The sequence below is a fragment of the Citrobacter sp. wls714 genome, assembly GCF_005281025.1.
Taxonomy (GTDB): domain Bacteria; phylum Pseudomonadota; class Gammaproteobacteria; order Enterobacterales; family Enterobacteriaceae; genus Citrobacter; species Citrobacter werkmanii.
The window spans coordinates 1-57,671 of sequence record NZ_SZWZ01000095.1; the positions used below are offsets into that span (position 1 = coordinate 1).

Here is a 57,671-nt window from a genome sequence, read left to right on the forward strand (position 1 = left end):
AGTGTCTAGATTATCTGTGGCGATTCAACATAATTTAATATTCCCAACGCGTTGGTTTTGATATGCGGGAATATTACCTGTGTATATTCCTATTTTTCCTGTTGTGGCCCCTGACATGGCGATCAGCAAATCGCCCTTTTCGATAGTAAAACCTTCAGCGCCCTGAAGAACATGGACCGCAGAACTATCGGTGGCACATGTACCGTCTAAGTCAGAAATTCTAATTACTGGGTATGAATGGGCCCCAGGAGTGACATATTCAGTACTTTTAAATGCAAAACCATTTTTAAGATATAGATAGTCGCCAAGAACGGCTTGTACCCACCCTTCCGGCAGTTTCCCCCCACTCATGCCTTCACCTCACCAAACGCTTCATTCAGCAACTGACGCTGCGCATCCGCCTCATCGCCCGCGCCCAGCTCGCGCATCAATGCATCCAGCTCGCCCAGCGCCTGCACCAGCTCGCCCATCGCCTCTGCCGCCAGCACGTCCGGTTCCGGCAGGCTGTCGGCGTCGATGCTGTCCTTATCCTTCAGCCAGGAGATATCCAGCGAATCGGATTTTGCGCTGCGGATCCACTCGCGGCTGAACTTACGCCAGCGGCTGGTGGCTTGGTGCTGGTCGGTGTTTTTGTTCTCTTCGCTGTCAGCAACTTCCGTCTCTTCAGCGTTAAAGCTCCACTCACCCTCGGTACGCGGGCTTAAGCCGTGCGGATCTTCGCCGTAGACGGTTTCAAACGGCTGCAGGTGCTGTTCGGTAAACGGCGTGCGCTTGCCGAAGCTCGGCATATTGGTCCGCAGGTCATACACCCACACGTCGTCGGTGCAGTTTTTATCCTGATTCGGATTGGCTACCGTGCCTTTGGTAAAGAACAGCACGTTGGTTTTGACGCCCTGAGCGTAAAAGATGCCGGTCGGCAGACGCAGGATGGTGTGCAGATGGCATTTGTCCATCAGGTCGCGACGAATATCCGTGCCCTTACCACCTTCAAACAGGACATTATCCGGCACGACTACCGCCGCACGGCCGCCGGGGCGCAGTGTTTCGATAATATGCTGCATAAAGCACAGTTGTTTGTTGCTGGTGGGGTGCACGAAGGTGCGGGTAATGTTGGTGCCCGCGGCGCTGCCAAACGGTGGGTTGGTGGCGACGATATCGGCCTGCGGTAAATTCTCGCCGTCGCTGCCCAGCGTGTTGCCCAGACGGATGGCGCCGCCGTGGTCGAGGTTGCCTTCAATATCGTGCAGCAGACAGTTCATCAGCGCCAGACGACGGGTGCCGGGCACCAGTTCGAGGCCGATAAACGCGCGGTGGATCTGGAAATCTTGGGTGTCGCCATCAAGGTCATCCAGATCGTTAGTCTGTGATTTCACGTAACGGTCGGCTTCAATCAAAAAGCCTGCGGTCCCGGCGGCCGGATCCTGCACCACTTCACGCGGCTGCGGCTTCAGCAGATGGATAATGCTTTTGATCAGCGGACGCGGGGTGAAGTACTGACCCGCGCCGGATTTGGTTTCGTTGGCGTTCTTTTGCAGCAGCCCTTCGTACATATCGCCGAAATCGTCGCGGGACTTCCCGTGATTGCCATTGTACCAGTCCAGCGCGTCCATATAGCTGACCAGCTCAGTCAGTTGTTTGGGTTGCTCAATGGTGGTGCTGACATTATGGAATACCGCCTGCACTAGCTTTTTCTCATCAGAACCTAACTGAACCAGCAGGTTACGGTAGAACTGCATCTGATCCTGGCCAATGCGCGATTTCAGGTCATCCCAGCGGTAGCCTTCCGGCAGGTAGTCCGCTTCCTGACCGGTCTCTTTGCACATTTTCAAAAACAGAAGCGAGGCGAGTTCATTGACGTAGTTTTGATAGGAGACGCCGCCGTCGCGCAGGTTGTCGCACAATTTCCACAGCTTGGCGACCAGATCGTTATTGTTCATTGAAGATCCCATGTAAAACAGCGGCCCTTATCGGGGCCGCAGAAGAAGAAATTGTTGGGTAATATACACAAAATCATTCAAGTTGCATCAAGGCGGCAAGGGAATGAATCCCCAGGAGCGTACATAAGTACGTGACTGGGGTGAATGAGCGCAACCAACGCGGAGGCAGCTTGAAGGATGAAGTGTATACGCGTCAGGCGAGCTCGTCCCAGATATAATCGCTGAACTTATCCAGCACGCTGTCGAGGTCGTCGTCAAAGGCACGCTGTAACATTGGCTTACCGCCGCGACGATGGAAATTGCCGGTTTTGAAAACGTCATCGTCGAGCACCACTTTCTCTTTTAGCGCCTGTGCTAAACGGTCGAGCCAGCTTATCTGCTCGTCGCTCCAATCGTTCTCGCCCTTGATACGCGTCAGTGCGTGGTCGACACGCTCGTCGAACGGTTTGAGCGCATCGCCCACCGCCGCACGACGGATATGGCCAATTAGCCTGGCGGCGATATCCTGATTGCGCGTCGCTTTCCACGCGCTGCGCAGGGACGACTCTTCAAAATGCTGGCGGTCAAACCACTCCTGCAATTCCACCAACCCTTTACGGGTGAGGTCGCGCGGGCGATTGATCACCGCCTGCAGCGCCGGCTGGGCGTTAGGAGCATGCTGCACCAGCGCATCGAACGCTTCGAGGAAATCCTGCGGTGTGTCGTAATCGCCGTACAGCGATTTGACGCTCACCACCTCATCGTCGATATCGAGAAAAATAGGGGCCTCGCGCAGGGCGTTGATATCGGTTTTCAGCCTTTCGAGGCGGGCGATTAAGCCGGGGAGCTTATTGAAAATCTCGGCGCTCCAGTGCGGCCCTTTTTCCCGCAGGCGTGAAGCCAGACTGCCGAAGTTAACGCCAGCGGCATCCAGGCACAGTTCGTCCAGACGGCGGACCTGCTTATCCACCGTTTCGCTGCGATCGCGGTTAAAGGTGGCAAGACCGATAATCCGCTGCAGCTTGGCGACCAGCTGCTCATGACTGTGCTCGGCAAAGCTGCGGCCATCCGCTTCGATGGTTTTGTAGGTTTCTGAGTCGGTAATTTCGTTGACCAGCGTTTGCAGTTCCACCTGCGGACGCACAACCACCGGGCGCATGGTGTCGACGCTTTCCAGCGAGCTGTAGATATCCACGCAGTCGAAAATCTTAAAGCTGGTTTTGCCCACCGACGGGCACAGACGTGTGGCGCGCCCCTTCATTTGCTCGTAGAGAATGCGGCTTTTGACTTTGCGCAGAAACACGATATTGCAGATAGACGGGATATCCACGCCGGTGGTCAGCAGGTCGACGGTGACCACGATATTGGGCAGCCGCTCTTTGTTGAAGCGGACGATCATGCTTTGCACTTTCTTCGCGTCTTTATCGGCATCACCGGTGATCTTGATGATCGCGTCGTGCTCCAGCTGCGGGTACTTTTTCTTAAACGCGGTACGCAGCTCATCAACCACCATGTCGGCATGGGCGTTGGTGACGCAGAACACCAGCGTTTTTTGCTGCCCGGTGGGATCCAGATATTTGGTGAGCTCGCCGCATACCGCGCGGTTAAACGCCGGGATCACCAGGCCACGGTTAAAGTCGGCGACCTCAAAATCCTGATCGTCGGCCAGCGTGTCGTTGATCAGCTCGCCCTGTGGGTTCAGGCGTTCCACCTGTTCACCTTCGGATAGATAGACGCCATCCTGCGCGTTGCGGGTGACGATCTGAATAGGCGGATCTTGGTCAATCAGGTAGCCGTCGATCACCGCCGTACGGTAGGTATAGCGGTAAACCGGTTCACCGAAAATATCGACCGTGTGCAGCGCTGGCGTAGCGGTCAGAGCAATTTTTACTGCATCGAAGTGATCGAGAATGCGACGGTAGGCGGAAACGTAATCCAGCTGGCTGCGGAACTGCAGCTCGCCTTCGGTCTGCTCTTTGTCGAGAATGTAGCCGCGGTGCGCTTCATCGACGACGATACAGTCGTAGCGACCGACCGGCATCGGTTCATCAGATTGCAGCGTGCGCTTGACCAGGGACTGCACCGTGGCGACGTGAATTTTGGTGCTGTCTTCCGGGAATTTGTCGGTCAATCCTTTGATATCAAAAATGCTGTTAAAAGTGTCGCCGTTAATTCGTGTGTCTTCAAACGACCCCAGCGCCTGTTCGCCAAGCGAGCGACGGTCGACCAGGAACAGAACGCGTTTGAAACGCTGCGATTGGATCAGGCGGAACATCAGGGCGATGGCGGTACGGGTTTTACCGGTACCGGTCGCCATCGCCAGCAGGATCTCTTGCTGGCCGTTAACGATAGCCTTTTCTACCGCACGGACGGCATCTTCCTGGTAATAGCGCAGGCCGAGTTCGCTCATGCCGGGATTTTCAGCAAACCACTGATTCTGCTTTTGCTGGTCGCTGCCCAGCATATCCAGCAGCTCTTCCGGGCGATGCCATTCCGGCAGCGCTTTTGACATGTTGGTGGTGTGGCGGATGTCGCGATACCAGATGCCGCTTTTGGTCTTCATCGCCGCGCGGTATTCACGCCCGTTGGTGGAGTAGCAGAAGGGGATTTTAAAGCGCTGTTTACCGCTGGTGTCCTGCCAGCTGATTTCATACTCCGGCACGGCTTCGTGTACTTCGTCGGGAGCGTAGTGCTCAAGTAGCGTGTCGCGTAAGAAGGCGTTATCGAAGTATTTGCTGTAGCGGTAAGATTCGTTGAGCTTGCTAGGCACATCGGTATTTTTGCGTTTTGCTTCAACGACGGCGATGGGCTTAAGGCCAACGAACAGCACGTAATCGGCAAAGCCTGTTTTACCCGTTTCATCTGTACCCGTCGGCCATTCGGCTATCGCTTTGTTGACACCGGGTTCCGGGCGAGCGCCTTTGGCAAAGCGCAGCGTTTTGCTATCGGCCTGCCAGCCCGCTTTACGCAACTGGGCGTCAATCAGGAAGCGACTCTCTTCTTCGCTGAGATTCAGCGTGCGCTTGATAGCCTGGGCGGTGATCTCTTTGTGGTAGGCTTTACGTTCCTGTTCGGTCTGTTTTGCTAACTCGGCATTTTTGGCAGCGAGCTGTGCTTCCAGGGCAGCCACGCGGGCTTTGGTCTGGGCTTCGGTTTCCTGTTGCTTACCTTCGAGAACGGCAATGTAGCCATTGAGTGCAATTAAGCGTTGCTGCTGAGCTTCCAGCTCTGCCTGGCTGTGTGCTTTTTCCTGTGTCTGCTGCTCCAGTTGCTGTTTGAGAGTGAGAACTTCGGCGTGGTAGCGCTCCTCGTCGTGCTCAGGCATCACAAACGTTGGCACCGGGAAATCGTAATCTTTGGTCACCAGCCGGTAGTACCAAACGGCAAGACGGAATCCGAGGCGCAGACACATCTGGGCATCATCGAGATCGTTATGGTATTCGTGAACGGCCTGATTGCCGATACGGCGCAGCTTATGGAAAACGGAAAGAATGCTATCGTCAATGAAGGCGATTTTGCCCAGCTCACGCAGCAGGTCGTGCTGGTTTTCGCAGGGAGGAATATCCAGTAATAACCCCAGGTGTTTGGCCGTCGCTTCGCCAAACATGCGCATTTTTACCAGTGTCGTATTCGGATCGTCGGGGTAGTTGTTTTCCGCCGCGCAGGCAATGGCGTAAGTGAAATCGTTCACGCCTTTCAGGAAATCGAAGTTGGATTTGTTCATGCACGTTCCGCGTTCCGGCCAGCCTTTGGAATGCTGACATATTAGGATAATCCGTTAAAGGATGAGGCATCAGTGCATGCTACCTCTCTCCAGTTGTACATTCAATCGTCAGAATTTAATGTAACTCACTATTTTGTAAGTATGTTCTCAACTTCCTGTACCACTTTTGTTCTGTTTTAATAGGCAGTTCTCACTCGTTCCTGTTTTTGTGCTTTCTTCATTAAGGCTTTCAATGCCTCAATAGTGAGTGAGGGTTTTTGTCTGTGGATCATGGCATGGCAATTGGGGCAGACAGGACGAAGGTCTTTTACAGGATCCAGTTTGTAGCGTTCTCCAATATCAGAAAGCGGTGTAATATGGTGGACGTGGATATAATCCTTCCCGGTTTCACCATACGTTTCCTCAAAATCCATATTGCACACGCTGCACTGACAGCCGTAATGATCTATGCATTTGTCTCTTGCCGTTTTACTACGTTCGTATTTGTTAACTTTGATTTGCTTTACGGCACCTTCGTAAAAGGTTTCCGGAACATCATCTGGGTAATCGATATTCAACCGAGTGGAAAGCGATTCTGCTTTTTTGATGCCATCAGGTGTGAGCTTCCAGACACCAAGGCCTGATTCTTTTGCATTGTGGAGGTACTTGTAGTCAACAAGTTTTTTCCTCGCCCATTGGACCATGTTGTTCCATTGAGGGCGATTAGTATCATCAGGGAGTAACATGTTCATTTCTTCGTTTGTAAGGCCGAACTCCTTGCCCAACGGCTCGTAACATGAGGAGGAACTTACTTCTCCCCCTCTGGTGTAAATATTTAAAAGCAGGGGGATTTCTATCTCTTTATAACTTGGAAACGACATGTTGATCACCATCAATGGATTAATATTTTTATGTCCTGAAAACTTCTTGTTGATGCCACTCAATAAATTTGTCTTGAGGATAGTCCTCTTTATTTTTTGGAAGATGAATCTGAACTCCTGAAAAGTCCCAAAATAGCCTGGAGACAATATTACTGCCATTTACTGCAGACGAAATTCGTACCCGCATACTCTCATCCAGCCCAATCGAACCTTTATCAAAGGCTTTATGGTGGATTGCGCACAGCGCCAGTCCGTTTGAAATCTCGCACGGGCCGCCGTGCTGTTTCCATTTAATATGGGCAGCTTCCAGGGCGACAGAGGTGCTGTCGTGGCGCATATTGAAGCCACAAATGGCGCACTCATAATTATAGGCACGCAGAACCTGCTGGCGGAACAACGGGTCCCGCTGTTTGCGGATTTGCAGGATATCAAATCCCAGTTCATCCGCGATCTCTTCCTGAATGCTTTCGGTGAAGTGCGCCTCAAGGATTTGCTGGGCCAGGGCATTAATGAGATTCTTGTTCTTTTTCAGCAGGGCAAAATGCTGTTCATCAAAGCCTCCGGCAACGTTATGCGTCACCAGTTCTCCGGCAGGGGGCTGTTTGCTGCAACCGGACGTTGAACAATGCTCGGCGTTTTGTAGCTCCCAGAACCCATCTCCCTGTAAGCGCCAGAAGGGCATATCCGGGCGGTACTGCGCGCGTTGTGGTCCAAATCGTTCCAGCAGGCTATGCAACGGGTCGCGAACTTCCGTACCGTAGTCAAACAGGCGACCGTGACCCTGCTGATAACCCGCCAGCACATGAAGCAGCAGCAGGGGCTTGTGCGGCGCGCGCTGCTCGCCTTTACGCCAGATGGTGATGTCGGCAATTGCCTGTTGCAGGGTTTTACTGGAACTCATTGATTTCATTATCAGGTAAATAATTGCGATGATGCTCGCAAAATATCACCTGATCAAGGGGGGATGAGACCGATACACTAGCTTCGGTATTATTCATCGTACTTACTCATTATCTTTCACACGCCTGAATATCCCCATGCTCCAGAAAACAACGCCTGTAGGCATCTGGCCAAAAATGCGATCTAACTCACTGAAGCAAATAGCAAACTCTGAAACAACACTGATTTGTACACTTTGCTTTACACTTTTAGTGATGTGAATCACAAATAGTTACCCGCGAAGTGATCCGACTCTCACAAAATGGGGTGTACTCATTCACCAATACAAAATGAGAACAGCCTGGAAAGTAAAGTTTTCAGTATTTCCGGTCGCAGATAACGCTCAACAGCGAACGACAAAACAACACGCAAAAAAAACTTGTTGAATATGAATAGTTAAAAAAATGACGTGTGATTTGCATCACTCACATTTACAGCTTTTTGAATTATTGCCAGTGATTAATGTTGCTCGGACTATTTCCATAATCAATTAAATCTTGCATAGTGCCTGCACATTATTTCACCCCCTGACGCAGGAGGCGAATAGTTATATTTCATCAGACTTTATTGATGGACCAGGTATGCATTACTTCACATTAATACGTACATGACCACTGTTACTGGAGAAACAAAATGAATTATCCGGCAGAACCCTTCCGTATTAAAAGCGTTGAAACTGTATCTATGATCCCGCGTGATGAACGCCTTAAGAAAATGCAGGAAGCGGGTTACAATACTTTCCTGTTAAATTCGAAAGATATTTATATTGACCTACTGACCGACAGTGGCACCAACGCAATGAGCGACAAGCAGTGGGCCGGAATGATGATGGGTGATGAAGCGTACGCGGGCAGCGAAAACTTCTATCATCTGGAAAGAACCGTGCAGGAACTGTTCGGTTTTAAACATATTGTTCCGACTCACCAGGGACGCGGCGCAGAAAACCTGTTATCGCAGCTGGCTATTAAACCTGGGCAATATGTTGCCGGGAATATGTATTTCACCACTACCCGTTATCACCAGGAAAAAAATGGCGCGGTGTTTGTTGATATTGTTCGTGACGAAGCGCACGATGCCGGTCTGAATATTGCGTTTAAAGGTGATATCGATCTTAAAAAATTACAAAAGCTGATTGACGAAAAAGGTGCCGAGAATATTGCCTATATCTGCCTGGCGGTGACGGTTAACCTCGCGGGCGGGCAGCCGGTATCGATGGCAAACATGCGTGCGGTACGTGAACTGACAAAAGCACACGGCATTAAAGTATTCTACGACGCTACCCGCTGCGTAGAAAACGCCTACTTTATCAAAGAGCAAGAGCAGGGCTTTGAGAACAAGAGCATTGCAGAGATCGTGCATGAGATGTTCAGCTACGCCGACGGTTGTACCATGAGTGGTAAAAAAGACTGTCTGGTGAATATCGGCGGTTTCCTGTGCATGAATGATGACGAAATGTTCTCTGCTGCCAAAGAGTTAGTCGTGGTCTACGAAGGGATGCCATCCTACGGCGGCCTGGCCGGACGCGACATGGAAGCCATGGCGATTGGCCTGCGCGAAGCCATGCAGTATGAGTACATTGAGCACCGCGTGAAGCAGGTTCGCTACCTGGGCGACAAGCTGAAAGCTGCTGGCGTACCGATTGTTGAACCGGTGGGTGGTCACGCGGTATTCCTCGATGCGCGTCGCTTCTGCGAGCACCTGACGCAGGACGAGTTCCCGGCACAAAGCCTGGCTGCCAGCATCTATGTGGAAACTGGTGTACGTAGTATGGAGCGCGGTATTATCTCTGCGGGCCGTAATAACGTGACCGGCGAACACCACAGACCGAAACTGGAAACCGTGCGTCTGACGATTCCACGCCGCGTTTATACCTACGCGCATATGGATGTCGTGGCTGACGGTATTATTAAACTTTACCAGCACAAAGAAGATATTCGCGGGCTGAAGTTTATTTATGAGCCGAAGCAGTTGCGTTTCTTTACTGCACGCTTTGACTATATCTAAACAATAATTATGGCCCCATCTCAGGATGGGGCTTTTTTGTATTTCTTTTCCATGAACAGGAAGCCTTTGCGGTGCCCGTTACCGTGACATAACTAAAAAAAGTAAACCCTGACTCCGACATTTTTATTATCCGCATGATGTACAAATGACAGCTGTAATTATAACGAATAGTCTACAGGAACATTTATCATGGATATTAATGCCATTGAGCGACAGAGTAGTACCCCCGGACTAATTAGCGGAACCATGTTGGTTATCGCGACCGTAGTGGGTGGCGGAATGTTTTCCCTGCCGATTGCGATGGCTGGCGTATGGTTCCCCGGTGCGTCGGTTATTCTTCTGTTTATTGCCATCATGATGTTATTAACCGGCCTGATGCTGGTTGAAGTTAACCTGCATTATGGCGCTGGTGCCAGTTTTAATACCTTTACCCAGGATTTATTAGGCCGTAAGTGGAATATCGTGGTCGGCATCGCTTTCGGTTTTGTGCTATATATTCTGACCTATGCCTATATCTCCGGTTCATCGGCAGTGATGGCGCAAACCGTATTCAAATACAGTGGTGTACGTTTTCCGGCAAATATCTCGGTGATTATCGTCAGTATGCTGGTTGGGGCAATTGCCTGGTACAGCTCGTTGCTGGTTGGACGCATCACTACCGTGCTGATTATCGGTAAGTTTGTAGCGTTCTTTGCTACCTTCTCCGGACTGGTAGGCCATATCGAAGTGGCGAAACTTGTCGACAGCGTAGCGGTGGCGCTGCCTAATTCGCAGTATCTGCCGTATATCCTGATGACGCTGCCGTTTTGCATTATCTCGTTTGGTTTTCACGGTAACGTGCCGAGCCTGGTCAAGCTATATGGCACGCGTGGGATTTCGAATATTACGCGCTCTATTATCATCGGCACGCTGTTTGCCCTGCTGCTGTATATCTTCTGGTTAGCCGTTACGATGGGCAACATTAGCCGTTCCGCATTCCCGCCGATTATCGCTAAAGGCGGCAATATCGACGTGTTTGTTGAAGCCATCAGCGGGTTGTTCACCAGCCGTTATATGGATCTAATCCTGACCTTCTTCGGCAACTTCGCGGTCGCCAGTTCCCTGCTGGCGGCGACGCTTGGCCTGTTTGATTATATCGCCGATCTTTTCCATTTCCCGGATGACGGCATGGGCCGCCTGAAAACCGCACTGGTGACCTACTTCCCGCCAGCCGCCGTGTGCTTCTTCTTCCCGAACGGTTTTGTGCACGCGATTGGTTACGCCGGTCTGGCCTTTACCATCTGGAGTGTGATCCTGCCGCCGTTCCTGGTGAAAGCCGCACGGAAGCGTTTTCCGACCGCCAGCTATACCGCGCCGTGTAATAACACCGTGCTCAACCTGGTGATTATTTGTGGGGCGGTTGTCTATCTGACGGTGGTTCTGGACGTATTTGGTCTGCTGCCAACGTTTCGCTAGCGCAGGAGGCGTTATGTTTATGACATTGCTACGATTTCAGCATCCGCTGGTCTACCGTTTTGCGTGGCTTCGTCTGTGGGTCAGGGTGTTAAGGGCGTGCGGGCTGCGCAAGTGAAAGGGGGCTAGTTGCCGGATGCGGCGCTTGCGCCTTATCCGGCCGACAAATGAACGTGAAACGCAGGCCTGATAAGCGAATCGCCATCAGGCATTACACGCGGAAGTAGCGTGGTGGGATCAACGCAGAAAAGGCGTCGAACTTCTTCACCATCTTTTCCCAGAACAACATAACAACAATCCTCGATTTGAAACATCGGCGCTATTTTAGTCAGCGCCGACAAATCGTAAAGCCTGTCACCTCGTTCCGATCCCGGGGCGGTGTAAACCTTTATGGTCACCGCTTCGTCAAATACGATTGCCGCGAATTTGGCGGGGTTGACAACGAGTTACGCCATAAACCAGTAATAAAACAGACCGACTTTCAGGCCGAGGATCACAATGTAGGCGCAGCAGTATTTCATGGTGCCAGACATTATCTGGTTGGCCTGACCGTCCATTTTGGTGGCTGAAACTGCGATGGCGATGCTTTGTGGTGAAATCATTTTTCCGCCCGTTGCGCCGGAGGTGTTGGCCGCCGCCAGCCAGTTGGGATCGATATGCAGCTTACTGGCGGCAATGGTTTGCAGCTTGCCGAACAGAATGTTCGAGTTGGTATCGCTGCCGGTAACGAACGTGCCCAGCGCGCCAATCACCGGGGCGAGGAAGACGTATGAGCTGCCGGTCAAATCAACAATCGACTGGGCCAGCGTGGAGATAATCCCACTGAGATCCATCACCGTGGCCAGCGCGACGATCGCCATAATCGCCACAATGGAATTTTTAAGCTGGAAAATAGTTTTGATAAACACTTCCAGCATCCCACGTGCCGATGCTCCCTGAATAAAACCGCCGATAATGGTCGCAAAGATGATCAGCATCCCCGGCGTGGTCACCCATTCAACTTTCAGCGCCAGCGTTTTGCCGTCGGCGAGCGTGAAATGCAGTACCGAGGCCAGTTGGGACGCCGCAGCTTTTATCGTCGGGAACAGCGGCGAACACAGCAGGATAAAGACAAAAATAAACAGATAGATAGAGCCCACGCGGAACAACACTTTTGCCGAGCGCGGCGTGGTTTCGCGGGTATGGCTGACCTCAATGCGCCATTCGGGATCGGTTTTCCCTTTGCGCAGGCGGCTGACCATCGCGACGGCAAGCAGGCTGACCAGGCTCCCGGCAAAGGCGGGCAATTCCGCGCCAAGATGGATAGCGACAAAATATTGCGGAACCAGCGTGGTGATGCCACACATCAGCGTGATTAGAAATACGCCGCGAATGGCTTTCAGGCCACCGCCAATTATGCAGACAATGACAAACGGCAGCAGGATATTAAACAGCGCCAGCTGCAAAATAATGGTTCCGCCTAAGGTATAAACCGGCAGATTAACCTGTTCCGCCAGAATAGAAACCGGGATCCCGACCGCGCCGAATGCGGTGGGAACGGTATTTGCCACCAGAGAGGCGATCGCCGCCTTCAGCGGGTTGAATCCGAGCGCAATAAGAATGCCGATTGGAATGGCGACCGCCGTACCATAACCCGCCGCAGCTTCAAGGAATCCGCCAAAGCACCATGAAATCAGCAGCACCTGAATACGCTTATCTTCGCTAATGCTGGCGAGAATGTCGCGCAGAATATCCAGCGCTTTGGTTGCCTGCATGACGTTATAACTGAAGATAGCGCCGAGGATCACAATCACGATCGGCCATAATCCCTTCAGTGCGCCATAGCCTATCGCGGCTTTCAAATTCTGTACGGGCATTTCCCAGAATAGTGCTGATAGCGCGGCGGTGAAAACTAAAGAGATTAGCACAGAATAATGGATGGGCATTTTTAGTTTTAATATTAAAAATACCATCAGTAGTAACGGAGAGAGTGCCAGGGCAAACATAAAATATTCGTTCATTGCTATTCCTGATTGGTTCATTAAACCTGATTTATATTTATGGCGGGGAGGCTACCTTGCTGAATTAATAAAAGCTGTAAACTGAATCGCTTCAGTGGATAAAGTAATTATGATTTGTGGTTTTGTAACTATTGTAATCTTCTAATTAAAAATTAGCGCCGTGTAAATATACTTAAGATCAAGCTGAATACCCATAAGTAGTTATTTAACAACCTCTTTGATAATGGTAGTGACGAGAATAGTTATCTCCTGAAACTATTGTTAAGGTGTTAATAATGCTGTGATTTTAAATATAAAAATGTGAGCGATGCCGAAATAAATAAACCTGGGTATTGCATGTCTGAGTCGATTAGAGGATTATTTTGTTTTATCATACAAATGAAAATGCAGACATTTGCGATTGTCCTGATATAAGAAATGGAGAGTCGCCATCAAAGGAAAACGATCTGAGCATCATTATGAACCCAGGCATTAGTAAAACGAGCAAACCGAAAAACTGGGTGTGAAAGACGATTGAACCTTTGCTTGATATAGCAATATCAAGCGCAATAAACAGAAATGAAGCAATGGAGTAGTTATTGTGAATGTAAATTTCTTTGTTACCTGCATTGGTGACGCACTGAAATCACGGATGGCACGAGACTCCGTATTGCTGCTGGAAAAACTGGGTTGTCGCGTGAATTTCCCCGAGAAGCAAGGGTGTTGCGGTCAGCCAGCCATCAACAGCGGTTACATTAAAGAAGCGATCCCCGGGATGAAAAACCTGATCGCCGCGCTGGAAGATAACGACGATCCGATTATCTCTCCGGCAGGCTCCTGCACCTATGCGGTAAAAAGCTACCCGACCTATCTGGCCGATGAACCTGAGTGGGCGATCCGTGCTGAGAACGTTGCCGCGCGTATGCAGGATCTTACCTCTTTTATCGTCAACAAACTCGGCGTGGTGGATGTCGGCGCCAGTCTGCATGGCCGTGCCGTATATCACCCCTCCTGTAGCCTGACCCGCAAGCTGGGGGTGAAGGAAGAGCCGCTCACATTGCTGAAAAACGTACGCGGGCTGGAACTGCTGACGTTTGCCGATCAGGACACCTGCTGCGGCTTTGGCGGGACGTTCTCGGTCAAGATGGCTGAAATATCCGGCGAGATGGTGAAAGAGAAAGTTTTCCACCTGATGGATGCGAAGCCGGAATATTTGATTGGCGCAGACGTCAGCTGCCTGCTGAACATTGGCGGTCGACTGCAACGGGAAGGTCAGCCGGTCAAAGTGATGCATATTGCTGAAGTGCTGATGAGCCGCTGAGGGAAAGTAAATGTCGATAAAAACCAGCGATGTAGAATTTAAACTGCGCATTCGTCAGCAGATTGAAGACCCGATCATGCGCAAAGCCGTGGCCAATGCGCAGGAGCGTATCGGCGCGAATCGACAGAAAATGGTCGATGAGTTAGGCCACTGGGAAGACTGGCGCGATCGTGCCAGCCAGATCCGCGATCACGTTCTGAGCAATCTCGATGCTTACTTGTATCAACTCTCCGAGAAAGTGACGCAAAACGGCGGGCACGTCTATTTCGCCAAAACCAAAGAAGAGGCCACCCGCTACATTCTGCAGGTCGCGCAGAATAAAAATGCGAAGAAAGTGGTGAAGTCCAAGTCGATGGTGACCGAAGAGATCGGCGTTAACCATGTGCTGCAGGATGCCGGAATTCAGGTGATCGAAACCGATCTCGGCGAGTACATCCTGCAATTGGATCAGGATCCGCCTTCGCACGTAGTGGTCCCGGCTATTCATAAAGATCGCTATCAGATCCGCCGTGTGCTGCACGAACGTCTGGGCTACGACGGCCCGGAAACGCCGGAAGCCATGACCTTATTCATTCGCCAGAAGATCCGCGAGGATTTCCTGAGTGCCGAAATCGGTATTACCGGTTGCAACTTTGCCGTGGCGGAAACCGGCTCGGTGTGTCTGGTGACCAACGAAGGTAACGCGCGCATGTGCACCACGCTGCCGAAAACGCACATTGCGGTAATGGGTATGGAGCGTATCGCACCGACGTTTGCCGATGTGGATGTGCTGATCACTATGCTGGCGCGCAGCGCCGTGGGCGCACGCCTGACGGGCTACAACACCTGGCTGACCGGCCCGCGTGAGGCGGATAACGTTGACGGACCGGAAGAATTTCATCTGGTGATTGTCGATAACGGGCGCTCGCAGGTGCTGGGTTCAGAGTTTCGTGATGTGCTGCGCTGTATCCGCTGCGGGGCCTGTATGAACACCTGTCCGGCGTATCGTCATATCGGCGGGCACGGCTATGGCTCTATCTATCCAGGCCCCATCGGCGCGGTGATCTCTCCGCTGCTCGGCGGCTATAAAGATTTTAAAGACCTGCCGTATGCCTGTTCACTGTGCACGGCCTGTGACAGCGTCTGTCCGGTGCGGATCCCTCTGTCAAAACTGATCCTGCGTCATCGCCGGGTGATGGCCGAGGAGGGCATTACCCCGAAAGCCGAGCGACGGGCGATCAAAATGTTCGCTTATGCCAACAGCCATCCAGGGCTGTGGAAGGTCGGCATGATGGCCGGGGCCCACGCGGCAAGCTGGTTTATCAATGGCGGTAAAACGCCGCTTAAGGTTGGCGCGATTGGTGACTGGATGGAGGCGCGCGATCTGCCTGATGCTGACGGCGAGAGTTTCCGCAGCTGGTTTAAGAAACATCAGGCGCAGGAGAAAAAAAATGGATAACCGTACCGCATTTTTAAACACCGTCGCCCAGGCGCTGGGTCGCCCGCTGCGTTTCGAGCCACAAGCGGATGCCGCGCCGGTTAACAACTATGCCAACGAGCGCCTGACCGAACTGAGCCCCGAGCTGCGCTGCGAGGCGTTTATCCAGTTTGCCAGCGAGGTGATGCTGGCCCACTGCGAACTGACCCGCGAGGATCAGGCGGCAGACGCGGCGCTCCGTCTGTGTGAGGAGCTGGGGTCGCAACCGGTGGTACTGAGCGGCGACAGTCGGCTGGTGGAACTGGGCATTACCGAACGCTTACAGCAGGCATGCAACGCCGTGGTCTGGGACCCGGCGCGCGGTAGCGAAAATATTACCCAGGCCGAGCAGGCTAAAGTCGGCGTGGTCTATGCCGAGTATGGCCTGACTGAGTCCGGCGGCGTGGTGCTGTTTTCTGCGCCGGAGCGTGGGCGTTCCCTGAGCCTGTTGCCGGAGTCATCGATTTTCGTGCTGCGTAAAAGCACCATCCTGCCACGCGTGGCGCAACTGGCAGAAAAACTGCATCAGAAAGCGCAGGCCGGTGAGCGTATGCCGTCGTGCATTAACATTATCAGTGGACCCAGTTCGACAGCGGATATTGAGCTTATCAAGGTGGTTGGGGTGCATGGCCCGGTGAAGGCGGTGTATCTGATTATTGAGGATTGCTAAGACGGGATGGAAAACCGCTCTGGCGCTACTGGCCAGAGCGGGACAGACGTTATGCAATCATGCTGATGATCAACACGATTATCAGGCCCACCACGGAGTTCACCAGTTCCAGCAGACCCCAGGTTTTCAGCGTATCCTTCACCGACAGGTCAAAGTAGCCTTTGAACAGCCAGAACGAGGCATCGTTGATGTGGGTCAGGGTGTTGGAGCCTGCCGCCGTTGCCAGCACCAGTAACGCCGGATCGACGCCTACCAGTTGACCGGTTGCCGGGTCGAGGATGGCTGCGCTGATAATTCCCGCCGCCGTCATGGCTGAGACCACGCCCTGGCCGGTCGCCAGACGAATCAGCACGGTTATCAACCACGCCATGATGTACGGAGAAATATTGCCGTGCGACATCAGCATACCGATGGTGTCGCCAATGCCGGTATCGATGATGGTCTGCTTCAGTACGCCGCCCGCGCCGATGATCAGGATCACCATAGCGATACTTTTCACCGCGTTTTCAAAGGCGTTCATGACCCATTGCATATCGTGACCACGCGCGGTACCAAACAGCACGAAGGCAACAATCATGGCGATGAACATCGCAATCGGTGAAGAGCCGAGGAAGTTGACCACTTCCCATGCTTGTGTCCCTTTTACCAGCCAGATATTGGCGATGGTGGTGGAGATCATGATGATCGCCGGGATCAGCGGCACCAGAATAGACACGCCAAATGACGGTAGATTGTTCTGGTCAACCGGGACGTCGGCTTTCATGAATGACGGCGTCGGACGATCGAGGTTGCCGAGGAATTTCGGCAGGATAAGCCCGGCGCAGATCACGCTCGGAATGGTCACCAGAATACCGTAGATGTAGACCATGCCCATGTCAGCGCCGTAGGCGTTAACCAGCGCCACCGGGCCAGGCTGCGGTGGGAACAGGGAGTGAGCGGTGGTGGCGGCGGCAACGGCGGGAATCGCCAACTTAAGGAAGGGGATCTTCGCTTCTGCAGCAATGACGATCACCAGCGGCGCCAGCATAATAAACGCCACTTCATAGAACATCGCCAGGCCGAAGATCAGACCAATAATGATCACCGACAGCTGCACATAGCGCAGGCCGAGGCGCGCCAGTAGCGTATGGGCAATCTGATGCGCCGCCCCGGAATCAACCATCAGCTTACCGATGACCGCCCCGAATACAACGATAATCGCCAGCTCTCCCAGCGTACTGCCGAAACCGGATTTCATGGTGTGCAGCAGCTCCATTAAATCCATACCCGCCAGCATACCGACCGAGAGCGCCGCCAGCAGCAGGGCGACCATCGAGTTTATTTTGAATCTTAGATTAAGTACCAGCATCAGACCGATGCCGAATACGACCCACAGAATATTGAGAACGTGCATAAAACGTCTACCTTCTTTTGGTTGAACCATTATGATTTTGGTTGAGATGTTACATATATTGGTTAACCATTGATGCGATAGATGTCACATTGCGTTACATGTTTACATATTTACCGTGTGTTTTTGCGGCATACATAGGATCTCAACGCCTTTCATTGTGATTTGGTTAACCAATTTTGGCGTTGAGGTTGACATGTAATACCAAAAGGAGGAATTTATGCGCCATATCGTCGAGTCCATAACGTAAACGAGGAATAAAACATGGAACAGACATGGCGCTGGTATGGCCCTAACGATCCGGTCACCTTAGCGGATGTGCGTCAGGCGGGTGCCACGGGCGTTGTCACCGCCTTGCACCATATCCCGAACGGGGAAGTGTGGACGGTTGATGAGATCCTAAAGCGCAAAGCGATTGTTGAGCAGGCGGGCCTGGTCTGGTCGGTCGTCGAAAGTGTGCCGATCCACGAAGACATTAAAACCCGTTCTGGCAACTATCAGCAGTGGATCGCCAATTACCAGCAGAGCCTGCGTAACCTGGCCCAGTGCGGCATTCGTACGGTGTGCTACAACTTTATGCCGGTTCTCGACTGGACCCGTACCGATCTGGAATACGTCCTGCCGGACGGCTCCAAAGCGTTGCGTTTTGACCAGATTGAATTTGCCGCCTTTGAGTTGCATATCCTCAAACGCCCGGGCGCGGAAGCGGACTACACTGCCGAAGAAATTGTTCAGGCGAATGAACGCTTCACCACCATGAGCGATGAAGACAAAGCGCGTCTGACCCGCAATATCATCGCCGGTCTGCCTGGCGCGGAAGAAGGCTATACCCTCGATCAGTTCCGTCAGCACCTTGAGCGTTACAAAGATATCGATAAAGCTGCGCTGCGCGAGAATTTTGCCGTCTTCCTGAAAGCGATCATTCCGGTGGCAGAAGAAGTGGGTGTGCGTATGGCGGTCCATCCCGACGATCCGCCGCGCCCGATCCTCGGCCTGCCGCGTATTGTTTCCACCGTGGAAGATATGCAGTGGATGGTAGATACGGTCAGCAGCATGGCGAACGGTTTTACCATGTGCACTGGCTCCTACGGTGTCCGTGCGGACAACGATCTGGTTGACATGATCAAACAGTTTGGTCCGCGCATTTACTTCACCCATCTGCGCTCCACGCTACGTGAAGATAACCCGAAAACTTTCCATGAAGCGGCGCATCTTAACGGCGACGTTGACATGTACGAAGTGGTGAAAGCGATCGTCGAAGAAGAGCAACGTCGTAAAGCTGAGGGTAAAGAGGATCTGATCCCCATGCGGCCGGATCATGGTCACCAGATGCTTGACGATCTGAAAAAGAAAACCAACCCTGGCTACTCCGCGATTGGTCGCCTGAAGGGGCTGGCGGAAGTACGCGGTGTTGAAATGGCTATCCAGCGCGCTTTCTTCAGCCGTTAAAGCAGATTTGCCGGTCACCTGTCTGGCCGGCTTTTTCCTTTTCTCTTCCGTTGGTATTCCAACGGCTTCTGGAGTTCACGATGACAACGACAATTGCCAGTAGCAACCTGCCGGTTGCGCGTCCGGCCTGGGACAGTTCTCGCCTGCAATCCCGTATTGTTCACCTGGGATGCGGTGCTTTTCACCGCGCGCATCAGGCGCTGTACACCCACCATCTCTTAGAAACCACCGACAGCGATTGGGGTATCTGTGAAGTTAACCTGATGCCGGGTAACGACTGCGTACTGATTGAAAATCTGCGCAAGCAGCAACTGCTGTATACCGTGGCGGAAAAGGGCGCGGACAACACCGTGCTGAAAGTGATTGGCTCGATGAAAGAAGCGCTGCACCCGGATCTTGACGGTTGCGACGGCATTTTACAGGCCATGGCGCGCCCGCAGACGGCGATTGTCTCGCTGACGGTCACGGAAAAAGGGTACTGCACCGACGCTGCCAGCGGCCAGTTAGATCTCAATAATCCACTGATTAAGCACGATCTGGCGAACCCAACCGCGCCGAAATCGGCGATTGGGTACATCGTACAGGCGTTGCATCTGCGTCGTGAGCAGGGGCTGGCGGCCTTTACCGTGATGTCCTGCGATAACGTGCGTGAAAATGGTCATGTGGCGAAAGTCGCGGTGCTGGGCCTGGCGCAGGCGCGCGACCCGCAGTTAGCGGAGTGGATTGCAGCTAACGCCACCTTCCCATGCACCATGGTAGACCGCATTGTGCCGGCAGCGACGCCAGAAACGTTGCAGGAAATTGCCGACCAGCTGGGCGTTTACGATCCGTGTGCTATCGCCTGTGAGCCGTTCCGTCAGTGGGTGATTGAAGACAATTTCGTCAACGGTCGTCCGGACTGGGATAAAGTCGGCGCGCAATTCGTTGCCGATGTGGTGCCGTTTGAAATGATGAAATTGCGCATGCTTAACGGTAGCCACTCTTTCCTCGCGTATCTGGGCTATCTTGGCGGGTATGAAACTATCGCCGATACCATGACGAATCCCGCGTATCGCAAAGCGGCGTTTGCACTGATGATGCAGGAACAGGCGCCGACGCTGGCGATGCCGGAAGGCACCGATCTCAACGCCTACGCGACGCTGCTGATCGAACGTTTTAGCAACCCGTCTCTGCGCCACCGCACCTGGCAGATTGCGATGGATGGCAGCCAGAAACTGCCGCAGCGCCTGCTGGATCCGGTACGTATGCATTTGCAAAACGGCAGCGACTGGCGTCACCTGGCGCTTGGCGTCGCGGGCTGGATGCGTTATACCCACGGCGTGGATGAGCAGGGGCAGGCCATTGATGTTGTTGACCCAATGCTGGCTGAATTCCAGCGTATTAACCAACAATACCAGGGGGCTGAACGCGTGACGGCGCTGCTGGGGCTGAGCGGTATTTTTGGCCATGATTTAGCGGAAAACGCCGACTTTGTTGAGACGGTTATCGCCATCTATCAACAACTGTGCGAGCTGGGCGCGCGTGAGAGTGTTGCCGCGCTAAGCGCTGACGCTTAATTCCCCGAACTATGACGGGTCAATCAAAATACTGATTTGGTTGACCCGTTTTCTGTTTTTGACTTGCCGCAAATGCTATAGTTCGATACCTATTCACCGTATCTGATTACACGCTTCTGACGGATATAACACGATGAAATCGAACACTTCTCAACAAAGACCCTACCAGGAAGTGGGTGCCATGATCCGCGATCTGATTGTCCAGACGCCGTACCAGCCCGGTGAGCGTTTGCCCCCGGAGCGTGAAATTGCTGAGATGCTCAATGTCACTCGCACGGTGGTACGCGAAGCATTAATCATGCTGGAAATTAAAGGACTGGTGGACGTACGTCGCGGTGCCGGAATCTACGTGCTCGACAGTGCGGATGCGCAGAGTATCGACAGTACCGATGCAAATCACTGCAACGATGCCGGTCCGTTTGAACTGCTGCAGGCACGCCAGTTGCTGGAAAGCAACATCGCTGAATTTGCCGCGCTGCAGGCCACTCGCGAAGATATCGTGAAAATGCGTCAGGCGTTGCAACTGGAAGAGCGTGAGCTGGCCTCCAGCGAACCGAATGGATCCGAAAGCGGTGACATGCAGTTTCATCTGGCGATTGCTGAAGCCACGCATAACAGCATGCTGGTGGAGCTATTTCGCCAGTCATGGCAGTGGCGTGAGAACAACCCGATGTGGATCCAACTTCATAGCCACCTCGATGATACTCATTACCGTAAAGAGTGGATGGTCGACCACAAGCAGATCCTGGCGGCGTTAATTAAAAAGGACGCCCGCGCGGCCAAGCTGGCAATGTGGCAGCATCTGGAAAACGTCAAACAACGGCTGTTGGAATTTTCAAATGTCGATGATATCGACTTTGATGGCTATCTGTTCGAGTCCTGGCCGCTGGATAAAGTTAACGCCTGATTTTCCTTCTTCAGCCACACGGGCAGCTTCGATCCGTGTGGTACTTTCCCTCGTGATTATTCCCATTTTATCGTGCTGAATTGGACATAAAAAATTTTGTCTGACACCTCAGCCGAGATTTTTTCGTCGTCTTTACACCACGTAAATTGATTTATATCAATTAAAAATAACTTAATTTTGCATGCGAAAAAATGGGTTATTTACCTTATTTTTACCTTTTCGTGCGTATTTTTAGACAAAACAGGTCAGCATTAAGTGAGAATCAAAGTGATTCCGGTAGTGGTTTGGATAGAACCGCTTTGCATAACAGTACATAAAAACAAGCAGTTCGCATAAAAGTAGACATTAATAACGGCATGTAACTTATTGGCTGTAATGATGTTTTGATTAAGTGCAATTGTTCTTGTCAATGCTTTAAGCGTTTTTAATCAAATGAATAAAAATGAATATATGTAAAGTTAAAATTACACATTATTCTTTAAACAAGTTATCTTTCACTTGAAATATCGTTCCATTTTCCTGCTATTTATTAACAGTTTTATTACGATTGTGAATGTTTTTTACCGTTGACATGTTTTTACACTGACTGCATATTTCATCGCCATAAGCGTCTTATTGCGTTCAGGAGATGATGACGATGCCTTCTCGAGATTATCCAGATATCCGAAAAGCCAGGGGTACCCGATCTAAAGATATGGTTCTTTTAAGTGCCCGTGTTGATAATTCTCTGTGGGAATATGTCCGAACGCTGGCATTTGAAACGCGAAAAAGTAAACAAGACATTATCGCTGAGGCGTTAATGCTACATCGCTCTATTAACCAGGGCGAGAATCAAGAGTAAACCTGGCTGACCTTATTCCGGATTTTGAATGAAATCTGAGTAGTGAATTATTTATTGCCACTTCATTATTGCCTTTATTGGTGTGTTATTGATTTCTCCCCTTGGTATTCAGGGGGCTTTTTTATGAGGACTTTCTGCCTTCATAACAAAGTTGATAGCAAAATTCACAATTAAAAGTGAGTAAAAATATGAAAAAGTCAGCAGTGGTATTAGCAGTGATGGCATTAGGCATCACTACCGCTCATGCAGCGGAAATTTATAATAAAGATGGCAACAAACTTGATTTGTACGGCAAAGTGAAAGCGGTCCACTCCTGGACTGACGGCACCGATGCTGACGGCACCTACGCACGTCTGGGTTTTCGCGGTGAGACTCAAATCAACGATCAACTGACTGGCTATGGTCAGTTTGAAAGTCAGTTTGATGCCGCTAAAGCAGAAGGTTCTCAGAATGGTGTTAATACACGTCTGGCGTTTGCTGGTCTGGATTATGGCCATGACGTTAGCTTTGACTACGGTCGTAACTACGGTATCGCTTACGACGTGGGAGCTTACACTGACACTCTTTCAGAGTTCGGCGGTGACTCCTATGAAAATACTGACCGCTTCCTTACTACACGCACTTCTGGCGTTGCAACACTCCGCACCAAAAATCTGTTTGGTGCCGTTGATGGCCTGAGCCTGGGCGCGCAATATCAGGGTCAGGATGATACCGATAAGGATCCGACGAAACAGCACGGCAATGGCTACGGCTTCTCCCTGGGCTACGACAATATCGCCGATTCCGGCGTGTCTGCGATTGCGGCCTACACCACCAGTTCCGTGACTGCTCAGCAGAAACAGAATGGTTGGGATGGCGAAAACGCAGAATTCTGGGGCGCTGGCCTGAAGTATGATGCTAACGCCATCTATGTAGCGACGATGTACGGTGAGTCCCACAACCTGATTCAGGATGCAGACAAAGCTAAGCACTTTGAAGCGATGGCTGCGTATGTGTTTGATTTTGGTCTGCGTCCGAACGTGGCTTACGTCCATACGCGTGACAACAACAATAATGACCTGACCGAATATGTGGCGCTGGGTACGGACTACTACTTCAACAAAAATATGGTTGCTGATGTAGGTTATAAAATTAACCTGCTTGATGGTGCTGACGGTGACAACCAGGTTGTTGCGGGTCTGACCTATCAGTTCTAATTTGTTGTGATAATATGTAAAAGGCGTCTTTTGTAAGACGCCTTTTTTACATCTACCTGCTTTTAAAGGAGCAAGTTAAACCGATCAGGATTAGTAACCCGAGTGATTTTTTTAAACCAGGATATATGTGTTATCTGAAGACGGTGGTGATGTTGAGTCAAAATGTCCATTTTTACGCATTTTAAAGTGCGTTTATAAATTAACGGTTGTGAATTGTAATTTTCCTGGCGGGTATTTTGTTCGTTATTTAGGTTTACCGAAACGCTGTTTATATAATTGCGTGAAGCTAATAATCATAGCAATAAACAACGCAACGGCACCACACAGCGTGGCGTTAATTATGGCCTGAGCACCGCTTCCCAGCAGATTAATATTGCGCGGCACGCTAAGTTGACGGGCGAGCGGCATCACCAGCGAGGTGGTCCCTTTAAAGATTCGCCAGCGTCAGCAGGGAAGGAATTTGCGACAGGAGATATAACAGCAGGCCAATAGAACCGCCGACCAGCGTGCCGTTGACGCGAATAAACTGCAAATCTTTGCCAATGTTTAGCTCAATTTGCTGTGACATATCGCGTGCATCCCAGCTTTTCACTGTGTCGCTAATGTGGCGCGTCAGGAAGGTGGCGAACTCTGGCGCAACCTTATGCGCGGCCTGCTCCAGATGCCCATTCAATGAAGCGCGCAGGGCGCTGTCGGCAACCAGCGTTTCGCCGAACCACTGCCCGGCATTAGCAATGCGCTGCTTCACGCGAGAATCCTCGGCGTTGATGTCGGTTTTCAGCCACTGACGCAGGTCTGCCCACAGCTCGCCGAGATAACGGTTGAAGGCTTCGTCTTCTTTCAGATAGCTTTTGAGGCTTTCCGCTCGCACGGCCATTTCCGGATCGTGTTTGAGCTTATCGATGAGCTTAAACGTCGCGCGATCGAAGGCGTGGCGGATCTGATGGGCGCGATCGTGGCTGATGTCATCCAGCAAGGAGTTTACGGCGTCAGAAACCAGCTCGGCGCTGTGCTCGCCCAGCCATTCGGTCGGCAGGATCTTCGCTTTCAGCGGATGTTCGGTCTCCAGCCAGTGCACGATCTGCCGGGCGATAAACGCTCTCGAGCTGTCGCGTTGTAACAGAGAGATCAGTTGGGCGATCAGCGTGTCGAGCAGCACCTGATGGCGATTGTTTTTGGTCATGCTTTCCAGCATCAATGCGCTGGTTTCTGAGAGATCAACCTTATCGATGGCCTTGTGCACCGCCCGCTTGATCAGCCGCTGAATGCGCGCGTCGTCGGTCAGTTCGAGAAAACCGCTCATAATTTGCAGCAGGTGCTGGCCAATACGCCGGGCGTTTTCCGGCTGGCTGAACCAGTTCCCGATCAATAGCGCCGGTTCATGGCGGCGGATCAGCGCAACCAGGGACTGAGTGTCGAGAAATTTTTCCTGCACAAACTGTCCGAGATTTTCCCCGATCCGATCCTTATTGCGTGGGATAATTGCAGTATGTTGCGAGATAAACGGGATCGGCACCCGGCGAAAAAGTGCCACCACGGCAAACCAGTCCGCCAGTGCGCCGACCATCGCCGCTTCAGCGATCGCTTTGATTCCGAGCACCCAGAAGTTAGGCGGCAGAAACAGCGTGATAACGAAAGTGGCGGCGGCAATCAGCAGCAATGAGAGCGCCAGTCGCTTGGCGCGTTTGAGTTCAGTAATTTTATTCATAGGCTTAAGAATAGAGCCAGACGACAGGATCGCGCAAAAATTGTGGTGCGGCCCTCATTTTTAGGCGGCCAGATCTTACTCCGGGATCCAGTTGTCCCAGGCGGGTAAGGGACCGAGTTCCGCTACCAGAAAATCGATAAACGATCGTACCTTGGGATTGCTGTACTTACTGGGAAAATAGAGCGCATACAGGGCGTGAGTTTCACAGGTAATCGTGCCGTCGAGCATCAACGGCGTTATCTCTTCTTTTTGAATATGATCGCCAATCAGGTAGGTCGGCAAGTACGCCACGCCCTGATCTTCCAGTACCGACTTCAGTAATACCAGACTGCTATTGGCCTGGATCGGCATATGGAGTTTGAGCTGATGCAGACGTTCCTGTTCATCAGCCACTTTCAACACTGGCGTGAGACCCGGATACACCAGGCAATCATGGTGGACCAGATCGCTGCGGCGCTGGGGCATGCCTTTTTTGGCAAGGTAGCCAGGTGAGGCGCAGTACGCCCAGCGAACAGGCACCAGCTTGCGCATGGCATAGTTCTGCGGCGGTGCGGTAGAAATGCGCAGAGCGATGTCGAAATCTGTTTCGTTCAGATTCACGAAGTTATCGTTGAGGTCGATATACAAATTCACATCCGGGAACTTAGAGCGATATTTATCCACCAGGTTCACCAGTCGGGAATAGCCAAACGCAATTGAGCAAGTTATACGTAATTCACCCTGTGGGCTGTGGTAATAACCGGAAGTGGTATTCAGCGTTTCATCGAATTCTTTCAAAAGCTTATTCGCGCGGTTGAAGAGATATTGCCCGGCGTCGGTCAGGGTAATACTGCGGGTGGTGCGTTTAATTAACGTCGTCCTCAGCGTGTCTTCCATCGCGGCCAGGCTTTTACTGACCGCAGACGGCGAGACGTTGAGCTGCGCCGCGGCTTCTGACAGCCCCCCGCAATCGACGATTTTCGTAAAAAATTCCAGATGCTTGAGTGAAATCGGCGTACTCATAATTTCCTTTAATTCACAAGTGATTTGCAAAAACGGTACGACCAGACCGTTACATTCGGCTTTTAAACATGCAACTATTGAATCACAGGCAACAAGTTGCTGGCAAAATGAAAAAATAACAACTTAGGTGAGTTACGTCACAAAATAACAGGAGGCGAAACGGAAACTCATCATATTGTGAATTTAATCTCATTAATTATTATTCTAAAGGTACCGATTATGTGGTCACGACTCGAACCCTATAGATCGTCGATTATTTTATTAGTTGCTCTGGTGATTGGCGGCTTATTAGGTATTTATGCCCCATCGTTGGCAAGTAAACTCCAGCCAATAGGTCAGATATTCTTAAACCTGTTATTTATGATTATTGTGCCGCTGGTGGGGATCAGCGTTATGTCTTCGATCGCCAGTATGACCGACCTGAAAAGGCTGGGGCGCATTATGGCGATTATCTTTATTGTTTCGATCGCGATGGCCTTTATTCCGGCGGCCGGGATCGTCGCGCTGGCGCTTTGGTATAACCCGGCGCAGGGCGTCACTATCGATCTCTCGCAGTCCGTACAGGCGGGTAGCGGCAAGATGGATTTTGTGAGCATGATTACCACCAGCGACTTTATTGGACTGTTTTCTAAGTCCAATATCCTGGCGCTGATCGTGATGGCGATCATTGCTGGTGTGGCGATTGGCCAGTCGGATCAGGCAGGGAAACGCATTGCTTCACTGCTGGAGGATGCCAACACGGTGATCATGAAGATCGTCTCAATCATCATGAAGGTTGCGCCGATTGGTCTGGGCTGCTACTTCGCCGCCACCATGGCCAGCCAGGACTCTGCTCTGTTGCTAACCTTTGCCCGCGCCATTGGCCTGTTTATGGTTGCTACGCTGGTCTACTTTGTTTTTGGCTCTATTCTCTATTCGTACATTGGCGGCGGTATTCCGGCGGTGAAAGCCTTTTGGCGTAATGCGATTGAACCCTCTGCGACCGCGCTGGGAACCTGTTCTTCGCTGGGCACGCTACCGGTGACGCTGCGCGCCGGTAAAGCGATGGGGATCAACCCGGAAATCGTTGATGTCTCCATTCCGCTGCTGGTAAACCTGAATAAAGGCGGTGTGGCGATGATAGCCGCACTGAAAATTGTCTTTATCTATTCCGTGCTGGGTATGGAGTTCACCACTGAAACCTTCTTCCTGACGATGCTGATTGCGGTGCTCTCCGCCATTATCGTCGGCGGCGTGCCGGGCGGGGCGTTCCTTGGCGAGATCTTTATCGTCACCACGTTGGGTCTGCCGATGGAAGCGATCCCGATGCTGGTGGTACTGGGCACCATTACCGATGCGCCGGCTACATTGATTAACGTGATCCATGATTTGAACGCGGCACAGATTGTCGAACGGTTCGCTGGAAAAAAGCAGACCAACACTGAAATAAACTCTACTGCTGCGGTGGTATAGGTTTTCACACGGATTAAGAACAGGAGAAGTTATGAAAGACGCTATGAAGCTTGAAACGCATCTGGTCGTTGCTGGTCGCGACAAACGCTATACCCAGGGAGCGGTGAATCCGGTGATCCAACGCGCCTCTTCACTGGTGTTCGATACCGTGAAGGATAAGAAATTTGCCACCGCCAACCGTGCCAACGGCGAATTGTTTTACGGTCGTCGCGGAACCTATACGCATTTTGCCTTCCAGAAAGCCATGAGTGAGCTGGAAGGCGGTGTCGGCTGCGCGCTGTATCCGTGTGGAGCAGCAGCGGTGACCAATGCGATTCTGGCGTTCGTCCAAAGCGGCGATCATATTTTGATGACGGGTGCGGCCTACGAGCCAACCCAGGATTTTTGCAATAAGATCCTGAGTAAATTTAATGTGGAAACAACGTATTACGATCCGTTAATTGGGGCTGGGATCGTTGATCTTCTGCGTCCGGAAACGAAGGTGGTGTTCCTCGAATCACCAAGTTCTATCACGATGGAAGTCCAGGATGTGCCGGGAATGGTGCAGGCTATCCGCGCGGTGAACCCGGAGATTGTCATTATGATCGATAATACCTGGGCGGCGGGCGTTCTCTTCAAGGCACTGGATTTCGGGGTGGATATTTCCATTCAGGCAGGAACCAAGTACACCATAGGTCATTCGGACGGCATGCTGGGAACGGCGGTGTCTAACGCCCGCTGCTGGGACCGTTTGCGTGAGAACTCCTATCTGATGGGGCAAACGCTGGATGCCGACACAGCCTACAACGGTAGCCGCGGATTACGTACGCTGGCGGTACGTCTGAAGCAGCATCATGAGAGCAGTATTCACATTGCCCGCTGGCTGTCGGCAAGGCCGGAAGTGGCGCGGGTAAATCATCCGGCATTAGCGGAATGTCCGGGACATGAGTATTTTCAACGTGATTTTGTCGGAAGTTCTGGCCTGTTCTCGTTTGTGCTGAAAAAGAGACTGACCGACGAGCAGATGGCGAATTTCCTCGATAACTTCTCGCTGTTCCATATGGCCTATTCGTGGGGCGGATTTGAGTCACTCATTCTGGCGAATCAACCGGAAGAGCTGAACAGCATTCGCCCGGCCGGAGAGGTTGATTTCAGCGGCACGCTGGTCAGGGTGCATATTGGTCTGGAAGATGTTGACGATCTGATTGCCGATCTGGAAGCGGGGTTTGCGCGCATCGCGTGAGGTAACACATTCGCTGCCGGATGGCGCTGATGCTTATCCGGCCTACGTAACCCAGTAGGCCGGATAAAACGCCTGTACGACATTCGCGATGACGCTATATTCACAATCAAATTAACTCATAAGTAGTCATTTAAGATCATTTTTTATCAAAAGTAATCTTTGTCACAATTTTCAGCATCCCTCCTGGGTAGCATAGCCACTGGTTTTAAGTGTTATGGCATATAAGGGATGATGAGTTATGAAGCTGAAAGATTTATTCTCACGGACACCAACTGAACGCCGACATTATGGCGTTGCCGTGTTAGTCGGTATCGTTTCCGGCGTACTTTCTGCATTTGTTAAGTGGGGAGCCGAAGTTCCGCTTCCACCCAGGACATTTTCTCTGGGAAGAAATGAGTTTAATCCTCCGTACCTTTTTCTCCGGGACTATTTAGGGATTGACCCCACGCAAACGGTCTATACCTTTTCTGAACATGTGATTAATCCGGTTATGGTCACGCACATCATATTTTCATTAGTGTTTGCAGTCGGATATTGCGTTGCCGCTGAAATTTTTCCAAAAGTTAAACTTTGGCAGGGGGTACTGGCAGGTTTAATCGTGACGGTGGCGGTTCATGGCATCTTCATTCCCGCCCTTCATCTTTCGCCGCCCTTGTCTCAGCTACCATTTGATGAATATGTGTCGGAAATTATTGGACATATTTTCTGGTTTTGGGTCATTGAAATGATTCGTCGTGACCTGCGTAATCGGATCACGCATGAACCCGATGCGGAAGTTCCGTTATCTCTCGTCAGATGATTAAAAGTTGATGCACTATGATGGATTGCCCCCAACCGCTAAACACAAAACCAGTGTTCGCGAATGGGGGCGGTTCATAGAAGATTAACTCTCTGTGACTAACGCGGTGGCCTCATGCTGACGTACGCGCTTCAGTAAGCCTGCCAGCGTGAACACGACGGCAATACCTGCCACCACCGCCAGCAGATGAAACGAAATCCTGCCGCCGTTGAACCATAACCAACGCCCAATTTCGACAGAAACCGCCATCACCGTCAGGATCACCATATTCAACGACGCCGAAACCGTACCCTTCGGTAAGTTGTTGGAAAACAGTGTAAAGCGGAATAACGTTGGGAAGATCATTCCAATGCCAAACGCATACAGGCTGGTCCCCAGCACTGACCACAACCACACGTGCGGCGACAGTAAATTGCCAGCAATCAATACCGCCAGCCCGCTCAACTGAATGGGAACCGCTCGCCAGATAAAGCGTGGCCGGGTCGGATCCTTCACGAAGCGCACGACCACCATATTGGCGACGATCACCGCGCCAAACACTGGTGCCTGCGCCCAGGCAAACTGGGATGTGGTCATGCCGCCAGCATCAATGAGGATCACCGGTGAGACTGCCACCCAACTCATCATCGGGATATAGCTCAACGACAGCGTGGCTGCGCCAAACAGGAATACCCGGTTGCGGAAAACGTCGCGAAAATCACGCACTACGCTGCGCGCACTGAACGGCACCGCGCCACGCTGGACGGTTTCTGGCATTGCTAATGTGAGTCCAATGAGTGCGATAAGCCCCATGACGGCGATAATGGCAAACAAGATCTTCCAGTGTACAAAGTGCATCAGCGCCGCTCCTGAGAGCGGGCCGATAACCGGTGCAACCAGCACAATAGAGGTGATTACCGCCATTAGCTTGATGGCCTTTGTTTGCCCAAATGCCTCCTGCACCGTGACATAGCCGACGGTGGCGATAAAACAGATGCTGGTGCCCTGCACAAAACGGGCGACCAGAAATTGCGTCATCGAGGTGGTGAACAATGTGGCAGCGCAGGCGAGCGTAAAAATTAGCGCTCCCGCAATCAGTACCGGACGGCGGCCAACCCGGTCGGAAAGCGGTCCTAACAGCCATTGCAGCGCCATACCACCCGCCAGATAGAGGCTGACCGCCGCGGGCGCCAGGCTGACGTCGGCGTTGAAATCGCGGACGACATTAATGATGCCGGGCTGGATCAAGTCCGTCGACAGATAGGCGGCGAAATCATACAAAATCAACGCAATAGGAAAAAATAGCGTCGTAGCGCGTTGGGAGAAAAACGCGAGAATCCGTTGCATAAAACAGCTCCTTGTCGGGAGAAAACCCTCAACGGGAATAGCGAAATTCAATACCGTCTTTGAGACGTCAGACCGATAACAGAATAAAAGCAGACTGCAAATGTACTGAATTTCATGTAATCAAAAACGCTGCCTGCGTGAAGCGCAAACAGGAAAAACGCTCACTAACGCCGGGTCAGAAAGCGTAACGATTACAGGTAACAATCAGCACATCGCACCTCAGGAAGAGTAAGTTGAACGGGTAGTAACCATCCGCAGTGTAATGCGGATTGGATATTAATTAAACGAGTTTATCCGGTTTATTTGCAGAAAATCGCCACGTTAATCAGAGTACGATGCCCTGTAAAAACCGCAGCGCGATGGCACAACCGAAGATGACCAGTACGCCTCCGGCGATACGTTCTACCCATAATATTCCTCTGGTTAACCGTCGCTGGATCTGCGGTAAACCGATGAACTTCACGATCAGCAGATCCCAGAACAGCACCACGCTGGTCATCCATATCCCGCTCACGCTTTGTTGTAGCAATGTCACCGACGGGCCGAGCAGGGCGGTCATTAGCGCCAGATAAAACAACGCATTTTTCGGGTTGAGTAGTGACGAAGCTAACCCCAGCAGCAGCTGTTTGCCAAACCCTGGACAGATAGACTGGGCATCTGCTCCGGTCAGCGTTTGTGGGCGGCTGCGTATCAGCAGACTGCCAATCCACAATAAATAGAGTGCGCCCAACAGCTCAATAACCGTAAACAGCAGAGGAAGCTGGCGCAGGATCCCCCAACCGATAATCGCCAGCATGATATACAGCCCATTGCCGAGGGCGATCCCCACGCACAGCCCGGCGCTGCCGCGCATCCGGTAACGTACGGCATAGCCGACCAGTAAAAAGAAGTCCGGACCCGGGCTGAGGAGTGCGACAAAATGCGCCAGCGCCAGCGCGGGAAAAGCAGAAGGGAAAAGTAAGGAAAGCAGCGACATAATGACCTCAGAGAAGGAATCCGAGTTCACCCTACGCCTGACGCCGCGCTAATTATTGTCTGATATTGATCGTCCTGATGCGTATTGACGCGGTGTGGCCGCGGTGTAGCGCACAAAGGTGCGATGGAAATGGCTCTGGTCGGCAAACCCGCTCTGGTAGCCGACATCCGCAATTTCGTCCCCTGCACGCAACCGCTGGCGGGCATAGTTAACTCTCAGGATATTCAGATAACTCCCCGGCGTCAGGCCGGTGTCCTGCTTAAAGTTACGGATCAGCGTCTCTTTACGCATGCGGCATTCATACGCCAGCTCGTCCAGCGAGGGAGGCGCAACCAAACTGGACTGCAGCCGTTCACGTAGATATGCGCTGGCTGGGCTAAGGTGTTCCGTTTTTACTGATTGCAACGGCAGCGAGCGCAGCAGTGCCTGCGCGGCATCGGTTATCTGTGTCGTTTGTTGCCGCTGCATGAGCGCCACGAGGCGTAAATAACGCTGGAATAATTGTGGATCGCGGATAACGGGATTGCGTGGGTAAAGTTGCTGATTGCTGCTCAGCTCAGGCAGATGGTCCAGGCACCACTGGGCATCAATATAGAGCATATGGTAACTGCGAAACCGCCCATTAACGGGGTTACAGCTGTGAGGTGCCAGCGATGGGATCACAATGAGATCGCCTGAGCTCAGGAGGTATTCTTTGCCATCACACTGGCAGCAAGTCTCACCCTCAAGAATAGCCCCAATCGAGAGCTGAGAATGATGATGACGTTTATAGGCCTGCTGGCTTTGCCAGGTGCTGCGCAGCTCCAGCCACGGCAACTGCTCATCACGCCAGAACGATTGTGGAATATCCCGGGTATGCGTCACATCGTGCTCTCCATGAAAGTGATGATTTGTTATAGCACAGGGCGTGCGGCGAAAAAGCGGGAATGTGCATTGAGGTCGTGATTCTGCGGGACGCGTTCCAGACCAATGCAGACATTACAAAGGGACCTTTTTATCTCTGAAATCGTCTCGCAAAGAGAGAAATTTGCAGATGAGGGGCTTATGGGGTTTGTTGAACAAATTGTTTCCCTGCTACTTACTGGACTGACTAATGACAGCCAGATAAAGACGCTGTTTAATTATATTTTGCAAACTGGCGATGCACCTCGATTCAGTGAGTTTATTCGTGGGGTCGCTGAACGTTCACCGCATTGCTCGTACCATGCTGGCAGACGGCATCGATGTCAGCACGGTACAAAAAATTACCCGACTTTCCGCTGAAGATATTCAGTGGTTAAGCCATTAGATCTACCTGCAGTTATGTATACGTCAGCTTGGTCGTGCCGGATTTGCTGATTTACTCCATCGCCGTTTTCACCGCCTCGCCGAGCTTTTGCATGACTTCCTGATGCTTCTCGTTTGGCGGCAATGCACAATTGATGCGTACGCAGTTGCGGTATTTACCGGATGCAGAGAATAGTGAGCCAGGCGCGACCTGGATCTTCAGGCGACAGAGCTGTTTGGCAACGCAGACCATATCGACCTGCTGTGGTAATTCCACCCACAGCATAAAGCCGCCTTTTGGTCGGGTGACGCAGATCCCGCAGGGGAAATATTCCCGTACCCAGCAGGTATAGATCTCCATATTCCGCTGGTAGATCTGACGCATACGGCGAACATGACGATGATAATGCCCCTCGCGCACGAAGGTGGCGGCCGCCAGCTGTGTAGCAGGAACGTTAGTGCCGATGACCGCATATTTCATATGCAGAAATTTATCGTGATAACGACCGGGAATAACCCAACCGACGTGCAATCCCGGCGCCACGGATTTGGTAAATGAGCTGCACAGTAGCACCCGACCGTCGCTGTCCCAGGAATGGATTGTGCGTGGACGTGGATATTCTGTGGCAAGCTCTCCGTACACATCATCTTCAAAAATAACAATATCGTGCTGCTGGGCGAGGGCGAGCACAGCGCGTTTCCGCGCATCCGGCATAATAAAGCCGAGCGGGTTGTTGCAGTTAGGAACCAGGATCACCCCTTTAATCGGCCACTGATCCAGCGCCAGTTCCAGTGCTTCAATGCTGATCCCGGCATCTGGATCGGTCGGAATCTCAATAACTTTGATCCCTAATCCGCGTAGCAGCTGCATGGTGCCGTAATAGGCGGGAGATTCAACGGCGACAATATCCCCAGGCTGGCAGACCGTTAGCAGCGCCAGCGACATTCCGCTCTGGCTGCCATTAGTAATCACAATATCATCCGCAGTGACGACCGAACCGCCGTCCAGCATGAGCCGGGCAATCTGTTGACGCAATTCCCGACAGCCAGGTAATTCATCGTAACCCAGCACCGCCTTGAGATTATGCTGCGCCACACGGCTTAGCTCGCGCCACAGTGGCTTCAGGCTGGGTTGGTTGATATCGGGCACGCCACTGCTAAAAGGGATTATCGATTTATCCGCATGACCTGCCAGCATGTCCAGCACCTGATCCCACTGGGTTATCTCGACCGGACGCTGTACCGGGCGCGACATTGGCGGCACCGGCGGTTGTGCTTTTTGTGGCGCGACAAAATAACCGGAACGCGGCTGCGGCGTGATCAGCTGTAGTTGTTCCAGCGTCTGATATGCCTGCTGAACGGTGCTGATACTGACCCCATGTTCCTGACTCAAGCTACGCACCGAAGGCAATTTTTCGCCATGGCGATACAGCCCCTGCTCAATGCGTTCGGCCAGCAGATTGGCCAGATGTTGGTAACGCGTCATGCTGTATCCCTCATGGGTGCCATACAGATTAAAAAACCAGTACAGATTGGCGTGAAAAAAGCGATGCAGAACTCTTTTTAACCAATCTGTATGTTAAATAAAAGTACTTTGTGAGTCTGTATTGTTCAGACCCAAATCCGTGAATATAAAGCCTCTGGCAAGGTGGGAGGCAAGGTATGGAATTTCATGAGAATAGAGCAAAGCAGCCGTTTATTGGGTTTGTACTGATCTGGCGGGCATACAAAGCATGGCGGCTACGGGCGCAAACGCGGCGTCTGTTGCACCAGATGAGCGATGAGCGCCTACGTGACGTCGGGCTGCGACGCGATCAGGTGGAGTAATTATTTTCTATCGACCAAGGCCGGGTGTTAGCGCATCCGGCCTCTTTTATATTCACGGTGTTTATCAATTGATGCTTATTGATAGCCTGTTTCTTGATACTTACCATGATAAGTATTATTTTCTTCATCAGCGATGAGGGAAAAGATATATGACTGAAGATGAACTGTTTGCCCGCCGTCCGATGGGGATGCGCATGGCGATGGTGGTGCGCCAGTGGCGGGCCATTATTGATGCTGCCATCACTGATACTGGCCTGACGCAATCAAGCTGGACGGTATTGATGCAGCTGTATCAACTGGGAGACAACGTCTCGGTCAGTGAACTGGCGGAGGTGCAGGGCATTGAACTGCCGCCGCTGATGCGCACCCTCACACTACTGGAAAAGCAGGGCTACCTGCTGCGTTCCACATCGCCTTATGACAAACGCATCCGACTGTTAACGCTGACCGCGCAAGGCCGCTCAAGGCTTGAAGAACTTAACCGGGTGATTGAGACATACCAACATCGCGTCACCTGTACCATTCCTGAAGCGGAGCTTGCCGCCTTTAGCACGACGTTAAATCAACTCGCCTGCAATTTGCGGACAATCCGCGAAGAAGACAATCAACACTAAAAAACTATGATGACCCCAGAACAAAAATTTGCCCGTTGGGTAAGGGTGAGTATTGCCGCTTTCCTGGTAATATTCGCTTGGTTTATCGTTGCTGATATCTGGATCCCGCTGACGCCGGACTCCACGGTGATGCGCGTGGTAACGCCTGTTTCTTCACGCGTATCCGGCTACGTCTCGCAGGTGCATGTACATAACAATAGCCAGGTGAAAAAGGGCGATTTGCTGTACGAGCTGGATCCGACGCCGTTTATCAATAAGGTCGAAGCGGCGCAAATCGCCCTTGAGCAGGCGAAGCTGAGCAACCAACAGCTGGATGCGCAGATCGCCTCCGCGCGCGCTAATCTGCGCACCGCGCAATTCAACGCCCGCAACGATAAGACTACCTTTGACCGCTATCAACGCCTGAGTGCCATGCAGAATGTGTCGCAATCCGATCTCGATAAGGTGCGCACCGCCTGGCAGACCAGCGAACAGTCGGTGGCGGCGCTCAACGCCAGTATTCAGAACCTGCTGATCCAGCGCGGCGAGCGCGATGACAAGCGCAACGTGACGCTGCAAAAATACCGTAACGCGCTGGAAGAGGCGCAGCTGAACCTCAGCTGGAGCAAAGTGTACGCCCAGACCGACGGTATAGTGAGTAACCTCCAGCTTAGCCCCGGACTTTACGCCACCGCCGCCACGCCGCTGCTGGCGCTGGTCAGCCATCAGACCGATATCGTGGCCGACTTTCGCGAGAAAAGCCTGCGCCAAACTCGCGTGGATACCGATGCCGCCGTGGTGTTCGACGCCATGCCGGGCAAGGTTTTCTCTGCCCGCGTCACCAGCAGTGATGCCGGTATTCTGGCGGGCCAGGAGCAGGTTAACGGCCAGCTGTCGCAGCCGGAACAGTCCACCCGCTGGGTGCGCGATGCCCAGCGTATGCGTATTCACGTAGCGCTGAACGAACCGCTCGACACGCCGTTACCGACCGGGGCGCGCGCCACGGTACAGCTGTATAACAGCGAGGGGATGTTCGCTCGCACTTTTGCCGGGGCGCAGATCCACCTCGTTAGCTGGCTGCATTATGTCTATTAACACACTGGCCCACGTCTTTACGCCGCACGGGAATATCGTCTACACCGCCAATGACTTTCGCCAGACCCTGCGGATTTCCGTCGTCGGGACAATCGCGCTGAGTATCTCGACCTTCTACAACGTGCAGTACGGCGTATTTTTTGTGGTTTATCCGCTGATGCTGCTGTCGCTGGTGCCGGTATTCAACCGCCATGTGGCAAAACAGTTTGTGTTCAGCGCGGCGGTGAACTGCGTTGAAATGGTGCTAATCGTCGGCTATCTCTCACAATGGCCGCTAATTATGACGCTGGTGGTGTTCGGCCTGTATGTGATGCGTTTTCGTTTTATGAGCAAAGGGCCACTGTTTCTGCTCGGTTCGATGGGCGTGGTATGCCAGAGCACGATGCTCAACTTTATGAGCTACCCGACCACCAACTGGCATACGCTGATGTTTTCCAATATGGAAGCCTGCGTCATGGCGGTGGCGCTGAGCGCGCTGCTGCATTACCTGATCCCGGACGTGGAACCCCGCCAGCCGCCGCCGCGCATTGAAAAAGATGCCGCCCGGGTTCGCCACGAGTCGCTGCTTTCCGGTACGGTGGCGACGATGATTTTTGTGGTCTTCCAGATCTGCGATTTGAGTGATTCGCTGTCAGCGCTGATGGCAGGCATTTTGATTCTGTTTCCTATGCACTATCGCGGGGCGGTGATTAGCTCGATCTGGCGTGTGGTTGGCGTGGTGCTGGCCTGTCTGTATATTCTGCTGGTGCAGCTGCTTATCTATGATTTCAGCAACCATATGGTGCTGATGATGCCGCTGATTGGCCTTGGGCTGGCATTCAGCGCCCGCCTGCACGTAATGGAAAAAGTCGGCGCAGGCGTGGGGTTTGCCAGTATCACCACCATCGGCATTATGTTTGGCCAGAACCTGCACCCGGATCAGGACCTGGTATTCAGCGATCTGTACCGTATCACCTCCGTCACCGTCGCGCTGGTGGCAACGCTGACAATGGTCTTCCTGGTGCATCGGGTGTTGAACTGCTTTGCCGCGACACGGTTTGTGATTACTGAGTGAGTGGGGGGGAATGCCGGATGGCGGCTGCGCCTTATCCGGCCTACAAAAATCTACTTCTTCAACCCCGCAAACGCAGCTCTGATCTCATCTTCCGGCAGGTTAATACCGATAAACACCAGCAGGCTGTGCGGCGTTTCGTCACCCCACGGGCGGTCCCAGTCGGCGCTGTACAGGCGCTGGACACCCTGGAACAGCAGGCGGTTTGGCTCGCCTTCAATCCACAGCATGCCTTTGTAGCGCAGCAGTTTCTCGGCGGATTCCAGCAGCAGATTTTCCATTACCCGCGACACGTCGCTGATGTTCACCGGGTAATCCAGTTCAACGACGATCGAGGAGATATCGTTTTGCTTGTCGGCGATAAAGTGGAAGCGCGGTTTGGCGCTGACCACGTTCTCTTCCAGCATAAAACCGTTGGTGTCAAAAAGCAGAGAGAGGTCGATATCGCCATGCGTGACGGTGTAAATCGGCGCACGGGCGTTAATGCGCGCTAGGCGCTCACGCAGTTTTTCGCTTTCACCTGCGACGTCGGTTTTGGTCAGCAGGATGCGGTCAGCATAGCCGACCTGCGACTGGGCGATGGTAAACTGGTTCATCTGCTCGTCGGCATGCACCGCGTCAACCAGCGCAATTACGCCGTCCAGCAGGTAGCGTTCGCAAATCACTTCATGGGAGAAAAAGGTCTGGATAATCGGGCCGGGGTCGGCCATGCCGGTGCACTCGATCACCAGACGGTCAAAATTGATGGTGCCTTTGTCGAGGTTGTCGAGCAGGTCTAACAAGGCATCTTCCAGTTCATTAGAACGGGTACAGCAAATGCAGCCGTTGGTCAGGGTTTTGATCTGCGTGGCGCGGTCGCCAATCAGCTGATCGTCCACCGAGACTTCGCCGAATTCGTTTTCGATAACGGCAATCTTGTAACCGTGCTGCTCGTTGAGAATATGGCGTAGCAGGGTGGTTTTACCCGCGCCAAGAAAACCGGTGAGTAGGGTAACTGCAATCGGGGTCATTCACTTCTCCTTCTAACAGCAACTGCTTCCGCCGCTACCGTAGCGGGCTTCCTGGCGCTCGCGGAAGAATTCTTCGTAGGTCATGTACGGCTTATCGGGATGGTTGGTCTTCATGTGCTCGACGTAGTTGTCGTAGTCCGGAATGCCAATCAGCATCTTCGCCGCCTGACCGAGATATTTTTTAGCTTGCCCTAAAGTACCAAACATAAACAATCCTGATAAGCGAAAAGCCCCGCCGGAGCGGGGCTGAATACATCTTAGTGGTGTGAAGAGGTCTTCACGCCGCCTTCCGGCACCGGTACATACGGCGTCTCTTTATCAGAGCGACCGTTGATGGCGCGGGCTTTCTGCCAGGTACGGAACCCGTAGAAAATGATGCTGTACACCACCACCAGGAACAGAATACTCAGACCTGCGTTGGTGTAGTTGTTGATGACGATATGGTTCATGTTGGCAATCTGCTGAGCGGTCAGTTCGCCGCCGTTAGCAATCTTCTCTTTGTACTGATTCGCCATAAAGAAGAAGCCTTCCATCTGCGGGTTGGTGCTGAACAGTTTCAGACCCAGCGCCCAGGTGGTGCAGATAAGCAGCCAGACTGCCGGAACCACGGTAACCCAGATGTATTTGGTGCGCTGCATTTTAACCAGTACCACGGTGCCGAGAACCAGCGCCACGGCAGCCAGCATCTGGTTAGAGATACCGAACAGCGGCCACAGGCTCTTAACGCCGCCCAGCGGGTCAACCACGCCTTGATACAGCAGATAACCCCACAGGCCTACGCAGCCCGCAGTACCGATGATGCCCGCAACCAGAGAGTCGGTTTTCTTCAGGAACGGCACGAAGTTACCCAGTAAATCCTGCAGCATAAAGCGGCCAGAACGGGTACCGGCATCCAGTGCGGTCAGGATGAACAGCGCTTCAAACAGAATACCGAAGTGATACCAGAAGCCCATATCAGCCATCGGCAGCACTTTGTGGAACACGTGAGCGATACCCACGGCCAGCGTCGGTGCGCCACCTGCGCGGTTCAGAACGGACGGTTCACCGATGTCTTTCGCGGTCTGCAGGATCTGCTCAGGCGAAATCACGAAGCCCCAGGAGCTGACGGTCGCTGCCGCATGTGCGGTAACATCTTTCAGCTGCGCCATAATCAGCGGTGCGTTTTCGCCGCTCATTTCATGCAGGTTCGGCATGGTGATGCCAAGGCCCGCAGGCGGGGTGTTCATCGCGAAGTACAGACCCGGTTCGATGATAGACGCAGCAACCAGCGCCATAATCGCCACGAAGGATTCCATCAGCATCGCGCCGTAACCGATAAAGCGCGCATCGGTTTCACAAGCCAGCAGCTTCGGCGTGGTACCGGAAGCAATCAACGCGTGGAAGCCAGATACCGCACCACAGGCGATGGTAATAAACAGGAACGGGAACAGAGCGCCTTTCCACAGCGGGCCAGTACCATCAACGTACTGCGTCATCGCCGGCATTTTCAGTTCCGGATTGAGGATAACAATCCCCACCGCCAGACCGACGATAACGCCGATTTTCAGGAAGGTCGCCAGATAGTCGCGCGGGGCGAGGATCAGCCATACCGGCAGCAGCGCAGAGATAAACGCGTAACCAATCAGGGTAAAGGTAATGGTGGTGTCTTTAAAGGTCAGCGCCGGACCCCAGTACGGGTCGTGCGCAATCACGCCGCCGAAGTAGATGGAAGCCACCAGCAGCACAATACCAATTACCGACACTTCACCCACACGTCCTGGGCGCAGGAATCGCATGTAGATCCCCATGAATAGCGCAATCGGTACGGTTGAGCAGACGGTGAACACACCCCATGGGCTTTCCGCCAGCGCTTTCACCACGATCAGCGCCAGTACCGCCAGGATGATGATCATGATTAAGAAGCAGCCGAACAGGGCAATGGTTCCTGGGATCGGGCCCATCTCTTCTTTGATCATCTCGCCGAGAGATGCGCCGTTACGGCGGGAAGAGATAAACAGCACCATGAAGTCCTGTACCGCACCTGCCAGTACCACGCCTGCCAGCAGCCATAACGTTCCGGGCAGGTAGCCCATCTGCGCGGCCAGTACCGGTCCAACCAGCGGACCTGCACCAGCGATAGCAGCAAAGTGGTGACCAAACAATACGTTACGGTTGGTTGGAACGTAGTTCAGACCGTCATTGTTGATGACCGCCGGCGTGGCGCGCGTCGGGTCAAGTTTCATCACTTTCTGGGCGATGTACAGACTGTAGTAACGATAGGCCACCAGATAAACAGAAACTGAGGCGACCACGATCCACAGGGCACTAATGTGCTCACCCCGACGTAATGCCACTACCGAGAGGCAGAATGCACCGATGATTCCGAGAATCACCCAGGGTATGTGCTTGAATATCTTTTTCGTATCCATAGTAAAACCTGGTATCTAATTAATAATTGGCCGAAGCCGCGTGGGTTTGATCTTGTGTTTGAGGAGGTAAATTGACTGCTATGTTGGAGGGATCTTGCCAGAGAATTACGCGCGTAAAGTAAGGTAAATAAGTGAGCGGTTGTATGTCAGCTTAAGCGGTCTCAAGTGTCAGTGAGCGGTAAGCAGTAGGGGTTAACGGGGATGTTTATGTGATTGAGATCACTAATAAACCCGCTTAGCGCGTTGGCGGACGGCGTGGATCGACGAATCGTCGATGCTGAGATCGATTCAGTTAGCACGAATTCCATAAAGTTTTCCCTTTCCAGGCCGAAAATTCTGACATCTGTCTAGCGGAAAGAGAAAACATGTTAAAACGAATGAAGATTGTTACCAGCTTACTGCTGGTATTGGCGCTATTTGGCCTTTTACAGCTCGCCTCAGGCGGCTTGTTTTTTAACTCACTGAAGAATGACAAAGAGAACTTTACCGTTCTGCAAACCATTCGCCAGCAGCAATCTGCGCTGAACGCTACCTGGGTTGAACTGCTGCAAACGCGTAATACCCTGAACCGGGCGGGTATTCGCTACATGATGGATCAGAGCAACATCGGCAGCGGCGCGACCGTTGCAGAACTGATGCAGGTGGCGAGTAATGCCCTGAAGCTGACCGAAAAAAACTGGGCGATTTACGAGTCGCTCCCGCGCGATCCGCGTCAAAGCGAAGCCGCGTTCCAGGAGATCAACCGCACCTATGACATCTATCACGGTGCGCTGGCGGAGCTGATCCAGTTACTGGGTGAAGGCAAGATCAACGCGTTTTTCGATCAACCGACGCAGAGCTATCAGGACGGTTTTGAGAAGCAGTACATGAGTTACATGCAGCAGAACGATCGCCTGTATGACATCGCGGTTGAGGACAATAACGCTTCCTATAGCCAGGCAATGTGGGTGCTGGCATGTGTACTGATTACCGTGCTGGCCGCTATCGTTGCGGTTTGGTTTGGTATCAAACTGACGCTGATCTCTCCGATGAACCGCCTGATTGAAAGCATTCGTCATATCGCCAGTGGTGATTTGGTGAAGCGTATTGAGGTGGAAGGATCCAACGAGATTGGACAGCTGGCGGAAAGTCTGCGCCACATGCAGGGTGAACTGATGAACACCGTGGGTGACGTGCGTAACGGTGCCAACGCGATTTACAGCGGCGCCAGCGAGATTGCGATGGGCAACAACGATCTCTCCTCGCGTACCGAGCAGCAGGCGGCTTCTCTGGAAGAAACGGCGGCCAGCATGGAACAGCTGACGGCGACCGTGAAGCAGAACGCCGAAAACGCGCGTCAGGCCAGCCATCTGGCGCTGAGCGCTTCGGAAACCGCGCAGAAAGGCGGTAAAGTGGTTGATAACGTGGTGCAAACCATGCGCGACATCGCTTCCAGTTCGCAGAAAATCGCCGATATTATCAGCGTTATCGACGGGATTGCCTTCCAGACCAACATTCTGGCGCTCAACGCCGCAGTAGAAGCCGCGCGTGCGGGCGAGCAGGGGCGTGGTTTTGCGGTGGTTGCGGGTGAGGTTCGTAACCTGGCCCAGCGAAGTGCGCAGGCCGCGCGCGAGATCAAGAGCCTGATTGAAGACTCGGTCAGCCGTGTGGATGTGGGTTCAACGCTGGTGGAAAGCGCCGGTGAAACCATGGATGAGATCGTTAATGCGGTAACCCGCGTGACCGATATCATGGGTGAAATTGCCTCCGCCTCTGATGAGCAGAGCCGCGGCATCGACCAGGTGGGTCTGGCCGTTGCAGAGATGGATCGCGTGACGCAGCAGAACGCCTCGCTGGTGGAAGAATCCGCCGCTGCCGCCGCGGCACTGGAAGAGCAGGCCAGCCGTCTGACCCAGGCCGTTGCCGTGTTCCGTATTCAGCATGACCAACAGCGCGCGCGCGACGTTGCCGCCGCAAAACCGGTTTCAACGGTCCAGCCGCGTAAAGCTGCGGTAACCGATGCCGGGGATAACTGGGAAACGTTCTAAGCCTGTGATGCCGGATGGCGCTGTCGCTTATCCGGCCTACGGGGACAAGTTACCCAGGGCCGATAAGGCGTAGCCGCCATCGGGCAATTAACGCAGCATCAGGCGCATGGCGCAGCGTCGTTCGTACGTCTGCCCGTGCGCCACCTCTTCAGCCCTTTTTTCGCGCAATTCCGGAGAAAGCGTCTCGTCAGCCAGCATTTCAAAACCCAGCCGCGCATACAATGGCGCATTCCACGGCACATCGCGGAAGGTGGTCAGCGTCAGTGACGTATAACCTTTCTCGCGAGCCTGTTCGGCAACATAGCCAATCAATCTGCGGCCAATTCCTTTTCCCTGCCACTCCAGATGCAGCGACAGTTCAGCAATAAACAGCGATGACCCCAGCGTTTCGGCTACCAAAAAACCGACCGGACGCTCATCGACCTGCGCCAGCCAGCTCATGCCTGCGGCGGCAAATGCCCGATGCTGAGCAGCAGATATAATCTGGTCGTCAGCAATCCACGCCAGGTCGGGGAGGAGTAAAAAACGTTGCCCCGCAGATCGTTCGATGGCGGGAAGAGCGGCAGTTTCTGCCAGAGTAGTCGCGCGCAAGATGATGTTCATACGGAGAGCATAACATGCCCGATAAGCACGGTGTTATCGGGCATCTGGAGGATTAATCTTTACGCGGATCGCTAATGGGCTGGCGCACCAGGATGATGTAGGCGAGGGCACCTGCCATCGTGACGCAACCGCAGATAATCAGCGCCAGGCGGAAAGAGTTGGTGGTATCCACAATAAAGCCGGTAACGATCGGCGCGAAGGACGCGCAGATAAAACTGGCAAAGTTCTGGATACTGCCTACGGAGGCGGTCATACGTGAGGCGACGGCGACGTGGATCAAGCCCCAGCAGGAGGTTCCGGCGAAGTGGATACAGAACAGCGCCATACCGATCAGTAACACCGCGGCCATTGATGTTGTCGCCTGCGGTACCACGAAGGTGAAGGCTGCAGAGCAGAACATCCCGGCGATAATACAAATCTTACGGCTCTTAATCGGTGCCATACCGCCTTTCACCAGCCAGTCGGTGACAAAACCGTTAATCAGCATGCCAGCTGCGCCGAACAGGAACGGAATGGCCGCCATTAAGCCAGTGCTTTTTAAATCCAGGTTGTAGGAGGTCTGCAGGTAGCCCGGTAGCCAGGCCAGGTATAACCATGCGGTGTAGTTGATGCCGCTGAAGCCCAGCATCATGCCCCACATGGTACGGTTGCGGAACAGGCTACGCCATTCGGCAAAGCTCAGCGGATCGCGGCGGGCATTGACGCTGCCGGCGTTCAGGTAAGCCTGTTCCGTGGCGCTCAACTCAATTTGCTCGCGGTTGCGATACAGCATGTACCAGCCGATGGCGAGAAAAATACCCAGCACGCCGATAGTAATAAACATCCAGCGCCAGCCCATTACCAGCATCATGGCGGCCAGAATCGGCGGGCTAATGGCAACCCCGATGGTCGAGGCGGCGTTAAACAACCCCATCGGGCGACCGCGCTCTTTGATGTTAAACCAGTCGTTGATGACCTTTACGCCGCACGGGTTCATGGGCGCTTCGCCGATCCCCATGCCAATACGCACCAGCACAAACTGTGTGAAGCTGTGTACCATCCCGGACAGCGCCTGAAACAGCGACCAGAAGAACATCCCGAGTCCTAACATAATGCGCGGACCCTTGCGATCCAGCAGCGGGCCGCAGGGCAGTTGTGCAATACCGTAAGCGAGAGAGAAGACCGACAGCAGGACGCCGATTTGCGTGGCGCTCAGCCCCAGTTCTTCCCGAATCGTTAAGTTGGCGACCGATAATGAACTACGGTCGAGGTAATTAATCACCGCAGCAAAAAATAATAAAATCATTGCTGTGGTCTGAATGCGTTTTATTCGGCTACTGCGTTGTACCATGCCCTCAGGCGGAACATTAATATCCGCTGATGACGACGTGTCAAACGAAGAACTCGGGTCGAGGGTAATATTATTTTTTTCCACGCCGGACTCCTGAACCTCAATAATTTATTTTTACACAGCAGTGGGCTGTGCAGTATTGAAAAAATACCAGTGATGAATCAATTTACTCATCACCGCTCACAAAAGTTTTTAATGCAGTCGACTTAGCGTGAGCATAGGCAAGAGGTATTTTTCAGGGGTTTATATTTTTATAAAATCGTGCTCCCGGTAATGGTTTGCTGTTTTTTATCGGTACTTAATGCGCGGCAGCACTACTTTGATTGATGGAGCGAATCATCGATTGTTTGGCTGTATTCAAATGGTTACACAGCGCCAGAGTGGCATCCAGATCGCTGCGGCAAATTAGCGCGCTGAGGATGGTCATATGCTCATCGATGGCAATGATGTTGCGCTGTTTAAGATCGCTTTCATCCCACTGATAGTGGAAGTGGAAAATCACCGAGATGATTTCAAGTGATTGATTAAAAAATATATTATCAGCAGCGGAGAGCAGTAAAGCATGAAACTCACGGTCTAACTGCGAGAACATACGAAAGCTGCTGCCGATGCTGTCGCGCAGGATGCGATGGCGCTCCAACAGCGTTTTTGCCTGCAGCCAGCGCGGGTCATCATCGGGCAGATTGAGGAAATGCTGCAAAGAATGGGTTTCCAGCATTTCTCTGAGTTCAAACAACTGTTCCGCATAGGCCTGATCGAACTGCTTCATGCTCCACTGACCGCGTTTTTCGTTTTTAATCAGGTTGTAACGTTCGAATTTTAAAAGATATTCCCGCACAACTACCGGACTGACGCCTGCGGCTCTGGCAAGCTGCAGTTCGGAGAAACTCTCGCCTGCGCGCAGTTGGCGCTGGTTGATCATGGTGAAAAAAGCCTGCTCGAAGATCCGGTTTTGCTCGGTCATGGAGGCGGTGGTGCAGGCAAAACCGTCGTCATGGTCAGGTTTACGCACGATGACATAGTGGCTGCCGACCTGCGTTAGTACGCCGCATTCGCCTAAGTGGCTCAGCATATGGCGCACGGTGGTGCGGCTGATGTTGTACATCTCCGCCAGCGCGCTTTGCGACGGAAGTGGGGAAGGGATATGACCCCGCGCCATATCATCGATTATTTGGTTAATCACATTGTGGCGTAAGTTCTGTGAACGGCTCATGGCGTCTCCTTTTTGGCTATTAAAACCCGATTTAAAACATTTTTATGCGCTGAGATTCACAGATTACGTTTCCGCTTTCTCCGGTTTTTTTATTTTCGTTGATATCTGAGGCAACAAAAAACAGGAGAGCAGAATCATGTCTACGATGAATACGTTGATTTGCCAGGAACCTAAAAAATTAGTCTGGAAAGAGCGTGAAATACCTATTCCTGGTGAGGGCGAGGCATTAATAAAAATTAAGTCGGTGGGTATTTGTGGCACCGATATTCATGCCTGGGGCGGCAATCAGCCTTTTTTCAGCTATCCACGTGTATTAGGCCATGAAATATGTGGGGAAATTGTCGGGTTGGGCAAAAATATACAAAATCTGAAAAATGGCCAGCAGGTGGCGGTTATTCCTTACGTGGCCTGTCAGCAGTGTCCGGCGTGCCTGAGCGGGCGCACCAACTGTTGTGAGAATATTTCAGTGATTGGCGTGCACCAGGATGGCGGCTTCAGCGAATACTTGTCCGTGCCGGTGACCAACCTGCTGGATGCGCAGGGCATTGACCCGCAGGCTGCGGCGTTGATTGAGCCTTATGCCATCAGCGCACATGCGGTACGTCGGGCGGCGGTAGCGCCGGGTGAGCAGGTGCTGGTGGTCGGTGCCGGTCCGATTGGTCTGGGCGCGGCGGCGATTGCCAAAGCCGATGGTGCACAGGTGGTGGTGGCGGATACCAGCCCCGCGCGCCGGGAGCATGTGCTTTCCCGACTGGATCTTCCGGTTATCGATCCCTCCGCTGAAGATTTTGATGCGCAATTGCGCGCTCAGTTTGGCGGCTCGTTGGCGCAAAAGGTCATTGATGCCACGGGGAATCAGCATGCGATGAACAACACAGTGAATTTGATTCGCCATGGCGGCAGCATCGTTTTCGTTGGGCTGTTCAAAGGCGATTTACAGTTCTCCGATCCTGAGTTCCATAAAAAAGAAACCACCATGATGGGCAGTCGCAACGCGACCCCGGAAGATTTCGCCAAGGTGGGGCGCCTGATGTCGGCAGGCAAACTGACCGCCGACATGATGCTCACGCACCGTTACGCGTTTGCCCAGCTTGCAGAGATCTACGAGCGGGACGTGATTAACAACCGGGAACTGATTAAAGGCGTGATCACGTTCTGAGAGGATAAGAGTGATGAAAACATTGAATCGACGTGATTTTCCGGGTGCCAGCTACCCTACGCGCGTGATCCAGTTTGGTGAAGGTAATTTTCTGCGGGCGTTTGTTGACTGGCAACTGGATATCCTTAATGAGAAAACGGATCTCAATGCTGGCGTGACCATTGTTCGCCCGATTAATACCGATTTTCCGCCGTCGCTGAACGCTCAGGATGGGCTATATACCACGCTTATTCGTGGGTTGAACGAGCAGGGCGAAGCGGTAAGCAAGGCGCGGCTGATTCGTTCGGTGAATAACGAAATCAACCCGTACAAGGATTTCGCGGCGTATCTGGCGCTGGCGCACAATGCAGATATCCGTTTTGTGTTTTCGAACACCACTGAAGCCGGGATTAGCTATCACGCGGGGGACAGCGTGGATGATGCCCCGCCGGTGAGTTTTCCGGCCAAACTGACGCGACTGCTGCTGGAGCGCTTTAACCATTTTGCGGGGGCGGTGGATAAGGGCTGGGTAATTATCCCGTGCGAGCTAATCGACTATAACGGTGAGTCGCTCAAAACGCTGGTGCTGCGGTATGCGCAGGAGTGGCACCTTCCTCCGGCGTTTGCCGACTGGGTGGAAACGGCGAACACCTTCTGTTCCACGCTGGTCGACCGCATTGTTACTGGCTACCCGCGTGAAGAAGCCGCCGCGCTGGAAGCTACGCTTGGCTATCACGATGCGTTTCTCGATACCGCGGAACACTTTTATCTGTTCGTGATCCAGGGACCGGCATGGTTGGCCGAAGAGTTAAAACTGGCGCAATGCCCGCTGAATATCCGGGTGGTGAGCGATATCAAGCCGTACAAGGAACGTAAGGTCGCGATTCTGAACGGCGCGCATACGGCGCTGGTGCCGGTTGCCTGGCTGTGCGGGCTGGAGACCGTTGGCGAAGCGATGCAGGATGCTGATGTCCGCCATTATATTGAGCGAGCGATTGGTGAAGAAATCATTCCGGTATTGGATCTCGATGCCGATGAACTGCGCGAATTTGCCGGTGCGGTGAGCGGGCGTTTTCAGAACCCCTACATTCGCCATCAGTTACTTTCCATCGCGCTTAACGGCATGACCAAATTCCGCACCCGTATATTGCCGCAGCTGCTGGCGGGCCAGCAAAATGGATGTTGGCCTGTGCGCTTAACCTTCGCTCTGGCCGCGCTGTTGGCGTTTTATCGCGGCGAACGGGCCGGGGAAGGCTATCCATTGCAGGATGACGAGCAGTGGATAAATCTGTATGCCAGCCTGTGGCCGCAAGTTGGCAATGATTTAACGCTGCGGGAACTGGTGAATGCAGTGCTCGGCGATGCCGCGCACTGGGGGGAAGATCTGACGTTGCTGCCAGGCCTTGCAGAGCAGGTGACAGCCAACCTGGAAATGATTCTGGTGCAGGGAATGCGTCAGGCGGTGAACAGTCTGGAATAAGGTTGCCATGCAGCGCCCGGAGTTGTGTTGGGCGCTGTTTTTTTTACCCCTGAGCTGCCACCACTTTGATTTCAACCATCCCGATCCCCAGCTTACGCGGCGAGTGGCCGAGAATATTACCCTCGTTGGTAGCGACCGGATCGGGTGGGATAATCACCAGCGTATCGGCATCCGCCGGATTATCAAAATGTAAGGTAGTGGTGCTGATATCATGGCTTAGCACCAGCGTCTGTTCCTCATTGCCAACGCGCACGGGTATCGGGCGATTGGCGTTATCGCCATAGGCTTTGGCGGTGATGACCAGATCGAATTTTTTCGGCAATGGCGCTTTGTATTCGATTTTTACCTCTTCACTGAGCTGCGCATTGGACCAGCGTCCCCACGATTCAGGGCGTGAAATACCGCTAAATTGTTTCACCTCTTCCGGCGCGCCCGCCACGTTAAAGACGAAGCTGTCTGCCTTGTAGCGAATATCGTTATCGACAATTTTCAGCGTATCGACGTTGCCTTTGTAGCGCTCCATGTCGATCACCGTGTCTTTAAAGACGGTTTTGCTTTTCCATTTGGCTTTGTCAACGTGCTGCACGATTTGTTGCCCGCCCAGTTGCCCCTGCGAGACGCACCAGTCGGTGGAAAGCGCCAACTCCGGTGCCCACAGCTGCGCCATTTTGTAGCAGCGATCGACCCAGACAAAGTTATCGCGCGGCGCGAAATCTGCCAACTGGAAGCGCAGCGGGGCCGAATATTCGCTTTCTGGTAGCGGCTCGACGCGTTTATCCGATACGCGCAGCAGCAGCGGCAGGCGGAAATGGCTGCCGGAGAAAGCGATCATATTTTTGTCCTGATCGACGGTGAACTCTTTCATCTCTTTGGGGAAATTCCACAGGCGGATGATGTCGGGTTTCCACGCCAGCATTTTTTCTTTGATGTTGAGGAACACTTCCGACACGGATTCGCCCGACAAACTGCTGCGGCCAAGGCCGATAAAGTTATCACCGCCCAGGATATCCAGCACCGTTGCGCCGTTATCCATCGTGTTACGTTTCACCGCCAGCGTATCCTGTTGCGGCTGGTCGCCGCGCAGCACGAAGAACAGGTTGTTGCGATCCTGCTTGTTCAGATACTTCCATGCGGTGTTGTTCATCGCCAGATGATCGGAAGAAACCACGATCACGGTATCTTTAAACCACGGGGATGCTTTGATTTTATTGATAAATTCAGCGATGTTTTCCTGGCTGCAGCTCACCGCGCTGAAGGACTGATTGGCCTTACCGTCGATGTCATAACGTTTGCGGTTACAGCTACGTGAGATAAATCCATCCGGATGATGGGTATCCACGGTTAGGGTAAACAGCGAAAAACGTTGTCCTGAACGCGATAGCTCTTCAAATTTTTTCCAGGCTTCGTCCAGCACGGTGTCATCGTAAAAACCCCAGTCGTTACGATATGCGGGATCCGCCACCACACTTTTTAACTCTTCTGCGCCGTACAGATGATCAAACCCGTGAGATTTCAGGAACACATCCTTCCCGGCAAAGCGCAGGTTGGCCCCCTGCACAAAGTAGTTTTGGTAGCCGGAGTTTTTCAGGATGTCGCCGAGACAGATATTGTTGGGGAAAAAGCTGGAAACCGATGCCGAGGCATTGCCTTCAAATGGCGCAAATAGCGGGATGCCACATTGTGAAGCGACCATACCAGCGATGGTGTAATCCGTCCCCGGTAGCTGCATGGTGTTGCTGAAATCCATGCCTTCATTTTTCAACGCGCCGAGTTCCGGGGTCAGATCCGGGAACGCATCGTTGTTAAAGTAGGTGCGTTCGAGGCTTTCGCCGTAGATATAAACCAGGTTCAGCTTCGGGTTGGGAATGGTTTTCGACGGCTCTTTATAATAGGTCAGGAAATCCGGATCGCCATCGCGCGACTGAGATTTCACCAGTTCAGTTATCTGGTGAAACGCCGGGCTGGCGTCAACGGAGGCCAGCGCCAGCAGCAGGGCCAGCAGGCTGTAACCCACGTGATGCGGGTGATGGCGACGGCGGCGAAGGATCCAGCCGAGGGCGACAAAGACGGTCGTCAGCGCCAGCGCAATTCCGACGCCAGGCAGAATATATTTCCCAATACCCGCGCCGGTCAGGCTGTTGGTCAGAGTGTAAAGCACCGCGTCGTTGATTCCGTCGCCGGTGAAATAGTCACTGGCATACAGTGTGATATTCAAGACGATAAAAATCCCCAGCACCGTTAACGTGGCGGCAAACCACCAGGTATTGCGACCCGCTTTCCAGGCGTAAATCAGCACTGAAGCGAGAAACAGAGTGATGGAGATTAATTCTGACACGGTCGATCCTCAGTAAACCGGGCACATGCCTGGCAGGCTAATCATTTGGTGAGAGAACAATGTAATAGCGTTGTTATATTGCTGCAATTGTAGTGACATTAAATTACGTTGTTATTCAGAATTGGTTTAGATATGCGCGTTTTTTTGCGGGTAATTACGGCTTTCGTGATGGCGGTATGTATCGGCAGGAATGGGGGATGCCGCGCAGGGGACGCGCGGCATTTAATGCCTCAGGAAATGAAGTTCATGCCCTGTTTTAACACCAGATCGCAGGCCTTGGTTTTTACCTGCTTCGCCAGCGAGCTATTACCAATCGTATTCAGGTCCAGCTGTTGGCCATCTTTGGCATTGAGCAGGCCCTGAATGCCGTCCATGTAGTTGGTATCTTGTTTCTGCTCTGGAGCACTGAGGCCGAGTTTATCCAGCACCTGGTTTTTGACGTTTTGCGTGTCGGTAACCGAGGCCAGTTTCTGTTTGGCGCAATATTCCAGGATCCCGGCGGCGTTATTCATGCTGCTTGAGGTCAGTGACTGATTGCTGCCATTCAGCAGGCTGGTCAGGGAAGAGAGCGACGAGCTGCCCTGCGAGCCGGAGCTTTGTTTGCTCAGTTCGCTGGCAGCGCTGGAGAGCGAATCCTGCCAGGAGGCAGCAAAAACGCTGGTGGAGATGAGCGTGCTGGCGGCAAGCGCACAGCACAGCAGACGTTTGGTTGTTTTCATCATTATATGCAACTCGTGTTATGCCTTTTCAGCGCAGTATAGCGCTGGCAGCTTTAGGAGTGGTCCTAATACGTTTAATACTCTTTGCCTGTTACCCGGCTACGGTAGCTGTCCCAGTTAAAAATCACCCACAGGCTGTTGCCAAGGCGCATACGGTCCATCACGCGCTCTCCCAGCAGTTTGTTCATTTCATCCATATTGCTGTTGGTTAACATGCCGGTTGGGCGTTTTGAGGACGATCGGCGATCGACGATCTGATTGATGATCACTTTTTCATAGCGCGATTCGGTCTGCATGCCGATCTCATCGATCACCAGCAGATCCACATTGCTAAGATCGTTGAGCAACTGTTCTTCGCTGGTTTCACGGTTACTAAAGGTTTCTTTCATCGCCGACATGATATCAGCCACGGTGATGATCAGTACCGACTTACCGCGGAGCAGCAGTTCGTTGCAGATGGCTGCCGCCAGATGATTTTTGCCGGTGCCGGGTTTGCCCGAGAAAATAAAGCTGGCGATGTTGCCGTCAAACTCATCAACGTACTGGCGGGCTTTGCTCAGGGCGTTCATCTGACCTTCGCATTCCACCCGATAGTTATCGAATGAACAGTTTTGGTGCAGCGGACGGATACCGGAGCGGTTAAATGTGCGCTGCATTTTCATGGCCCGGTTTTCGCGGGCCAGCGCTGCGGCACGAATTTCACCTTGCTCTTTTTGCCATGCCAGTAGCTCTTCGCCCGTTTTAAAGGCAGGCTCGACATTGGGCGGCATCATTTTTTGCAGACGTTTCATCAGATCGCCAACGTTTTTCATCGTTATCCTCTAAAACCTGGTGGAATATGGCTGTCAGGTTCGCTGACACTGTTCACATCGCGCTTTGGCATTCCGCCATTGCTGGCCCGGCCAATCTGGATGCTACGCGCCAGTTTTTGCTGCCACTGAATATGGTGAAAGACTTTGCCTTCGGCCTGCCAGTAGGCGACGAATGAGGCCAGTTCCTCGGCGGTGACCGGTTCTCTTAACGCCACGCCCCACAGAGCGGCCTGGCGCTGAAAGTCGGCATCGGGCTGCCAGTCAGCGTACATCGCAAATTTCCCCATTGGCACGGCAACGGGCGCAGCTTGCGGCTCTTCATAAAATTGCGCATCCAATGTCACATCACTTCCCGGACGTGACAGCTTCTCTTCAAGCTCCAACAACTGAGCCAGTCGCGCAGGCGTCAGCGCGTAAAAGGCTGGCGCATTGTTGGCGAATACCGCTACGGCGCCACCCGCAGACTTTGCCAGTACCGCGTGATGATCGTGTAGTAAGGCGTCAATGCTGATGACGTCCGGCGTCAAAATTTTGCAGGGCATAATGTTTCTCAAAACTGAACAACAACTGAGAAGGGACTGCTTTTATAGTAACACAGAGAACCAGGAGAGCAGCAGATGAGGGGGAGATTCCCCCTCTGCGATGTGCTTAGAAATTACCGCGCTAGACGCGCGGGCGTTTGCGATACAGCCATAAGCCTGGTACGGATAAGCCGATAGAGAGCGCACCGACAATTGATGAGGCTTTCAGGAAATTGGTTAACAGGGTGATCATCAGCGCTTCGCTATAGCCGAAATGGCCGATTTTTACCGCGGAGATCATGGCGGTGTAGGCGGAGATCCCAGGAAACATGGGGATCACAGCCGCGACGGTGAAGACCTTAGGATGCGCCAGATACCAGCGCGACCACTGGATCCCAATGCAGCCAATCAGCAGCGACGCCATAAAGGTTGACCATTCAATATTAAATCCTGCGCTCATCATCACCATTCGTGAACCATGGCCCAGCGCACCGAGTAACGCACACCAGGGAAGCGCGCGATGCGGCACGTTAAATACCATGGCAAAGCCCAGTGCCGGAATCGCCGACAGGATCATGTCCTGTATTAGCGCCAGAATGAAATCGATCACGCCCATCCGCGTAGCCCCCATAAGGTCATCGACATAACCACCCCAATGCAGGTCGCCAACGTTAGCAGACTGGCAATGGCCCAGCGAGCCAGCCCGGTATTAATGTGCCCCTTAAACATATCTGCGACAGAGTTGATCAACGGAAAACCCGGAACCAGCAGCAGCACGCTGGCCGCCATGGCGATGGTTGGGGTGTGATTAAAGGTCGGCAGCGTCAGCAACAGGCCGGATATCGTGGTTGCCACAAAGGCGGTGATACAAAAGTTGATTTGCGGGTGCAAATGCCGGGACGCCAGGACCTGGCGGATATACATTGCTACCATGCTGGCGAAAAAGGTGATCACTGCGCCATCCCATCCGCCGTTATTAAGTTTACAAAAGCAGGCGCAGGACAAACCAACCATCAATGCGACCAGCCATCTTGGATAGCGTAGCGGCTTAATCTGGCTAAAGCGCTTCTCAACGCCTTTTATATCCAGCAGCTTGTGTTCCGCTAAAATAACGATGTGCTGCACTTCCGTCACGACGTGCATGTTAATGCCGCGATCATGATTTTTTCGGGTCGACGTCAGGCATTGCCCATCTTTAATGGTGGTCAGGACAATCGCGTTGGAGGAGATGGCGCTTTCTACGCTATCCATGCCAAGCGCCAGGCCGAGGCGAGTGGATAGCTCGTCAACCAGCGCGCTTTCCGCACCATGCTGGAGTAAAAAAAGCCCACATTGTATACATAACCGTGTAACCGTTCGCTGTGACGACTGCTCTGTTTGCATGGCTCGCTCTGACTGAAAAGGATCTCATTGAAGGGTGAATGCTTTCTTTTTATCATGAAGCACGAGCCCGTTGGCTCTGGCAAGATCAATCTTTGCGTTGAAAAAAGACGCAGGTCGCAGCCGCTTACATGCCTTACCTGCTTATCAATAAAGATAGCGCTACATGAAAAGGTCGTGTTATTTATAAGGATGGCAAATACGTAAGCAATGCTAATGTTCTATTGTAGTTCTTTTAATTGTACATAGAATGTATTTGTGCGTAATTTTGTAATAACGGTTCAATAGTTTGACGCTATTGGGATTATAGCGCCATTACTTTAATATTTTAATAAAATCCAAGGATAAACAATTCACCTCGTCTATAGTTTAGGTTTTTCTGTTAATTAATATATTTAATTTATCAGGAAGCTTTTAATAAGTGCGAATACGGACTGGTGAATGTGGAGGGGATATGTTGCCAGGACGCTGCAAAAACGCAATTATTATTAGTAAATTACCGATCGTACAAACTGGGCTTAAAGGTGTAATGCAAGGACAGTTCGCTGATTGCGAATTAACTTACTGTCGTTCCGTTGAAGAACTGACATTGTTGCAGTTGCGGTGCGCTGATTTGGTGATTGCTGATTTACCCGCAGACTGTAATCATCCTCGCTCAGTCTGCGAACAATATTATTCTTTATTATCTCAATACCGTGATATTCATTGGGTATTTCTTGTATCTCGTATTTTTTACCCTCTCGCCATCGAACTGCTGATGTGCCCGATCAGTTCGCTGTTATCTGATGCAGAGCCGATTGAAAGTTTAGTGAATGTAATTCATGCGGGAAATACCCGAGCAGAGAGAATTAGCAAGTCGCTGCTCTCTCCGCCCCTAATGCCAGAGTTGGCTGACCATAGCGTCCGCTCAATTGTACTTACCCTCTCGGAGAGGAAAGTGCTGAGACTCCTGGGAAAAGGCTGGGGAATTAACCAGATTGCGTCGTTGCTTAAGAAAAGTAATAAAACAATCAGCGCCCAAAAGAACAGCGCCATGCGTCGCTTATCAATACACAGCAATGCAGAAATGTACGCATGGATAAACAGTTCTCAAGGATCGCGAGAACTGAATTTACCTTCAGTATATGGAGAGACCACGGAATGGAAAGCAGAAGCATTAAAAGAAACGTCGCACTTATAGAAAAATGTGCGATGAGTAGCGTGGGTATTGAGAGTTTATTTAATACCATGCCGGGTGACCAATACGCACTTCATCTCTTTTCGAATCAGCTTGCCTTTAGTCAGGCGATGTTAAAAATGTCATTTTCGGCAGTTATTTTTTCTCTTTCTGCTATCAGGACCGATCGCAGAGCAGGGCTCGCCTATCTGACGGAACTGGCGATAAATTTCCCTCGCATCAGGCGTATAGTTATTGCCGATGACGATGCTGAGGCGCGTTTAATTGGCTCTCTGTCACCATTGCCATTGGATGGGGTTGTTAGCAAAGCTTCTTCGTTAACTGTGTTGCAGGACGCGTTATTTACAGCATTGAATTGCCCTACCCAGGTAACCGAAAGCGCGAAAAACCATTGGTTTATCAATCAAAGCCGTGTGCTTAGCCCTACAGAACGAGAAATTCTGCGTTTTATGTCGAATGGCTATTCGATGCCGCAGATTGCCGTTCAGCTTGAGCGGAATATTAAAACCATTCGGGCGCATAAATTTAACGTAATGTCCAAGCTGGGCGTGAGCTCAGATGTTGGGTTACTGGATGCCGCCGATATCCTGCTGTATCTGCGCGCAGGTGAATCGACACCTTTTCTACAAGCGGCGTCGTAACGATCAACGTAGACCTATTTTGTGTCGGTTTCAGTCACCGGGCTGGGGCGTGAAACATCACTGACACACATCAACCCAGGTGGCTGAAGTTAGCTCAGCCATTCGTTCCGGTGTGATGCGAACCGCGCTGTGAATGGCTCCTGCCGCAGGCAGCACTTCAGCATAGTGCTTCAGAGAGACATCGCAATAAACCGAGATCGGTGTTTCCAGCCCGAAAGGACAAACGCCGCCAACGGGATGACCCGTCGCGTTCACTACCTCATCACTACTCAGCATACGGGCTTTGGCACCGAACGTGCTCTTTAGCTTTTTATTATCCAGCCGGGCATCGCCTTTGGCGACAACCAGGATGATGTCGTTCTTCACCTTTAGCGAAAGTGTTTTCGCGATCTGACCGGGTTCGACATTATGGGCTTTAGCTGCCAGTTCAACAGTTGCCGTGCTCTGGTCTAATTCGATGATCTCAATATCTGGGGCATGCTGCGCCAAAAATTGGCGTACTGATTGCAAACTCATTCTTCTCTCCATGGTGCCTACAGGCAGCTCCGCACAGCAGAAAACCGCATGGCGTAATTTGTCATAGGGCTTACCTCACTGTAAATATTTTATTGTAACAACATGGCAACATTGGCAGTTTTTCGATCGTCTTCACAATCAAAGAAACCGGTTACAGTAACCGGTTGCAGATTGTTGAAATGACGATTAATACTGAAGTTGTCACTTCCTCTGTATCACATAATAAGAGCCATCTATGAAACTTAACTCAAAATGCAGTTGCGCTGGTGCTCTTCCCGGCACGGTTGCGAAAAAGTGTAATGGGCTTTACATGGTGGTGTTGATGACTGCATGGCTGCAGGGTTTTGCGCAACGGGAGAGCGGCTATGTCTACTAACCATGCTG

49 protein-coding genes and 2 pseudogenes (1 of these 51 running past the window's edge) are annotated in these 57,671 nt (G+C 52.3%); 24 read left to right on the forward strand and 27 right to left on the reverse strand.

Going from position 1 to position 57,671, the window contains the following annotated elements; translation table 11 throughout:
- Window positions 1–24: 24 nt before the first annotated feature.
- The 5 genes from FDX11_RS20540 to FDX11_RS20560 all read right to left on the reverse strand — a co-directional run bounded on the left by FDX11_RS20540 (window position 25) and on the right by FDX11_RS20560 (window position 7,401).
- The gene (locus FDX11_RS20540) at window positions 25–351 is read right to left on the reverse strand and encodes a restriction endonuclease subunit S (RefSeq protein WP_137398469.1); all 327 of its coding nucleotides are present in this window, start codon (window positions 349–351) and stop codon (window positions 25–27) included.
- Complete coding sequence (gene hsdM, locus FDX11_RS20545; protein WP_137398470.1) at window positions 348–1,937, reverse strand: type I restriction-modification system methyltransferase; 1,590 nt, start codon at window positions 1,935–1,937, stop codon at window positions 348–350. Before hsdM ends, FDX11_RS20540 begins: the two co-directional genes overlap by 4 nt.
- Before the next feature lie 193 nt (window positions 1,938–2,130).
- The gene (hsdR, locus tag FDX11_RS20550) at window positions 2,131–5,640 is read right to left on the reverse strand and encodes a type I restriction-modification system endonuclease (RefSeq protein ID WP_137398471.1); all 3,510 of its coding nucleotides are present in this window, start codon (window positions 5,638–5,640) and stop codon (window positions 2,131–2,133) included.
- Window positions 5,641–5,816: 176 nt separating this feature from the next.
- Entirely contained in the window at window positions 5,817–6,563 is a 747-nt protein-coding gene (locus FDX11_RS20555; RefSeq protein ID WP_249360752.1) for a winged helix-turn-helix domain-containing protein, read from the reverse strand.
- On the reverse strand, window positions 6,529–7,401 hold the full coding sequence (locus tag FDX11_RS20560; RefSeq protein ID WP_061382821.1) for a phosphorothioated DNA-binding restriction endonuclease: 873 nt from the start codon (window positions 7,399–7,401) through the stop codon (window positions 6,529–6,531). The genes FDX11_RS20555 and FDX11_RS20560 overlap by 35 nt, the downstream gene beginning before the upstream one ends.
- A 671-nt stretch (window positions 7,402–8,072) precedes the next feature.
- On the opposite strand from FDX11_RS20560, the gene FDX11_RS20565 reads away from it, so the two are divergent.
- Together FDX11_RS20565 and FDX11_RS20570 are read left to right on the forward strand one after the other, a co-directional pair.
- Window positions 8,073–9,443, forward strand: a complete 1,371-nt coding sequence (locus FDX11_RS20565) for a tyrosine phenol-lyase (RefSeq protein ID WP_038636869.1) — start codon at window positions 8,073–8,075, stop codon at window positions 9,441–9,443.
- A gap of 189 nt (window positions 9,444–9,632) precedes the next feature.
- Complete coding sequence (locus tag FDX11_RS20570) at window positions 9,633–10,898, forward strand: aromatic amino acid transporter (protein ID WP_042312624.1); 1,266 nt, start codon at window positions 9,633–9,635, stop codon at window positions 10,896–10,898.
- A gap of 443 nt (window positions 10,899–11,341) precedes the next feature.
- On the opposite strand, the gene FDX11_RS20575 is transcribed toward FDX11_RS20570, so the two are convergent.
- Window positions 11,342–12,895: an L-lactate permease gene (locus FDX11_RS20575; RefSeq protein ID WP_079225574.1), complete on the reverse strand. Its 1,554-nt coding sequence runs from the start codon at window positions 12,893–12,895 to the stop codon at window positions 11,342–11,344.
- A gap of 580 nt (window positions 12,896–13,475) precedes the next feature.
- Between FDX11_RS20575 and FDX11_RS20580 the strand changes: the two genes are divergently transcribed.
- The 3 genes from FDX11_RS20580 to FDX11_RS20590 are packed head-to-tail and all read left to right on the forward strand — an operon-like array spanning window position 13,476 to window position 16,321.
- Entirely contained in the window at window positions 13,476–14,195 is a 720-nt protein-coding gene (locus tag FDX11_RS20580; protein ID WP_042312620.1) for a (Fe-S)-binding protein, read from the forward strand.
- A gap of 10 nt (window positions 14,196–14,205) precedes the next feature.
- Window positions 14,206–15,633: a LutB/LldF family L-lactate oxidation iron-sulfur protein gene (locus tag FDX11_RS20585; RefSeq protein ID WP_079225573.1), complete on the forward strand. Its 1,428-nt coding sequence runs from the start codon at window positions 14,206–14,208 to the stop codon at window positions 15,631–15,633.
- Complete coding sequence (locus FDX11_RS20590; protein ID WP_137365108.1) at window positions 15,626–16,321, forward strand: lactate utilization protein C; 696 nt, start codon at window positions 15,626–15,628, stop codon at window positions 16,319–16,321. Before FDX11_RS20585 ends, FDX11_RS20590 begins: the two co-directional genes overlap by 8 nt.
- A gap of 49 nt (window positions 16,322–16,370) precedes the next feature.
- Here the strand turns inward: FDX11_RS20590 and gntP are convergent, their stop codons facing one another.
- Complete coding sequence (gntP, locus tag FDX11_RS20595) at window positions 16,371–17,714, reverse strand: gluconate permease GntP (RefSeq protein WP_038636883.1); 1,344 nt, start codon at window positions 17,712–17,714, stop codon at window positions 16,371–16,373.
- Window positions 17,715–17,975: 261 nt separating this feature from the next.
- On the opposite strand from gntP, the gene uxuA reads away from it, so the two are divergent.
- The 5 genes from uxuA to FDX11_RS20620 all read left to right on the forward strand — a co-directional run bounded on the left by uxuA (window position 17,976) and on the right by FDX11_RS20620 (window position 23,660).
- On the forward strand, window positions 17,976–19,160 hold the full coding sequence (gene uxuA / locus FDX11_RS20600) for a mannonate dehydratase (protein WP_137350411.1): 1,185 nt from the start codon (window positions 17,976–17,978) through the stop codon (window positions 19,158–19,160).
- An 80-nt stretch (window positions 19,161–19,240) separates the two neighbouring features.
- Entirely contained in the window at window positions 19,241–20,716 is a 1,476-nt protein-coding gene (locus tag FDX11_RS20605; protein ID WP_137398472.1) for a fructuronate reductase, read from the forward strand.
- Between the two features lie 133 nt (window positions 20,717–20,849).
- Window positions 20,850–21,623 carry a Uxu operon transcriptional regulator gene (gene uxuR / locus FDX11_RS20610; protein ID WP_061382826.1) on the forward strand — a complete coding sequence of 258 codons (774 nt, stop codon included), beginning with the start codon at window positions 20,850–20,852 and terminating at the stop codon, window positions 21,621–21,623.
- Window positions 21,624–22,260: 637 nt separating this feature from the next.
- Window positions 22,261–22,464 carry a hypothetical protein gene (locus tag FDX11_RS20615; RefSeq protein WP_042312608.1) on the forward strand — a complete coding sequence of 68 codons (204 nt, stop codon included), beginning with the start codon at window positions 22,261–22,263 and terminating at the stop codon, window positions 22,462–22,464.
- 188 nt (window positions 22,465–22,652) lie between these two features.
- A complete protein-coding gene (locus tag FDX11_RS20620) occupies window positions 22,653–23,660 on the forward strand; it encodes a porin (RefSeq protein ID WP_061382827.1) in 1,008 nt (335 codons plus the stop codon).
- A gap of 243 nt (window positions 23,661–23,903) precedes the next feature.
- Here FDX11_RS20620 and FDX11_RS20625 read toward each other — a convergent pair.
- The 3 genes and pseudogenes from FDX11_RS20625 to FDX11_RS20635 form a co-directional block, all read right to left on the reverse strand.
- Window positions 23,904–24,092, reverse strand: a pseudogene (locus tag FDX11_RS20625) (MFS transporter); the annotation flags it as partial.
- Window positions 24,088–25,368, reverse strand: a complete 1,281-nt coding sequence (locus tag FDX11_RS20630; protein ID WP_079225571.1) for a DUF445 domain-containing protein — start codon at window positions 25,366–25,368, stop codon at window positions 24,088–24,090. The gene FDX11_RS20630 and the pseudogene FDX11_RS20625, both read right to left, overlap by 5 nt.
- Before the next feature lie 75 nt (window positions 25,369–25,443).
- Entirely contained in the window at window positions 25,444–26,370 is a 927-nt protein-coding gene (locus FDX11_RS20635) for a LysR family transcriptional regulator (protein WP_137398473.1), read from the reverse strand.
- A gap of 219 nt (window positions 26,371–26,589) precedes the next feature.
- Here FDX11_RS20635 and FDX11_RS20640 point away from each other — a divergent pair, with 219 nt between their 5' ends.
- From FDX11_RS20640 to FDX11_RS20650, 3 genes are all read left to right on the forward strand, one after another.
- Window positions 26,590–27,822 (forward strand): dicarboxylate/amino acid:cation symporter, encoded by a 1,233-nt coding sequence (locus FDX11_RS20640; RefSeq protein WP_079225569.1) that lies wholly within the window; start codon window positions 26,590–26,592, stop codon window positions 27,820–27,822.
- Window positions 27,823–27,853: 31 nt separating this feature from the next.
- Window positions 27,854–29,044 (forward strand): cystathionine beta-lyase, encoded by a 1,191-nt coding sequence (metC, locus tag FDX11_RS20645; protein ID WP_042312596.1) that lies wholly within the window; start codon window positions 27,854–27,856, stop codon window positions 29,042–29,044.
- A gap of 238 nt (window positions 29,045–29,282) precedes the next feature.
- Entirely contained in the window at window positions 29,283–29,843 is a 561-nt protein-coding gene (locus FDX11_RS20650) for a DUF1440 domain-containing protein (RefSeq protein WP_079934429.1), read from the forward strand.
- Window positions 29,844–29,927: 84 nt separating this feature from the next.
- Here the strand turns inward: FDX11_RS20650 and mdtM are convergent, their stop codons facing one another.
- From mdtM to FDX11_RS20665, 3 genes are all read right to left on the reverse strand, one after another.
- Window positions 29,928–31,169 carry a multidrug efflux MFS transporter MdtM gene (mdtM, locus tag FDX11_RS20655; RefSeq protein ID WP_137398474.1) on the reverse strand — a complete coding sequence of 414 codons (1,242 nt, stop codon included), beginning with the start codon at window positions 31,167–31,169 and terminating at the stop codon, window positions 29,928–29,930.
- 325 nt (window positions 31,170–31,494) lie between these two features.
- Window positions 31,495–32,145 carry a LysE family translocator gene (locus FDX11_RS20660; RefSeq protein ID WP_137398475.1) on the reverse strand — a complete coding sequence of 217 codons (651 nt, stop codon included), beginning with the start codon at window positions 32,143–32,145 and terminating at the stop codon, window positions 31,495–31,497.
- A 48-nt stretch (window positions 32,146–32,193) separates the two neighbouring features.
- Window positions 32,194–33,009 carry an AraC family transcriptional regulator gene (locus FDX11_RS20665; RefSeq protein WP_137398476.1) on the reverse strand — a complete coding sequence of 272 codons (816 nt, stop codon included), beginning with the start codon at window positions 33,007–33,009 and terminating at the stop codon, window positions 32,194–32,196.
- Between the two features lie 177 nt (window positions 33,010–33,186).
- Between FDX11_RS20665 and FDX11_RS25790 the strand changes: the two are divergent.
- Window positions 33,187–33,336, forward strand: a pseudogene (locus FDX11_RS25790) (hypothetical protein); the annotation flags it as partial.
- 148 nt (window positions 33,337–33,484) lie between these two features.
- On the opposite strand, the gene FDX11_RS20675 reads toward FDX11_RS25790, so the two are convergent.
- A complete protein-coding gene (locus FDX11_RS20675) occupies window positions 33,485–34,897 on the reverse strand; it encodes a PLP-dependent aminotransferase family protein (RefSeq protein WP_137398477.1) in 1,413 nt (470 codons plus the stop codon).
- A 176-nt stretch (window positions 34,898–35,073) separates the two neighbouring features.
- Here FDX11_RS20675 and FDX11_RS20680 point away from each other — a divergent pair, with 176 nt between their 5' ends.
- The 4 genes from FDX11_RS20680 (at window position 35,074) to FDX11_RS20695 (ending at window position 37,980) form a co-directional block, all read left to right on the forward strand.
- Complete coding sequence (locus FDX11_RS20680; RefSeq protein ID WP_064507040.1) at window positions 35,074–35,238, forward strand: DUF1127 domain-containing protein; 165 nt, start codon at window positions 35,074–35,076, stop codon at window positions 35,236–35,238.
- A gap of 149 nt (window positions 35,239–35,387) precedes the next feature.
- Entirely contained in the window at window positions 35,388–35,852 is a 465-nt protein-coding gene (locus FDX11_RS20685) for a MarR family winged helix-turn-helix transcriptional regulator (protein ID WP_048215013.1), read from the forward strand.
- Between the two features lie 6 nt (window positions 35,853–35,858).
- Entirely contained in the window at window positions 35,859–36,926 is a 1,068-nt protein-coding gene (locus FDX11_RS20690; protein WP_042312579.1) for an HlyD family secretion protein, read from the forward strand.
- Complete coding sequence (locus tag FDX11_RS20695) at window positions 36,916–37,980, forward strand: DUF2955 domain-containing protein (RefSeq protein ID WP_137398478.1); 1,065 nt, start codon at window positions 36,916–36,918, stop codon at window positions 37,978–37,980. Before FDX11_RS20690 ends, FDX11_RS20695 begins: the two co-directional genes overlap by 11 nt.
- A gap of 50 nt (window positions 37,981–38,030) precedes the next feature.
- Here FDX11_RS20695 and yjiA read toward each other — a convergent pair whose 3' ends face one another.
- The 3 genes from yjiA to btsT are packed head-to-tail and all read right to left on the reverse strand — an operon-like array spanning window position 38,031 to window position 41,395.
- Window positions 38,031–38,987, reverse strand: coding sequence for a GTPase (gene yjiA / locus FDX11_RS20700; protein WP_042312574.1), 957 nt, complete (start codon window positions 38,985–38,987; stop codon window positions 38,031–38,033).
- 12 nt (window positions 38,988–38,999) lie between these two features.
- A complete protein-coding gene (locus FDX11_RS20705; RefSeq protein ID WP_003830038.1) occupies window positions 39,000–39,194 on the reverse strand; it encodes a YbdD/YjiX family protein in 195 nt (64 codons plus the stop codon).
- Between the two features lie 50 nt (window positions 39,195–39,244).
- Entirely contained in the window at window positions 39,245–41,395 is a 2,151-nt protein-coding gene (gene btsT / locus FDX11_RS20710; protein WP_137361753.1) for a pyruvate/proton symporter BtsT, read from the reverse strand.
- A 365-nt stretch (window positions 41,396–41,760) separates the two neighbouring features.
- Between btsT and tsr the strand changes: the two genes are divergently transcribed.
- Window positions 41,761–43,422, forward strand: coding sequence for a methyl-accepting chemotaxis protein (gene tsr / locus FDX11_RS20715; protein ID WP_042312566.1), 1,662 nt, complete (start codon window positions 41,761–41,763; stop codon window positions 43,420–43,422).
- Between the two features lie 87 nt (window positions 43,423–43,509).
- Here tsr and FDX11_RS20720 read toward each other — a convergent pair whose 3' ends face one another.
- The 3 genes from FDX11_RS20720 to FDX11_RS20730 form a co-directional block, all read right to left on the reverse strand.
- On the reverse strand, window positions 43,510–44,025 hold the full coding sequence (locus FDX11_RS20720; protein ID WP_137350424.1) for a GNAT family N-acetyltransferase: 516 nt from the start codon (window positions 44,023–44,025) through the stop codon (window positions 43,510–43,512).
- 52 nt (window positions 44,026–44,077) lie between these two features.
- Window positions 44,078–45,439: an MFS transporter gene (locus FDX11_RS20725; RefSeq protein WP_042312560.1), complete on the reverse strand. Its 1,362-nt coding sequence runs from the start codon at window positions 45,437–45,439 to the stop codon at window positions 44,078–44,080.
- A gap of 214 nt (window positions 45,440–45,653) precedes the next feature.
- Window positions 45,654–46,568 (reverse strand): GntR family transcriptional regulator, encoded by a 915-nt coding sequence (locus FDX11_RS20730; protein ID WP_042312558.1) that lies wholly within the window; start codon window positions 46,566–46,568, stop codon window positions 45,654–45,656.
- A gap of 136 nt (window positions 46,569–46,704) precedes the next feature.
- Here FDX11_RS20730 and FDX11_RS20735 point away from each other — a divergent pair, with 136 nt between their 5' ends.
- Window positions 46,705–47,727 (forward strand): zinc-binding alcohol dehydrogenase family protein, encoded by a 1,023-nt coding sequence (locus FDX11_RS20735; RefSeq protein ID WP_042312556.1) that lies wholly within the window; start codon window positions 46,705–46,707, stop codon window positions 47,725–47,727.
- Between the two features lie 13 nt (window positions 47,728–47,740).
- Complete coding sequence (locus FDX11_RS20740) at window positions 47,741–49,186, forward strand: tagaturonate reductase (RefSeq protein ID WP_061382847.1); 1,446 nt, start codon at window positions 47,741–47,743, stop codon at window positions 49,184–49,186.
- A gap of 43 nt (window positions 49,187–49,229) precedes the next feature.
- Here FDX11_RS20740 and opgB read toward each other — a convergent pair whose 3' ends face one another.
- From opgB to FDX11_RS20770, 6 genes are all read right to left on the reverse strand, one after another.
- Window positions 49,230–51,521 carry a phosphatidylglycerol--membrane-oligosaccharide glycerophosphotransferase gene (opgB, locus tag FDX11_RS20745; RefSeq protein ID WP_137398479.1) on the reverse strand — a complete coding sequence of 764 codons (2,292 nt, stop codon included), beginning with the start codon at window positions 51,519–51,521 and terminating at the stop codon, window positions 49,230–49,232.
- 230 nt (window positions 51,522–51,751) lie between these two features.
- The gene (locus FDX11_RS20750; protein WP_042312547.1) at window positions 51,752–52,243 is read right to left on the reverse strand and encodes a DUF2501 domain-containing protein; all 492 of its coding nucleotides are present in this window, start codon (window positions 52,241–52,243) and stop codon (window positions 51,752–51,754) included.
- A 71-nt stretch (window positions 52,244–52,314) separates the two neighbouring features.
- Complete coding sequence (gene dnaC / locus FDX11_RS20755; RefSeq protein ID WP_038636979.1) at window positions 52,315–53,052, reverse strand: DNA replication protein DnaC; 738 nt, start codon at window positions 53,050–53,052, stop codon at window positions 52,315–52,317.
- A 2-nt stretch (window positions 53,053–53,054) separates the two neighbouring features.
- Entirely contained in the window at window positions 53,055–53,594 is a 540-nt protein-coding gene (gene dnaT / locus FDX11_RS20760; protein WP_079225556.1) for a primosomal protein DnaT, read from the reverse strand.
- A 121-nt stretch (window positions 53,595–53,715) separates the two neighbouring features.
- On the reverse strand, window positions 53,716–54,189 hold the full coding sequence (locus FDX11_RS20765; protein WP_038636981.1) for a threonine/serine exporter: 474 nt from the start codon (window positions 54,187–54,189) through the stop codon (window positions 53,716–53,718).
- Window positions 54,180–54,956 (reverse strand): threonine/serine exporter ThrE family protein, encoded by a 777-nt coding sequence (locus FDX11_RS20770; RefSeq protein ID WP_042312543.1) that lies wholly within the window; start codon window positions 54,954–54,956, stop codon window positions 54,180–54,182. The genes FDX11_RS20765 and FDX11_RS20770 overlap by 10 nt, the downstream gene beginning before the upstream one ends.
- Window positions 54,957–55,407: 451 nt before the next feature.
- Here FDX11_RS20770 and FDX11_RS20775 point away from each other — a divergent pair, with 451 nt between their 5' ends.
- Both FDX11_RS20775 and bglJ read left to right on the forward strand, forming a co-directional pair.
- A complete protein-coding gene (locus tag FDX11_RS20775; protein ID WP_137398480.1) occupies window positions 55,408–56,133 on the forward strand; it encodes a response regulator transcription factor in 726 nt (241 codons plus the stop codon).
- Entirely contained in the window at window positions 56,094–56,771 is a 678-nt protein-coding gene (bglJ, locus tag FDX11_RS20780; RefSeq protein ID WP_042312540.1) for a DNA-binding transcriptional activator BglJ, read from the forward strand. The genes FDX11_RS20775 and bglJ overlap by 40 nt, the downstream gene beginning before the upstream one ends.
- A 57-nt stretch (window positions 56,772–56,828) precedes the next feature.
- Here bglJ and FDX11_RS20785 read toward each other — a convergent pair whose 3' ends face one another.
- Window positions 56,829–57,287, reverse strand: coding sequence for a YbaK/EbsC family protein (locus tag FDX11_RS20785; RefSeq protein WP_038636987.1), 459 nt, complete (start codon window positions 57,285–57,287; stop codon window positions 56,829–56,831).
- Window positions 57,288–57,652: 365 nt separating this feature from the next.
- Here FDX11_RS20785 and FDX11_RS20790 point away from each other — a divergent pair, with 365 nt between their 5' ends.
- Window positions 57,653–57,671, forward strand: the 5' end (the start) of a protein-coding gene (locus FDX11_RS20790; protein ID WP_061382863.1) for a PTS sugar transporter subunit IIC. It continues 1,322 nt past the right edge of the window; the window shows 19 of its 1,341 coding nt (coding positions 1–19); its start codon is at window positions 57,653–57,655; its stop codon lies beyond the right edge, outside the window.

Bases quoted from the DNA above. Each gene is read 5' to 3' on its own strand.
- FDX11_RS20540 (WP_137398469.1), bottom strand. From the start codon at position 351: ATGAGTGGGGGGAAACTGCCGGAAGGGTGGGTACAAGCCGTTCTTGGC.
- hsdM (WP_137398470.1), bottom strand. From the start codon at position 1,937: ATGAACAATAACGATCTGGTCGCCAAGCTGTGGAAATTGTGCGACAAC.
- hsdR (WP_137398471.1), bottom strand. From the start codon at position 5,640: ATGAACAAATCCAACTTCGATTTCCTGAAAGGCGTGAACGATTTCACT.
- FDX11_RS20560 (WP_061382821.1), bottom strand. From the start codon at position 7,401: ATGAGTTCCAGTAAAACCCTGCAACAGGCAATTGCCGACATCACCATC.
- FDX11_RS20565 (WP_038636869.1), top strand. From the start codon at position 8,073: ATGAATTATCCGGCAGAACCCTTCCGTATTAAAAGCGTTGAAACTGTA.
- FDX11_RS20570 (WP_042312624.1), top strand. From the start codon at position 9,633: ATGGATATTAATGCCATTGAGCGACAGAGTAGTACCCCCGGACTAATT.
- FDX11_RS20575 (WP_079225574.1), bottom strand. From the start codon at position 12,895: ATGAACGAATATTTTATGTTTGCCCTGGCACTCTCTCCGTTACTACTG.
- FDX11_RS20585 (WP_079225573.1), top strand. From the start codon at position 14,206: ATGTCGATAAAAACCAGCGATGTAGAATTTAAACTGCGCATTCGTCAG.
- FDX11_RS20590 (WP_137365108.1), top strand. From the start codon at position 15,626: ATGGATAACCGTACCGCATTTTTAAACACCGTCGCCCAGGCGCTGGGT.
- gntP (WP_038636883.1), bottom strand. From the start codon at position 17,714: ATGCACGTTCTCAATATTCTGTGGGTCGTATTCGGCATCGGTCTGATG.
- uxuA (WP_137350411.1), top strand. From the start codon at position 17,976: ATGGAACAGACATGGCGCTGGTATGGCCCTAACGATCCGGTCACCTTA.
- FDX11_RS20605 (WP_137398472.1), top strand. From the start codon at position 19,241: ATGACAACGACAATTGCCAGTAGCAACCTGCCGGTTGCGCGTCCGGCC.
- uxuR (WP_061382826.1), top strand. From the start codon at position 20,850: ATGAAATCGAACACTTCTCAACAAAGACCCTACCAGGAAGTGGGTGCC.
- FDX11_RS20615 (WP_042312608.1), top strand. From the start codon at position 22,261: ATGCCTTCTCGAGATTATCCAGATATCCGAAAAGCCAGGGGTACCCGA.
- FDX11_RS20620 (WP_061382827.1), top strand. From the start codon at position 22,653: ATGAAAAAGTCAGCAGTGGTATTAGCAGTGATGGCATTAGGCATCACT.
- FDX11_RS20630 (WP_079225571.1), bottom strand. From the start codon at position 25,368: ATGAATAAAATTACTGAACTCAAACGCGCCAAGCGACTGGCGCTCTCA.
- FDX11_RS20635 (WP_137398473.1), bottom strand. From the start codon at position 26,370: ATGAGTACGCCGATTTCACTCAAGCATCTGGAATTTTTTACGAAAATC.
- FDX11_RS20640 (WP_079225569.1), top strand. From the start codon at position 26,590: ATGTGGTCACGACTCGAACCCTATAGATCGTCGATTATTTTATTAGTT.
- metC (WP_042312596.1), top strand. From the start codon at position 27,854: ATGAAAGACGCTATGAAGCTTGAAACGCATCTGGTCGTTGCTGGTCGC.
- FDX11_RS20650 (WP_079934429.1), top strand. From the start codon at position 29,283: ATGAAGCTGAAAGATTTATTCTCACGGACACCAACTGAACGCCGACAT.
- mdtM (WP_137398474.1), bottom strand. From the start codon at position 31,169: ATGCAACGGATTCTCGCGTTTTTCTCCCAACGCGCTACGACGCTATTT.
- FDX11_RS20660 (WP_137398475.1), bottom strand. From the start codon at position 32,145: ATGTCGCTGCTTTCCTTACTTTTCCCTTCTGCTTTTCCCGCGCTGGCG.
- FDX11_RS20675 (WP_137398477.1), bottom strand. From the start codon at position 34,897: ATGACGCGTTACCAACATCTGGCCAATCTGCTGGCCGAACGCATTGAG.
- FDX11_RS20680 (WP_064507040.1), top strand. From the start codon at position 35,074: ATGGAATTTCATGAGAATAGAGCAAAGCAGCCGTTTATTGGGTTTGTA.
- FDX11_RS20685 (WP_048215013.1), top strand. From the start codon at position 35,388: ATGACTGAAGATGAACTGTTTGCCCGCCGTCCGATGGGGATGCGCATG.
- FDX11_RS20690 (WP_042312579.1), top strand. From the start codon at position 35,859: ATGATGACCCCAGAACAAAAATTTGCCCGTTGGGTAAGGGTGAGTATT.
- FDX11_RS20695 (WP_137398478.1), top strand. From the start codon at position 36,916: ATGTCTATTAACACACTGGCCCACGTCTTTACGCCGCACGGGAATATC.
- yjiA (WP_042312574.1), bottom strand. From the start codon at position 38,987: ATGACCCCGATTGCAGTTACCCTACTCACCGGTTTTCTTGGCGCGGGT.
- FDX11_RS20705 (WP_003830038.1), bottom strand. From the start codon at position 39,194: ATGTTTGGTACTTTAGGGCAAGCTAAAAAATATCTCGGTCAGGCGGCG.
- btsT (WP_137361753.1), bottom strand. From the start codon at position 41,395: ATGGATACGAAAAAGATATTCAAGCACATACCCTGGGTGATTCTCGGA.
- tsr (WP_042312566.1), top strand. From the start codon at position 41,761: ATGTTAAAACGAATGAAGATTGTTACCAGCTTACTGCTGGTATTGGCG.
- FDX11_RS20720 (WP_137350424.1), bottom strand. From the start codon at position 44,025: ATGAACATCATCTTGCGCGCGACTACTCTGGCAGAAACTGCCGCTCTT.
- FDX11_RS20730 (WP_042312558.1), bottom strand. From the start codon at position 46,568: ATGAGCCGTTCACAGAACTTACGCCACAATGTGATTAACCAAATAATC.
- FDX11_RS20735 (WP_042312556.1), top strand. From the start codon at position 46,705: ATGTCTACGATGAATACGTTGATTTGCCAGGAACCTAAAAAATTAGTC.
- FDX11_RS20740 (WP_061382847.1), top strand. From the start codon at position 47,741: ATGAAAACATTGAATCGACGTGATTTTCCGGGTGCCAGCTACCCTACG.
- FDX11_RS20750 (WP_042312547.1), bottom strand. From the start codon at position 52,243: ATGATGAAAACAACCAAACGTCTGCTGTGCTGTGCGCTTGCCGCCAGC.
- dnaC (WP_038636979.1), bottom strand. From the start codon at position 53,052: ATGAAAAACGTTGGCGATCTGATGAAACGTCTGCAAAAAATGATGCCG.
- dnaT (WP_079225556.1), bottom strand. From the start codon at position 53,594: ATGCCCTGCAAAATTTTGACGCCGGACGTCATCAGCATTGACGCCTTA.
- FDX11_RS20765 (WP_038636981.1), bottom strand. From the start codon at position 54,189: ATGGGCGTGATCGATTTCATTCTGGCGCTAATACAGGACATGATCCTG.
- FDX11_RS20770 (WP_042312543.1), bottom strand. From the start codon at position 54,956: ATGCAAACAGAGCAGTCGTCACAGCGAACGGTTACACGGTTATGTATA.
- FDX11_RS20775 (WP_137398480.1), top strand. From the start codon at position 55,408: ATGTTGCCAGGACGCTGCAAAAACGCAATTATTATTAGTAAATTACCG.
- bglJ (WP_042312540.1), top strand. From the start codon at position 56,094: ATGGAAAGCAGAAGCATTAAAAGAAACGTCGCACTTATAGAAAAATGT.
- FDX11_RS20785 (WP_038636987.1), bottom strand. From the start codon at position 57,287: ATGAGTTTGCAATCAGTACGCCAATTTTTGGCGCAGCATGCCCCAGAT.